This window comes from Sulfurospirillum sp. E15m (assembly GCF_059415145.1).
In genome coordinates this window covers 114,220-171,890 of record NZ_JCAHZS010000006.1, presented here as the reverse complement: position 1 = coordinate 171,890, position 57,671 = coordinate 114,220, and the positions used below count along the sequence as shown (strand labels likewise).

General features: G+C 37.4%; 57 protein-coding genes and 5 tRNA genes (2 of these 62 only partly in view). 27 read left to right on the top strand and 35 right to left on the bottom strand.

The genetic code is table 11. The annotated features are described in order from the left end of the window. The 10 genes from AC5SLP_RS09685 to rpsU form a co-directional block, all read right to left on the bottom strand. On the bottom strand, positions 1 to 1,611 hold the 5' portion of the coding sequence (locus tag AC5SLP_RS09685) for a malate synthase G (protein ID WP_495254949.1). Its footprint begins 558 nt before the window's first position; only the first 1,611 of its 2,169 coding nucleotides appear in the window; the start codon lies at positions 1,609 to 1,611; the stop codon falls past the left edge of the window. Between the two features lie 100 nt (positions 1,612 to 1,711). Then, positions 1,712 to 2,077 carry a diacylglycerol kinase gene (locus tag AC5SLP_RS09680; protein ID WP_495254948.1) on the bottom strand — a complete coding sequence of 122 codons (366 nt, stop codon included), beginning with the start codon at positions 2,075 to 2,077 and terminating at the stop codon, positions 1,712 to 1,714. Positions 2,078 to 2,087: 10 nt separating this feature from the next. Continuing rightward, complete coding sequence (locus tag AC5SLP_RS09675) at positions 2,088 to 3,674, bottom strand: phosphoethanolamine transferase (RefSeq protein ID WP_495254947.1); 1,587 nt, start codon at positions 3,672 to 3,674, stop codon at positions 2,088 to 2,090. Positions 3,675 to 3,714: 40 nt separating this feature from the next. Then, positions 3,715 to 4,017, bottom strand: coding sequence for a hypothetical protein (locus AC5SLP_RS09670; protein WP_495254946.1), 303 nt, complete (start codon positions 4,015 to 4,017; stop codon positions 3,715 to 3,717). Positions 4,018 to 4,020: 3 nt separating this feature from the next. Further along, positions 4,021 to 4,518: a YajQ family cyclic di-GMP-binding protein gene (locus AC5SLP_RS09665; protein WP_495254945.1), complete on the bottom strand. Its 498-nt coding sequence runs from the start codon at positions 4,516 to 4,518 to the stop codon at positions 4,021 to 4,023. Beyond that, on the bottom strand, positions 4,519 to 5,460 hold the full coding sequence (locus tag AC5SLP_RS09660; RefSeq protein ID WP_495254944.1) for a D-2-hydroxyacid dehydrogenase: 942 nt from the start codon (positions 5,458 to 5,460) through the stop codon (positions 4,519 to 4,521). Between the two features lies 1 nt (position 5,461). Next, on the bottom strand, positions 5,462 to 6,643 hold the full coding sequence (locus AC5SLP_RS09655; protein WP_495254943.1) for a glutathionylspermidine synthase family protein: 1,182 nt from the start codon (positions 6,641 to 6,643) through the stop codon (positions 5,462 to 5,464). Between the two features lie 2 nt (positions 6,644 to 6,645). Continuing rightward, the gene (locus AC5SLP_RS09650; RefSeq protein ID WP_495254942.1) at positions 6,646 to 7,272 is read right to left on the bottom strand and encodes a UPF0323 family lipoprotein; all 627 of its coding nucleotides are present in this window, start codon (positions 7,270 to 7,272) and stop codon (positions 6,646 to 6,648) included. Between the two features lie 8 nt (positions 7,273 to 7,280). After that, the gene (locus tag AC5SLP_RS09645; protein ID WP_495254941.1) at positions 7,281 to 7,985 is read right to left on the bottom strand and encodes a helix-turn-helix domain-containing protein; all 705 of its coding nucleotides are present in this window, start codon (positions 7,983 to 7,985) and stop codon (positions 7,281 to 7,283) included. Between the two features lie 134 nt (positions 7,986 to 8,119). Beyond that, positions 8,120 to 8,332 carry a 30S ribosomal protein S21 gene (rpsU, locus tag AC5SLP_RS09640; protein WP_039671852.1) on the bottom strand — a complete coding sequence of 71 codons (213 nt, stop codon included), beginning with the start codon at positions 8,330 to 8,332 and terminating at the stop codon, positions 8,120 to 8,122. A 206-nt stretch (positions 8,333 to 8,538) separates the two neighbouring features. Here rpsU and AC5SLP_RS09635 point away from each other — a divergent pair, with 206 nt between their 5' ends. From AC5SLP_RS09635 to AC5SLP_RS09625, 3 genes are all read left to right on the top strand, one after another. Continuing rightward, on the top strand, positions 8,539 to 9,228 hold the full coding sequence (locus tag AC5SLP_RS09635) for a helix-turn-helix domain-containing protein (RefSeq protein ID WP_495254940.1): 690 nt from the start codon (positions 8,539 to 8,541) through the stop codon (positions 9,226 to 9,228). After that, entirely contained in the window at positions 9,225 to 10,595 is a 1,371-nt protein-coding gene (ccoG, locus tag AC5SLP_RS09630; RefSeq protein WP_495254939.1) for a cytochrome c oxidase accessory protein CcoG, read from the top strand. Before AC5SLP_RS09635 ends, ccoG begins: the two co-directional genes overlap by 4 nt. Before the next feature lie 92 nt (positions 10,596 to 10,687). Continuing rightward, positions 10,688 to 11,641, top strand: a complete 954-nt coding sequence (locus tag AC5SLP_RS09625; RefSeq protein ID WP_495254938.1) for an SLAC1 anion channel family protein — start codon at positions 10,688 to 10,690, stop codon at positions 11,639 to 11,641. Between the two features lie 441 nt (positions 11,642 to 12,082). On the opposite strand, the gene rplT is transcribed toward AC5SLP_RS09625, so the two are convergent. The 7 genes from rplT to glmM form a co-directional block, all read right to left on the bottom strand. Then, positions 12,083 to 12,436, bottom strand: a complete 354-nt coding sequence (gene rplT, locus AC5SLP_RS09620) for a 50S ribosomal protein L20 (RefSeq protein ID WP_495254937.1) — start codon at positions 12,434 to 12,436, stop codon at positions 12,083 to 12,085. 109 nt (positions 12,437 to 12,545) lie between these two features. After that, the gene (rpmI, locus tag AC5SLP_RS09615; RefSeq protein ID WP_495254936.1) at positions 12,546 to 12,740 is read right to left on the bottom strand and encodes a 50S ribosomal protein L35; all 195 of its coding nucleotides are present in this window, start codon (positions 12,738 to 12,740) and stop codon (positions 12,546 to 12,548) included. 113 nt (positions 12,741 to 12,853) lie between these two features. Continuing rightward, complete coding sequence (gene infC, locus AC5SLP_RS09610; protein WP_495254935.1) at positions 12,854 to 13,369, bottom strand: translation initiation factor IF-3; 516 nt, start codon at positions 13,367 to 13,369, stop codon at positions 12,854 to 12,856. Beyond that, positions 13,366 to 15,183 carry a threonine--tRNA ligase gene (gene thrS / locus AC5SLP_RS09605; RefSeq protein ID WP_495254934.1) on the bottom strand — a complete coding sequence of 606 codons (1,818 nt, stop codon included), beginning with the start codon at positions 15,181 to 15,183 and terminating at the stop codon, positions 13,366 to 13,368. Before thrS ends, infC begins: the two co-directional genes overlap by 4 nt. Before the next feature lie 52 nt (positions 15,184 to 15,235). Then, positions 15,236 to 15,311 (bottom strand) — tRNA-Val (locus tag AC5SLP_RS09600). A gap of 83 nt (positions 15,312 to 15,394) precedes the next feature. Beyond that, positions 15,395 to 15,844 carry a signal peptidase II gene (gene lspA / locus AC5SLP_RS09595; protein ID WP_495254933.1) on the bottom strand — a complete coding sequence of 150 codons (450 nt, stop codon included), beginning with the start codon at positions 15,842 to 15,844 and terminating at the stop codon, positions 15,395 to 15,397. After that, positions 15,837 to 17,177 carry a phosphoglucosamine mutase gene (gene glmM, locus AC5SLP_RS09590; protein WP_495254965.1) on the bottom strand — a complete coding sequence of 447 codons (1,341 nt, stop codon included), beginning with the start codon at positions 17,175 to 17,177 and terminating at the stop codon, positions 15,837 to 15,839. Before glmM ends, lspA begins: the two co-directional genes overlap by 8 nt. A gap of 116 nt (positions 17,178 to 17,293) precedes the next feature. Here glmM and AC5SLP_RS09585 point away from each other — a divergent pair, with 116 nt between their 5' ends. The 4 genes from AC5SLP_RS09585 (at position 17,294) to prfA (ending at position 20,875) form a co-directional block, all read left to right on the top strand. Then, the gene (locus tag AC5SLP_RS09585; protein WP_495254932.1) at positions 17,294 to 17,671 is read left to right on the top strand and encodes a DUF6394 family protein; all 378 of its coding nucleotides are present in this window, start codon (positions 17,294 to 17,296) and stop codon (positions 17,669 to 17,671) included. A 13-nt stretch (positions 17,672 to 17,684) separates the two neighbouring features. Further along, the gene (locus tag AC5SLP_RS09580) at positions 17,685 to 19,376 is read left to right on the top strand and encodes a potassium channel family protein (RefSeq protein WP_495254931.1); all 1,692 of its coding nucleotides are present in this window, start codon (positions 17,685 to 17,687) and stop codon (positions 19,374 to 19,376) included. Between the two features lie 119 nt (positions 19,377 to 19,495). After that, complete coding sequence (rpsT, locus tag AC5SLP_RS09575; RefSeq protein ID WP_495254930.1) at positions 19,496 to 19,771, top strand: 30S ribosomal protein S20; 276 nt, start codon at positions 19,496 to 19,498, stop codon at positions 19,769 to 19,771. 36 nt (positions 19,772 to 19,807) lie between these two features. Next, positions 19,808 to 20,875, top strand: coding sequence for a peptide chain release factor 1 (gene prfA / locus AC5SLP_RS09570; RefSeq protein WP_495254929.1), 1,068 nt, complete (start codon positions 19,808 to 19,810; stop codon positions 20,873 to 20,875). On the opposite strand, the gene AC5SLP_RS09565 is transcribed toward prfA, so the two are convergent. Genes AC5SLP_RS09565 through coaE form a run of 3 tightly spaced genes read right to left on the bottom strand, consistent with a single transcriptional unit; the run spans position 20,872 to position 22,940 of the window. Beyond that, a complete protein-coding gene (locus AC5SLP_RS09565; RefSeq protein ID WP_495254928.1) occupies positions 20,872 to 21,606 on the bottom strand; it encodes a glucosaminidase domain-containing protein in 735 nt (244 codons plus the stop codon). The genes prfA and AC5SLP_RS09565 overlap by 4 nt on opposite strands. Before the next feature lie 4 nt (positions 21,607 to 21,610). Further along, the gene (gene dapF / locus AC5SLP_RS09560; protein WP_495254927.1) at positions 21,611 to 22,354 is read right to left on the bottom strand and encodes a diaminopimelate epimerase; all 744 of its coding nucleotides are present in this window, start codon (positions 22,352 to 22,354) and stop codon (positions 21,611 to 21,613) included. Beyond that, complete coding sequence (coaE, locus tag AC5SLP_RS09555) at positions 22,335 to 22,940, bottom strand: dephospho-CoA kinase (RefSeq protein WP_495254926.1); 606 nt, start codon at positions 22,938 to 22,940, stop codon at positions 22,335 to 22,337. The genes dapF and coaE overlap by 20 nt, the downstream gene beginning before the upstream one ends. A 92-nt stretch (positions 22,941 to 23,032) precedes the next feature. Between coaE and purM the strand changes: the two genes are divergently transcribed. Further along, entirely contained in the window at positions 23,033 to 24,028 is a 996-nt protein-coding gene (purM, locus tag AC5SLP_RS09550) for a phosphoribosylformylglycinamidine cyclo-ligase (protein ID WP_495254925.1), read from the top strand. Continuing rightward, positions 24,028 to 24,813 (top strand): YdcF family protein, encoded by a 786-nt coding sequence (locus AC5SLP_RS09545; RefSeq protein ID WP_495254924.1) that lies wholly within the window; start codon positions 24,028 to 24,030, stop codon positions 24,811 to 24,813. Before purM ends, AC5SLP_RS09545 begins: the two co-directional genes overlap by 1 nt. A 65-nt stretch (positions 24,814 to 24,878) precedes the next feature. Here the strand turns inward: AC5SLP_RS09545 and AC5SLP_RS09540 are convergent, their stop codons facing one another. Genes AC5SLP_RS09540 through rsmA form a run of 7 tightly spaced genes read right to left on the bottom strand, consistent with a single transcriptional unit; the run spans position 24,879 to position 32,841 of the window. Further along, a complete protein-coding gene (locus tag AC5SLP_RS09540) occupies positions 24,879 to 25,157 on the bottom strand; it encodes an EscU/YscU/HrcU family type III secretion system export apparatus switch protein (protein WP_495254923.1) in 279 nt (92 codons plus the stop codon). Further along, entirely contained in the window at positions 25,154 to 27,004 is a 1,851-nt protein-coding gene (gene fliK, locus AC5SLP_RS09535; RefSeq protein WP_495254922.1) for a flagellar hook-length control protein FliK, read from the bottom strand. Before fliK ends, AC5SLP_RS09540 begins: the two co-directional genes overlap by 4 nt. Positions 27,005 to 27,054: 50 nt before the next feature. Further along, complete coding sequence (locus tag AC5SLP_RS09530) at positions 27,055 to 28,248, bottom strand: replication-associated recombination protein A (protein ID WP_495254921.1); 1,194 nt, start codon at positions 28,246 to 28,248, stop codon at positions 27,055 to 27,057. Next, on the bottom strand, positions 28,238 to 29,029 hold the full coding sequence (locus tag AC5SLP_RS09525) for a pseudouridine synthase (RefSeq protein WP_495254964.1): 792 nt from the start codon (positions 29,027 to 29,029) through the stop codon (positions 28,238 to 28,240). Before AC5SLP_RS09525 ends, AC5SLP_RS09530 begins: the two co-directional genes overlap by 11 nt. An 8-nt stretch (positions 29,030 to 29,037) precedes the next feature. Further along, on the bottom strand, positions 29,038 to 30,003 hold the full coding sequence (locus AC5SLP_RS09520; RefSeq protein WP_495254920.1) for a KpsF/GutQ family sugar-phosphate isomerase: 966 nt from the start codon (positions 30,001 to 30,003) through the stop codon (positions 29,038 to 29,040). 8 nt (positions 30,004 to 30,011) lie between these two features. Next, complete coding sequence (locus AC5SLP_RS09515; protein ID WP_495254919.1) at positions 30,012 to 32,033, bottom strand: ribonuclease J; 2,022 nt, start codon at positions 32,031 to 32,033, stop codon at positions 30,012 to 30,014. Then, entirely contained in the window at positions 31,999 to 32,841 is an 843-nt protein-coding gene (rsmA, locus tag AC5SLP_RS09510) for a 16S rRNA (adenine(1518)-N(6)/adenine(1519)-N(6))-dimethyltransferase RsmA (RefSeq protein WP_495254918.1), read from the bottom strand. Before rsmA ends, AC5SLP_RS09515 begins: the two co-directional genes overlap by 35 nt. A 151-nt stretch (positions 32,842 to 32,992) precedes the next feature. Between rsmA and hisF the strand changes: the two genes are divergently transcribed. From hisF to rlmN, 3 genes are read left to right on the top strand one after another with little or no spacing between them, the layout of a single operon-like run. Next, positions 32,993 to 33,751, top strand: a complete 759-nt coding sequence (hisF, locus tag AC5SLP_RS09505) for an imidazole glycerol phosphate synthase subunit HisF (RefSeq protein WP_495254917.1) — start codon at positions 32,993 to 32,995, stop codon at positions 33,749 to 33,751. Beyond that, positions 33,748 to 34,296, top strand: a complete 549-nt coding sequence (locus AC5SLP_RS09500; protein ID WP_495254916.1) for a phosphorylase family protein — start codon at positions 33,748 to 33,750, stop codon at positions 34,294 to 34,296. The genes hisF and AC5SLP_RS09500 overlap by 4 nt, the downstream gene beginning before the upstream one ends. Before the next feature lie 6 nt (positions 34,297 to 34,302). Next, complete coding sequence (gene rlmN / locus AC5SLP_RS09495; RefSeq protein WP_495254915.1) at positions 34,303 to 35,379, top strand: dual-specificity RNA methyltransferase RlmN; 1,077 nt, start codon at positions 34,303 to 34,305, stop codon at positions 35,377 to 35,379. Between the two features lie 119 nt (positions 35,380 to 35,498). On the opposite strand, the gene AC5SLP_RS09490 is transcribed toward rlmN, so the two are convergent. Together AC5SLP_RS09490 and AC5SLP_RS09485 are read right to left on the bottom strand one after the other, a co-directional pair. After that, on the bottom strand, positions 35,499 to 36,113 hold the full coding sequence (locus AC5SLP_RS09490) for a fumarylacetoacetate hydrolase family protein (RefSeq protein WP_495254914.1): 615 nt from the start codon (positions 36,111 to 36,113) through the stop codon (positions 35,499 to 35,501). A gap of 2 nt (positions 36,114 to 36,115) precedes the next feature. Beyond that, positions 36,116 to 37,024 carry an RluA family pseudouridine synthase gene (locus tag AC5SLP_RS09485; RefSeq protein WP_495254913.1) on the bottom strand — a complete coding sequence of 303 codons (909 nt, stop codon included), beginning with the start codon at positions 37,022 to 37,024 and terminating at the stop codon, positions 36,116 to 36,118. 118 nt (positions 37,025 to 37,142) lie between these two features. On the opposite strand from AC5SLP_RS09485, the gene purB reads away from it, so the two are divergent. The 9 genes from purB (at position 37,143) to AC5SLP_RS09440 (ending at position 47,204) form a co-directional block, all read left to right on the top strand. Then, positions 37,143 to 38,471: an adenylosuccinate lyase gene (gene purB / locus AC5SLP_RS09480; protein WP_495254912.1), complete on the top strand. Its 1,329-nt coding sequence runs from the start codon at positions 37,143 to 37,145 to the stop codon at positions 38,469 to 38,471. Beyond that, the gene (locus AC5SLP_RS09475) at positions 38,471 to 40,837 is read left to right on the top strand and encodes a ribonucleoside-diphosphate reductase subunit alpha (RefSeq protein ID WP_495254911.1); all 2,367 of its coding nucleotides are present in this window, start codon (positions 38,471 to 38,473) and stop codon (positions 40,835 to 40,837) included. Before purB ends, AC5SLP_RS09475 begins: the two co-directional genes overlap by 1 nt. A 73-nt stretch (positions 40,838 to 40,910) precedes the next feature. Next, entirely contained in the window at positions 40,911 to 41,609 is a 699-nt protein-coding gene (locus AC5SLP_RS09470; protein ID WP_495254910.1) for an aspartate/glutamate racemase family protein, read from the top strand. Positions 41,610 to 41,819: 210 nt separating this feature from the next. After that, positions 41,820 to 43,931 carry a ribonucleoside triphosphate reductase gene (locus AC5SLP_RS09465; protein WP_495254909.1) on the top strand — a complete coding sequence of 704 codons (2,112 nt, stop codon included), beginning with the start codon at positions 41,820 to 41,822 and terminating at the stop codon, positions 43,929 to 43,931. Next, entirely contained in the window at positions 43,928 to 44,092 is a 165-nt protein-coding gene (nrdD, locus tag AC5SLP_RS09460; protein WP_495254908.1) for an anaerobic ribonucleoside-triphosphate reductase, read from the top strand. The genes AC5SLP_RS09465 and nrdD overlap by 4 nt, the downstream gene beginning before the upstream one ends. After that, positions 44,070 to 44,762, top strand: a complete 693-nt coding sequence (locus AC5SLP_RS09455) for an anaerobic ribonucleoside-triphosphate reductase activating protein (RefSeq protein ID WP_495254907.1) — start codon at positions 44,070 to 44,072, stop codon at positions 44,760 to 44,762. The genes nrdD and AC5SLP_RS09455 overlap by 23 nt, the downstream gene beginning before the upstream one ends. 37 nt (positions 44,763 to 44,799) lie before the next feature. Next, complete coding sequence (locus AC5SLP_RS09450; protein ID WP_495254906.1) at positions 44,800 to 45,822, top strand: ribonucleotide-diphosphate reductase subunit beta; 1,023 nt, start codon at positions 44,800 to 44,802, stop codon at positions 45,820 to 45,822. Then, the gene (locus AC5SLP_RS09445) at positions 45,812 to 46,543 is read left to right on the top strand and encodes a carbon-nitrogen hydrolase family protein (RefSeq protein WP_495254905.1); all 732 of its coding nucleotides are present in this window, start codon (positions 45,812 to 45,814) and stop codon (positions 46,541 to 46,543) included. Before AC5SLP_RS09450 ends, AC5SLP_RS09445 begins: the two co-directional genes overlap by 11 nt. A gap of 1 nt (position 46,544) precedes the next feature. Further along, positions 46,545 to 47,204, top strand: a complete 660-nt coding sequence (locus AC5SLP_RS09440) for a protein-L-isoaspartate(D-aspartate) O-methyltransferase (RefSeq protein ID WP_495254904.1) — start codon at positions 46,545 to 46,547, stop codon at positions 47,202 to 47,204. 19 nt (positions 47,205 to 47,223) lie between these two features. Here the strand turns inward: AC5SLP_RS09440 and recJ are convergent, their stop codons facing one another. The 3 genes from recJ to galU form a co-directional block, all read right to left on the bottom strand. Beyond that, positions 47,224 to 48,807, bottom strand: coding sequence for a single-stranded-DNA-specific exonuclease RecJ (gene recJ, locus AC5SLP_RS09435; RefSeq protein WP_495254903.1), 1,584 nt, complete (start codon positions 48,805 to 48,807; stop codon positions 47,224 to 47,226). After that, positions 48,800 to 50,440, bottom strand: coding sequence for a CTP synthase (gene pyrG / locus AC5SLP_RS09430; protein ID WP_495254902.1), 1,641 nt, complete (start codon positions 50,438 to 50,440; stop codon positions 48,800 to 48,802). Before pyrG ends, recJ begins: the two co-directional genes overlap by 8 nt. Positions 50,441 to 50,510: 70 nt before the next feature. Further along, positions 50,511 to 51,380: a UTP--glucose-1-phosphate uridylyltransferase GalU gene (gene galU, locus AC5SLP_RS09425; RefSeq protein WP_495254901.1), complete on the bottom strand. Its 870-nt coding sequence runs from the start codon at positions 51,378 to 51,380 to the stop codon at positions 50,511 to 50,513. 178 nt (positions 51,381 to 51,558) lie between these two features. On the opposite strand from galU, the gene AC5SLP_RS09420 reads away from it, so the two are divergent. Then, positions 51,559 to 53,229 carry a methyl-accepting chemotaxis protein gene (locus tag AC5SLP_RS09420; RefSeq protein WP_495254900.1) on the top strand — a complete coding sequence of 557 codons (1,671 nt, stop codon included), beginning with the start codon at positions 51,559 to 51,561 and terminating at the stop codon, positions 53,227 to 53,229. 341 nt (positions 53,230 to 53,570) lie between these two features. Here the strand turns inward: AC5SLP_RS09420 and AC5SLP_RS09415 are convergent, their stop codons facing one another. The 3 genes from AC5SLP_RS09415 to ilvD are packed head-to-tail and all read right to left on the bottom strand — an operon-like array spanning position 53,571 to position 56,113. Continuing rightward, positions 53,571 to 53,780, bottom strand: a complete 210-nt coding sequence (locus AC5SLP_RS09415; RefSeq protein ID WP_495254899.1) for a hypothetical protein — start codon at positions 53,778 to 53,780, stop codon at positions 53,571 to 53,573. Positions 53,781 to 53,792: 12 nt separating this feature from the next. Further along, positions 53,793 to 54,431 carry a MarC family protein gene (locus tag AC5SLP_RS09410; RefSeq protein ID WP_495254898.1) on the bottom strand — a complete coding sequence of 213 codons (639 nt, stop codon included), beginning with the start codon at positions 54,429 to 54,431 and terminating at the stop codon, positions 53,793 to 53,795. Further along, positions 54,431 to 56,113: a dihydroxy-acid dehydratase gene (gene ilvD, locus AC5SLP_RS09405; protein ID WP_495254897.1), complete on the bottom strand. Its 1,683-nt coding sequence runs from the start codon at positions 56,111 to 56,113 to the stop codon at positions 54,431 to 54,433. Before ilvD ends, AC5SLP_RS09410 begins: the two co-directional genes overlap by 1 nt. A 129-nt stretch (positions 56,114 to 56,242) precedes the next feature. Here ilvD and AC5SLP_RS09400 point away from each other — a divergent pair. The 5 genes from AC5SLP_RS09400 to AC5SLP_RS09380 all read left to right on the top strand — a co-directional run. Further along, a tRNA-Gly gene (locus AC5SLP_RS09400) sits at positions 56,243 to 56,317 on the top strand. Between the two features lie 29 nt (positions 56,318 to 56,346). Then, positions 56,347 to 56,434, top strand: a tRNA-Leu gene (locus tag AC5SLP_RS09395). A gap of 15 nt (positions 56,435 to 56,449) precedes the next feature. Beyond that, positions 56,450 to 56,523, top strand: a tRNA-Cys gene (locus tag AC5SLP_RS09390). Positions 56,524 to 56,558: 35 nt separating this feature from the next. Next, positions 56,559 to 56,646: transfer RNA gene (locus AC5SLP_RS09385), tRNA-Ser, on the top strand. 130 nt (positions 56,647 to 56,776) lie between these two features. Next, positions 56,777 to 57,671, top strand: the 5' portion of a protein-coding gene (locus tag AC5SLP_RS09380; RefSeq protein ID WP_495254896.1) for a tetratricopeptide repeat protein. It continues 806 nt past the right edge of the window; 895 of the gene's 1,701 nt are visible here — the first part of the coding sequence; it begins with the start codon at positions 56,777 to 56,779; its stop codon lies beyond the right edge, outside the window.

Here is a 57,671-nt window from a genome sequence, read left to right as displayed (position 1 = left end):
TGTGGTAGCGCCAGAGAGTGGGTGTGCGATTTTCGTTTCAACCATCTTTTTCATTGCATCTGGCATAGTCCACATTCCTTTGCCAATTTGAGCACGATTGGCAAACCCAACTTCAAGCCCGACATCAACATTATTATCTTCGTAAGCTTTAAGCCAAGTACTCTGTTTCATCTCATCTTTAGGAAGAACCGGACCAAACTCCATACAACTATGGATTTCATCACCGGTTCGATCTAAAAAGCCTGTATTGATAAAAAATACACGCTCTTTTGCGCGTCTAATGCATTCATGCAAATTAATACTTGTGCGTCTTTCTTCATCCATAATGCCCATTTTAATCGTAAATGGAGGTAATTTTAAAACTTCTTCCACGCGACCAAACAATTCGCTCATAAAAGCAATCTCTTCAGGACCGTGACATTTTGGTTTTACGATATAAATATTGTGATGGATACTGTTGCGAAGCCCTTCTTCTTTTTGGACATCATGCAACGCACACAGTGAAGTAATAAAGGCATCTAAGAACCCTTCAGGGATTGGTTTGTCGTTACATGTAATGCATTTTGTATACATATGCATGCCCACGTTTCGGATAAGAAGAAGCACTCTGCCTTTTAAAATGAGAGGCGTTCCGTCTTTTGCGATAAAAATTTTATCGGGATTTAAAGCACGATCAATTGTCTTGCCTTTATTCTCAAATGAAACGCTTAAATCCCCTTTCATCATTCCATTCCAATTACGATAAATCCCAACTTTATCGTTTGTATCGACTGCGGCGACAGAATCTTCACAGTCTTGAATGGCACTTAATGCCGATTCAATGATGACATCTTTAATCCCAGCAATCGTACTTTGTCCAATGGGGCTTTGAGGGTCTATTTGAATTTCAATATGCAATCCGTGATTTTGCAATACAATAGAACTAGGAGACTCAAGGCTTCCTGCATAGCCTACCCACTTTTTAGGCTCTTGCAGTGCAACTCTTTCACCCGAAATAAGCATCATCGTCAAGGCATTAGAACTTAATTCAAATCGCTCAACATCTGCATAACTGCCTTGTGTTAAAGGAGCGGCTTTATCTAAAAATTCATAGACAAATTCAAAGACTTTTTCACCACGTTTTGGGTTATAGTGAAGTCCTTTTCCATACGGTTCAATATCTGCAATCATATCCGTACCGTAAACAACATCTAAAAGACTTCCCCATCTTGCATTGGCAGCATTGAGCGCATAGCGAGCGTTATCAGCAGGAACAACCAGTTGAGGAGCTGGTATTTGAGAAATCTCAGGGTCCATAGCACCTGAATCAATCGTGAAAAACTTCCCCATAGGCAAGAGATACCCTATCTCTTCTAAAAACGCTTGATGCTCTTCAGGTTCAAAATACCCTTTATGCGCCAAGTACCATGCATCCAGTTGTGATTGTAAGACATCGCGTTTACGAATCAATTGTTGATTTCGAGGAGCCAAGTCCAGAATTGTTGTTTCAAAACCATTCCAAAACTCTTCAGCGTTTACTGACGTTCCTGGGAGAACTTCATTGAGGACAAAATCGTATAACACTTTAGAAATAGCAAGTGTTCCATACTTTACTACAAGATCATTACTCATTTTTATCCTTTCTCATTTCTAAAAGGCTAACACATCTGTATGATAATAATCTGTCGTTTTAAAAAGAGTTCTTTAAGAGAGATTTTTATACGTGTAAAATCTACTCAAACCACAGATGTCCTAAGGCAAAAAACCATACAATCACACAAATTGTGATGCTTAAAAAGACAACAGCACTACCCATATCTTTAGCGCGTCCAGCCATCTCATGATGCTCAAGAGTCACAAGATCGGTCACACGCTCAATGGCACTGTTAATCGCCTCAGCCATTAATATTCCCATTAATGTGGTAAACATCAATAGCTTATACCATAACTCTAAGGAGAGCAACCATAAAATAGGCAAAAGAAGAAGCACGACTACGAGTTCGATTTTAAATGATGTTTCGGTAAAGACCAAGTCTTTAAGGCCTTTAAGTGCATACGATGTATTTTTAAAAAAATGGTATTTAGGTTGATTCCTCACCCTTTATCCTTTAATGTTTGTACAAAAGCATATCTAATTTTGGGTCATAAACATTTGTTTGTATGTCCATTAATCCCAAAATCGTATGGAAGAGATTGTCGTGTGAATACGGTTCACTCGCTTTTTGCTTTAATAATTGTGTATCTATAATGGCTTTACTTTGTGAACCAAACCACAAAAGTGCTCCAATATGTGTTTGCTCAGGTGGCGCCATAAAGTAAGGAATACCATGCAAATAGAGCCCTTTTTCACCTAAAGATTCTCCATGGTCTGCCATATAAATCAGAGCCGTCTGAAAAGACGCATCATTTTGTTTTAAAAAGCTAATGGTCTTATCTAAAAAGTAATCCGTATATAAAATTGCATTATCATAGGCGTTTCCTATCTCTTCTGGGGCACATTGTTCTACTTGGTTTGTCTGACACACAGGTTTGAATTTTTCAAATGCTTTAGGGTAACGTTTATAATACGCAGGTCCATGATTGCCCATTTGATGCAGAACAATCAAAATATCACCTTGATGCGTATTAACATAGTCTTGAAGACCTACGAGCATACCTTCATCGCGGCACTCTTCATCGCACAAAGTATTGTTTTGACTGCTGCGATAATCTTGATATTCAACCCTTAAGGCAACACCTTTAGAATCAGAATTATTATCACGCCATAACACGTTCACGCCACTGCGTTTTAAAATATCCAACACCGTTTCCATCGATTTTGCTTCTTTATCACTGTAATGATTACGGTCTAACAAAGAGAACATACACGGTACGGAAATAGCCGTCGATGTCCCGCACGACGAAACATTTGGAAGATTGATAATATCTTCTTTAGCTAACAGTGGGTTTGTGTCGCGTTCATAACCATTGAGCGAAAAACGGTTAGCACGTGCAGCCTCACCTACCACGACAATGGTCAATTTTCGTCCGTCATGTGCTTTTAATGTTGCATCTGTACCAATGGATTTAAAAACCATTACTTTTTTAAAATAACTGTTGTAGATATATTTTCCCGTCGAATAAAGACAGAAGGTTGGATTTGTGTAATAACGAAGCGGTTTATGCTCTCTAAAAAATGAGGTGTAAAATCGATTAAAAGAAAAAAGCATTGCGAACCCTATTAACAATGCGAGTAAACTGTATTTTGCATTGTATAAAAGTTGTTGTTTAAACGTGCCGTAAGCGATTTTCTGACGATACACCCACACGGAAGGCAAGATGCCTAAAATAACAAAATACGCTATTAGTTTCCAATTCAAAAGATCAAATGATTCGTTGGCATTGGTCTCTAAAGCGTTTTGAATCATCGAATCATCAAGGATAACGTTGTAAGCATTCATAAAATAATTGGTTACAGAAGAGAGGAGCAATAAAAATATCAAAAGAGGTTTTAGCGTATAACACGAACTCAAAAGTGTGACTAACATCATAATAAAAGAAACTAACACAATACCTAAAGAGAGTAAGAAGCCTACATTTTCCCAAGAGAGTGTATAAACCTGTGTGACATGCTTAAAAAAAGAGATATTATCAAATAGCACTAAAAAGAGAGCTACATAAAACGTTATTCGTAAAAGTGTTATTTTTAATTGCATCCAGACTCATTTCAAAAGATTTTACATGTAAAACAATACTTTAGTTTTGTAAACAAATATTCTTCACTAAATACCATTGAATAATGGCTAGGCTTGAGTAGTTCATTTCACGTTGCTGGGGAGGAATAGAAGAAACACGCATTTTAGATAATACAACTCCACTCACCAATGTCAAAAAAAGAAAAAGAGCAAATCCAACCCAAATATCATACGTATAACCTATCCATACACCAACGATAAAAGGGAAAAAAGTCAATAACCCATACAGGCTATAAAGCATAACACGGCACCAAAATCCTTTTAGCTTGGGCAATACTTCAATAATGGGTGGTATTTGTTCCATGGCCTATTTTAAGTTCGTAAAGTTCACAGGGAAATCAAAATCGCATGCACGAATTGCTTTAATCGCATCTTGTAAATCATCAATTGATTTGCCTTCAACGCGAACAACATCTCCGCGAATAGACGCTTGCACTTTCAGCTTAAGGTCTTTAATCTCTTTAACAATTTTTTTGGCATCATCACTGGCAATAGCATCAACAATCGTAACCGTAACTTTGGTTTTAGCGCCACCTGCTGGCTCACGCTTGGTCTCTTTTAATGCTTTTGATGAGATGTCACGTTTGATGGATTCTGAGATAAGTGCTTCTACCATTGCATCCGCTTTTGAATCACTCGTTGTTAGTAAAGTAACTGTTTTTGCTTTTTCATTGTACTCAAACTCACACGTAATACCTTTAAAATCCCAACGGTTGGTAATGACTTTTTTAGCTTGCTCATAGGCGTCTTTAAATTTTTGCTTGTCAATTTCTGCTGTAATATCAAAACTATGTTCTTTTGCCATTTATGACTCCTTATGTTTTAAAAATTCTTGAATATTAAGACTCACTAAGCGAATCAGTTCGCGCCTTGCTTCCACGCTTCCCCACGCAATATGAGGCGTCAGTAAAAGCCTTTCAGAGTGTTTTACATGTAAAAGAGGATGATGCTTTTGCATAGGCTCCACCGCTAAAACATCCAGTCCTACGTAAAGCTCTTTTTCATCAATGATTTGCGCCAAGGCAACCTCATCGAGAATACCGCCTCTTCCGACATTGACAAGTACCGCTCCTGTTTTCATCTGGTTGAACTCAGCATACCCTATCAAGTTTTTTGTTTTGTCATTCAGCGGAGCATGAATGGAAATTACTTCACAACGTTGAAGCATCTCTTCAAGACTTACGCGCTCATAAATACTATCGTTATTGGCTCCGCTTGTCGAAAAATAAACGACCTTAGCGCCAAAAGCTGAAACGATTTTCGCAACCTCTTTGCCAATGCTGCCCAATCCGATAATACCCCAGCATTTTCCTTTAATCTCACAAAAAGAGCGCTCTAAATGTGTAAAAATAGGGCTTTTTTGCCACTTTCCTGATTTGACATAATCATCATAATACGCACACTTACCTACTAAATTTAGAGCAAGCATCAACGTAGTTTGTGCAACAGACGCGCTCGAATACCCTGCTACGTTTTTCACTTCAATGCCCTTTTGCTTGGCATAATTTAAATCAACGTTGTTCGTACCTGTTGCCGTGATACAAATAAGCTTTAAGGTAGGACATGCATCCATCACGGCTTGATCAATAACAACTTTATTGGTTAAAACGATATGCGCATCTTCTATATGCTCTATGCGTTGCATTGTTGAGGTTGTTGCATAGGCTTTAAAGGTGCCCAACTGCTCAAAAACACTTAAATCAGCATCATTCCCAAGTGTAAGTGCGTCTAACATGACAATTTTCATTTTAGTCCTTTATACGATGTCCTACAAACTTTGAGAAGTTCTCCAAAATAAGCCCTCCTCTTCTAAAGCCCAAACCACACCCCTCATAAGCAAAGAATACGCCTGCTTGGTACGATCTTCCTTCATTATCTTTCGGCAATTCTGTGTAAGCCTGGTAGATAGGTTTAAAATTGCCATAATCCCCTTCAGTTTTTGCTATAACCTGATGTGACTCGTCGTAAATAATTGTATTAGCACCCTCGCGCCCAAAAGCTCTTTTCTCGACTTGTTTTTTCCCATGCAATGGTTCAAAAGATGTTTCCAATAAAAGAGGATGATTGGGAAAAAGATCCCATAAAACTTTCATAAATGCTTTACTTTGAAATAAAAGTGTATATGCTGGGTTTAAAATAATGGCTTGCTGTTCACGAACAATTTCATCCAAAAGCAGAGCTAAATCGCCCTCGTCTATGGCTATATTTTCCCAAGGGATGAGCTTGAACCAATACTCAAAATTTTCATCTCCTTTAAAGATACCCTCTTTGCCGTTAAAACCTACCTCATCCACATACGCGAAATCTGTATGAAAACCCGCTTCATTGGCAGCTATTTGAAGCAATCTCACCGTGTTTTCATCTTCAATATTACCTTTAAGTGAAGAAAATAAAATTTTCCAGCCCTCATAATAATTTGAAAACTCTTCTGTATCGCCCCCTAGAACCACTAAGCGTTTAAAATTCTCTTTGAGTGCCTCAAAAACCGTATTGAACTGTTTAGCTTCATCCATGCCATTGGCTTTAAGCATTGCCCATTGAATAATGGCTGTTTCATAAAGCGATGTTGGTGTATCGGCATTAAATTCCAATAACTTAATCGGCTTTCCATCTATGCCACCTGCAAAATCAAAGCGTCCGTAAAGATGCCAATGCACATCGTTTTCCCACGATGTTTTAATAAGCTCCACAAGATTAAAAGGGATATTGAGCTCGTGAAATAGATTATGGTCAATGACGTATTGCCCAGCTTCTGCGAACATGTCGTAAAGTTCATTTGCCGCTTCATAATACGCTTCAACTTCATCGTTTGAGACGACAACTAACTCATCTGCCACATAAGAAGTCTCATCCAAATCCGTATGCCAATAAAACCCAATAGATTCTAAAAACTCTTTTGTCAGTGGTTTGATTTTTTCAAGATGCAACATGCTTAACTTCCAAAACTTGTAGGAGCACTTGAACTTCCAGCGCTACGTGTTGTTGTGCCAGAACTTGATGAACCAAAAAAACCACTGCTCTTACTCGCACTACTGCTGGTTGATGTCGCCATTGGTTTATTAAAACTACTCGTACTACGGGTATAGGCTTGTGGGGATTTATAGGTCGTCGCACGTTGATTTTGGTAATTGGCATTGCCAAAAAGCTTGTTGCCAATCCAGCTACCAATCATCGCACCAGCGATACTAGAGAGCAAAACACCTCCCAAGCCCATTTGCCCGGAACTTACATTAGGGTTGGTTAGCGCAGATGTATTATTATCAATTTTTGCGGCTTCTTCTTTTACAAGAGCATCAATTTCTGTTTGCGATAAAATACGCTCACTACCATCAGGACTACGAACAATAACACGTGTCGTAGAACTGGGATACTCTTCAGCGATTTTATATTGACCTGGTGCAACTTCATCAACGATAACCATAGCATTTTGTGTTTTAGCAGCATCTGCCAAAGCATTTTTATTTTCATCTTTTTGATCACATCCTTGCATACTCGCAATGACCATAACGCCAATGCCACCTGCAATCATATAATCTGATATTTTACGAATATATTTCATAATCTATTTTAATCTCCTAAAATCTCTTTGAGTTTTTTTCCTTTTTTGATAAAAATTTTGCCATCTTTATCCATCACATCATTTAGTTGTCCCATTTTTTTGCTTAGAGTATCATTGATATGCTGTTTTTCCTTTTTTGAAAATCCTTTTTCTTTGAGGTAACTGCGCAAATCTCGCCAATCACTGTACGCTTCAAACATCTCTTCAACCACAGGATTGCTCTCTTCTTCATCATCCATAACATCCGCTTCTTCAAAATAAGCATGGTCAGGCTCATATCTGTTAGTGCTCGTAGGCACATTACTAGTAGATTTTGGTTCTGGAGTTAGCCCTATTTGTCTGTTAGCAAGTGATAAAATTGCTTTGAGCTGTTCATCTCTCTCTTTATAAATCATTTCGATTTTTTCTTTAGACTCTATCAGTAACTGCTCTTTATCGGCAATAAGGCGTTCTTTATCGCTTTCTAATTTTTCATTTTTAAGTTTTAATTCTTCCAGTTGAGTTTTTAGTAGTTCAACATAAGCACTATCATTGATAGGCTCTATCTTACGCAAAGAGGGACTCTCTTTTAACGAAGTCTTTGTTAGTAAAATGTACTTCACTCCATTTTCAATAACACTCTGAAGTGAACCCCGTCGCAATCGATTGTAGATAGCCTCTTTACTGACACCTAAAAGCTTTGCCGCTTCAATAACGGTTAGTTTTTTTTCCATCTGTGACCCTTTTGCTAACAAAGAGAAATGTATTTAGTGCTATTATGTTATCACAGCTTTGATTAGTTTTGTTTTAGGTAGGTATTTTAACACGTAAAGAAGAAGCCAAGAAGCTAACTTCTTGGCCGTGTGTGTTAGAGTCTTGACTCGTAACGGCGAAGCATATAAAGTCTTTTAAGCTGTTTTTTGCGAGCGCTAATTTTATCTTTTTTGCGTTTTTCTGTTGCTGTTTCATAGAAACGTCTTGCACGCACTTCAGTTACAACTAGGTTACGATCAACTTGCTTTTTAAACTTACGATACGCCTCGTCAAACGATTCATTAGGATGTACTTTAATTCCTGGCATACTCTATCCACCACCTTTCTGATGAATTTAGGTATGGATTGTACCCAAATACTTTTACATGTAAGCTTAAACTAATTCATTACGACTAAATTACTTTTAAAAGTCTATTTTTATAAAATTGACGATAAAAATTGAATATCTATTGACTTTCTACGTCACTTTTCAGTATACTTTTGTCACTAAAATGATAAAAAGGTGACAATTTTATGATTATTGCGCTTTTAAAAAATAGAAGTGATGATTCTCACATCACGATTCAGCAAAAACAGATCTTCAAATATGCTCATCATCATGACCTCAAAATCGATACAACTGAGATAGAGAGTTCTGACCCTTCTTTAGAGCTTGAAGATCGAAAAGAGTTTAAGGGGTTTCTACGCTCTCTTTCAGCAAACGATCACATCATTATATTTGATCTCGTAACTTTTTCGCACAATGTGGAAGAGTTGGTCAAAGTTTTTGAGTGTCTTTTAACGCGTTCCATCTCTATTCATATTGCCGATGCTAATTTATGTATAAATGTTGATTCAAAACCGCTTGTTTTATTAGAGCTTCTTGTCAAACAAAGAGAGCTTAATAAAAAAATGGAAACAGAAAAAACACAAGGACGACCAAAAGGGAGAATGTCTAAATCTAAATTTGATGTTCATCGACCTTATATTATTGAATTATTAGAAGAAAAAACATCTATCAGTGAAATTGCTAAAATCTTAAATGTTAGCCGAACGTCATTAAAAGACTATGTCAATTCAAGAGGCTTAAAAGACCTTGTCAGAGCAAAACTTTCACTGCTTAAATCGCCAAATAAAGAAACAACAACATCAAAATCTACAGTTGTTAAAGAGTGCTCACTTATAAAACAACCAGTAGAACAATTAGAAGGAATTACACTATGAGTTGCAATACAAACTGCACAGTCCAACCCATTTATTATAGATACAAACGGTATTTAGTTTTTGGTATTATCACGTTTATTGCATTGATTTTACCATTTATTCGTCTCAATGGAAATCATTTTTTCTTATTGAGTTTTGATAAAAAACAGCTGCATCTTTTATTTACATCGTTTGATATGCAAGAGCTTTATTTGATGCCGTTTGTACTCATGCTTTTCTTTTTGGGTATCTTTTTTGTTACGACACTCGGTGGACGTGTATGGTGTGGATGGTCATGCCCTCAAACTATTTTTAGAATTATCTTTCGAGATTTTATTCAAACAAAGCTTCTAGGAATTCGTAAAAGCATTAAAAACAAACAAAAAGACCCAGAAGGCGGTCAATTTTTAAAACGAACTTTTGCTGTTTTATTATGGGCCTGTTTGGCATTTTTGGCTGCGTCTAACTTCTTATGGTATTTTATTCCTCCTGAAGATTTTTGGGTCTATTTACAAAATCCTATGGATCATACCGTGATGTACGGCTTTTTACTTGGAGTCACAGCATTTTTAGTCTATGACATCACTTCTTTAAAAGAAAATTTTTGTGTTTATATCTGCCCATACTCTAGAATTCAATCGGCATTATTTGATGAAAATACACTTCAAACCATTTACGATGAAAAACGTGGTGGTCAAATCTTTGATGCAAAAGGTAATAAATTAGGCAGTAAACCCGCTCTTGAAAGTGATGATTGTACCGGATGTGAAGCCTGTGTGAGAGTTTGCCCTACACATATTGATATTCGTAAAGGTATGCAATTAGAATGTATCAACTGTTTAGAGTGTGCTGATGCATGTACACCTGTCATGGAAAAATTAGGCAAGCCTTCGCTTATTACGTGGACAAGTTCTAATGCTATTGAAAAAAATACTAAAACACAATATATACGCTTTAGGACAATTGCATATGTCATTGCTCTAACTTTGGCGTTAATTGGTCTTTTTGTGATGGGGAGTAAAAAAGAGTATATGCTTCTAAACATTAACCGTACAAGCCAACTTTACAAAATGGCTGATGATGGTAAAACAGTAGAAAATGTTTATACGTTCTTATTCCAAAACACGGATAGTAAAGATCATAAATACTATTTTGAGATTTCAAATCCCGATATTAAAATCGATAAACCTAGTGAGCCTTTTCTATTAAAAGCGGGGGCAAAACAGAAAAAAGTCGTTATTCTAACTTCACTTCCAAAAGAATTGAAAGTTGAAGGAGAAGACCTTCCTATCGCTATTAAAGCTTATGCGCTAGATGAAAAAGACAAAATCATTGTTGATCGTCAAACTATTTTTATCTATCCTAAAAAAAGTGATGTTCAACCATAACATTTAAAAATACGTATGCGTAAGAAGTATTGAACTTCTTACGCCCTTCTACTCTATTTTCAAAATATTCACCTTTTCTAAGGAGTATCACTATGATTGCATCCGATCGTATAAAAAACTTCCCGATTATGATGTTTGCTATTGTAATGGGACTTTCTGGATTGACAATAGTTTATCAAAAAGCTGCAGCCTGGCTTGGCTTTCCTGCTATATTGGCCTCGGGCTTAACGTTGATCGTCACTATTGTATTTTTAATGATCGCTTTTCTTTACCTTGCTAAACTCTTTTTCTATTTTGAAGAGGTAAAACTCGAATTTGAACATCCAATTCGTATTAATTTTTTTGCAGCTGCATCTATCTCATTGGTGTTACTTTCCATTGTGTATCATGAAATCAGTCTATTTGTTGCACAGAGTTTATGGTATACAGGCGCTATTCTACAAACATTCTTAACATTTTATACAATTAGTTTCTGGATTAATAAAAATATGGAGATAACACACTCAAATCCTGCATGGTTTATTCCTATTGTAGGCAATGTTATTGTGCCTATTGGAGGATTTGGATTTGCCGATAGAGAAGTGCTTATCTATTTCTTTGCGGTAGGCATTTTTTTCTGGATAGTCCTATTACCTATCATTGTCAATCGCATTATTTTTCACCATCAACTCGCTCAAAAATTTTTACCGACACTTTTTATTCTCATTGCTCCACCAGCAGTAGGCGTTGTCTCATATATTAAAATCACAGAACAATTTGATCTTTTTGCAAGCTTTTTATACAGTATCGCGCTTTTTTTTACTTTTTTATTGCTCTTTATGATCAAAAATTTTTTAAAATTACAATTTTTTATCTCGTGGTGGGCATTTACATTTCCTCTTGCAGCCATAACGATTGCCTCTTTGTCGGCATTCCATAAAACACATATTCTTTTTTACAGTGCTATTGGGATGTTTTTCCTGATTATCTCAACACTTGTTATTGTTTTTGTTGGTTATAAAACACTCTACTACATCTCTAAAAAAGAAATTTGTATTGCAGAATAATCTTCTGCAGTACCTTTTTTTAGCATTCGTGTTATTTGTGAGTGGGTGTGGAAACTATTCTCTACAATCTTCTAAGCACTACCCTACTTTTATGTTTACACAGAATACACCCATTGCTTTACATGTAAATTATTTACAACAAGAAATGACTGAGTTAGTCGTAAAAAAAGGCTTCGTAATCAACGCCAATGCAGCATTCAACCTAGTAATAGAAAGCTCATTGGACGTTCACGCATGTGCCTTAAAACCACTTTCATCTTATGAGAATTTTATTCGTATAACACTTTATAAAGATAGAGAAGAATATTACAAAATTCAACTTAACCAGCAAGCAACGCTTACGTTCAATGATTTTAAATTTGTGATTCAAAAAATGTGTGAGGAAATTTGTACAAAGTGAATCTCCAAACGATTAAATCGCTTGGAGAAGATTTTTAATAATTAAAGGGCAGCTTTTGCTTGTTTTACAACAACTGCAAACGCTTCAGGGTCATTCATAGCCATATCAGCAAGGATTTTTCTATCCAAGTCAATATTTGCTTTATTTAAAGCATTGATGAAACGAGAATAACTAATATCATTTAATCTGCAAGCAGCATTAATTCTTGTAATCCATAGTCTTCTAAAATCTCTTTTTTTCTGTCTTCTATCACGGAATGCATAAACAAGACTTCTTTCTAACTGCTCTTTCGCTTTTCTAAAGTGCTTTCTTCTTGCACTAAAAAAGCCTCTCGCCATCTTTAAAATTTTCTTATGACGTCTTCTTCTGACGATACCTGTTTTTACTCTTGCCATTGTGTCTCCTTGACCAATAAAATAATGTCGGTGTCCCTAAGGAACTTGCCCTCACATGAGGGGAACATTGCAAATGAATATGAATGACTCTAGTGTCAAAAACTTGAAATTATGCTTGACAAAGCATTAATTTTACTGATTTCTCATCGCGAGCATCTACCGTTTTAGCAACTTTCAACCCACGCATTCTTTTAGTAGGTTTTTTAGTAAGAATATGACTTCTATAAGCTGCGCCTCTTTTGATCTTATTCTTACTCGCTCTAAAACGCTTTGCAGCGCCGCGTACCGTTTTCATTTTCGGCATGCTTACTCCTTATATTGACTCTAAAAATCAGGGAATACAAACCCCTCTGTCTTTTAGAAACTGGCTATTTTAGCGAAAAGTTTCTTAGAGGGGCTTAAAAGTACAACTTAGTGTTACTTTTTCGGGGTTACCAGCATATTGATGTATCGACCTTCTAATTTTGGAGTTTTTTCGCGTTCAGCGATATCTTCCAACATCGGCCAGAGGCTCTCTAAAACTTGCTCACCAATTTCTGGATTTGACATTTCACGACCTTTTAAAAAGACTCGAAAACGCACGTGCTTACCCTCTTCCAAGAATTCTCTTGCATGTTTCACTTTATAGTTAACATCGTTGGCAGCAATTTTAACAGAAAGTTTGATCTCTTTGATCTCAATAATTTTCTGATTCTTACGTGCTTCTTTCAGTTTTTTCTCTTGTTGGTACTTGAACTTGCCATAATTCATAATTTTACAAACGGGTGGCTTTGCATCTGGTGCAATTAAAACGAGATCTAATCCTAGCTCATCTGCTTTTGCAAGAGCCTCTTTACGGGTGATGATACCATATTGCGTACCATCATCACCAACACATCTTACCTCAGTTGCTCTGATCTCCTCGTTCAGTATGACTTCTTTGTCTTTACTCAAAAGTGTACCTCACTAAGTTTCTCCTTTATTGTTTTGATTAATGCTTCTTTCGTTAAATTATACTGTGTTCTTTCTCTTCTGTCACGTACGGCAACGCTTTGACTTTCAACTTCAGCATCACCAATGACCAAAATCATCGGTACACGCATCGTTTCAGCATTACGAATACGCTTATTAAGACTCTCATTTTTAGCTGAGACTTCAACATCAATGCCCTCAGCCATCAACTCATTGGCCAATGTTTTTGCATACGCAAGATGCGCATCCGAGATTGGAACAATCACTGCTTGAATTGGAGCAAGGAAAAATGGAAATTCTCCCGATGTGTGCTCAATCAAAATACCAATAAAACGCTCAAATGAGCCTAAAATTGCGCGGTGTAACATGACGGGGCGTGCATGCTCATTATTGGCATCGACATACGAAATATCAAAACGCTCTGGCAAATTGAAATCAACTTGAATCGTACCACATTGCCATTTTCGTTTTAAAGCATCAGTGATTTTGATATCAATTTTTGGTCCGTAAAACGCTCCACCGCCTTCATCGATACCATATTTGATACCATTTTCGTCTAATGCGTGCTTAAGTCCTTCTGTTGCTGCTTCCCAATATTTTTCATCACCGATAGATTTTTCAGGCCTTGTTGAAATCTCCATCTCATAATGAAATCCAAATGTTTTCATGATAGAATCGACAAAACTCAAAATCTCTAAAACATTTTCTTTAATTTGGTCAGGTGTACAAAAGATATGTGCATCATCTTGAGTAAATTCACGTACTCTGAACAATCCATGCAGTACGCCACTTTTCTCATGACGGTGAACAACTCCATACTCAAAAAATTTCAACGGAAGATCGCGATAACTACGAACTTCACTTTGGAATACTTTGATATGACCTAAGCAGTTCATCGGTTTAATGCCATATTCAGCTTCATCAATCACAGTAAAATACATATTTTCACCGTAATTTTGATAGTGTCCGCTGATTTTCCATGCATCTGACTTTAAAATCTCAGGCCCCCTCACAGGTTGATAGCCACGCTGTCGATGCGCTTTAAATAAGAGTTGTTCTAATTTGCTTCTTAAACGACCACCATTTGGTAACCAAATAGGAAGCCCCGCACCAACTTCATCATCAAATGTGAAAAGTTTTAGTTCATTACCAATTTTTCGGTGATCTCTTTTTTTTGCCTCTTCGATCATCGTTACATAATCTTTAAGACTCTCTTTATCTGCAAAAGCTATACCGTAGATACGTGTTAGCATTTCACGTTTTTCATCACCGCCTAAATAAGCACCTGCTACTTTAATGAGTTTAAAAAATCGTAGATATTTTGTATTAGGGACGTGAGGTCCACGACATAAATCTTCAAAATCACCTTGCTTATAGATAGAAACTTCTCCTTCAGGGATACGAAGTAAGACTTCTTGTTTCAAATCATCGTGTGCAAAATGTTTGACTACATCTGCTTTTGTCGTGTAAATCTTCTCAATAGGAAGTTTTGCATTGGCAAGTTCTGCCATTTTTTTCTCGATCTCTTTTAGATCAGCATCGCCAATCTTTTCACCCACACGGAAATCATAGTAAAAACCATCTTCAATCACTGGTCCAACAAAAAACTGAGCATCTTTATACAATGCCTTAATTGCTTGAGCCATTAAATGCGCACATGAGTGACGAATCACTTCTAGAGCATCTTTGGAATTATCAAACAAGATTTTGTTGTCATAAGTTTTGGAAGAGACATTTGCAGTTTGCGTGTCGATGATGAGAGCACCTTCTTTATAGGCTATAACATCATTCATCATGTAAGATCCTTTTACTTGTATGAACTCCCACACCAACGGGAGAACAAAAAAATGGTGGCCACGAGAGGATTCGAACCTCCGACCACTACCATGTCAAGGTAGTGCTCTACCAACTGAGCTACGCGACCATAACCATTTAAGAGCTGAGATTATACCAAAAAAAACTGAAAATGCAACTATTTTTTGAGAAGAAAGAGCTTAATGAGGCATATTAAATGCTCTTAGAAGCTCTCCATGAGCGATAAAAAATCAGCAATACACCCAAATCAATCATAACATCAGCAAAGTTAAAAACGGCAAATTCAAATCCATAATGCCAAAAAAAATAATCAACAACACCACCATGAATAAACCGGTCATAAATATTACTGAATGCCGCTCCACCAATAAGGCCAATAGCGATACCATAAGAATGCAATAGGGTTTGATGAAAAAGAAGATAGACTCCTAGTGAGCCTACAAGTAAAAGCTGTATATACTTTAAATACTCTTCCAAAAAAGAGAACATTGAAAAAGCAACACCTTTATTATAGGTTAAAATCAGTGAAAAAAAATCGCCTTGCCAACGAAATCCATCTAAAAATAGAGTTTTAATCCATTGGTCAATCCCAAAAATAGCTACCAATGTGATCCCAAATATCAGCCATGCTTTTTTATTCATTGAGGGCACTTTTGAAAAACTTTACGGTTTTTTCCATACATTCATCAAGCACAACCTCATCTTGTCCTTCAAGTAAAATCCTTAATAAATTCTCGGTGCCTGAGTAACGAATCAAAACGCGTAGTTTCTTAGTCTCTAACTCTTCAATCAACGCTTCGTACCCTTTAATGTCAGAAAGTGGAATTTTATTATCGACTTTAAGGTTTTGTTGCAATTGTGGATAAAGTTCAAATGGATTGAAAAGTTTACTCACTTCTTTCTTCTCCGTGAGCACACAGTGCATAACAGCAAGCGCTGCCACTAACGCATCACCTGTTTTTGCAAAATCTGAGACAATGATATGCCCACTCTGCTCTCCACCAAAGCTAATTTTCTCTCTGTATAGGCACTCTAGAACATTTTTATCCCCTACATCACAACGATGCATTGTAATGCCAGATTGGCGCAAATAATCTTCTAACGCTTGATTGCTCATAACAGTCACACAAACACCTTTGTTAGCTAATCGGTTTTGACTATGCAAAAAAGTGGCAATCTTACCAAGAAGCTTATCGCCGTGTATTGGATTGCCATTTTCATCAACAACAACCAAACGATCAGCATCGCCATCAAAAGCAAACCCAATATCTGCTCTTAGTTTTCGAACTTCTTCACCCAACTCTTCAGGATGCAATGCCCCACAATTAAGATTAATATTACTTCCATTAGGCTCATCGTTAATCATGATGACATCAGCACCTAATTCGTTGAAAATCGTTGGGGCTACTTTATAGGCTGCGCCATTGGCTGTATCTAAGACAATGCGAAACCCTTTAAGCGTCAAATTTTTTGGGAAAGAATTTTTAATTTGAACAATATAACGGCCAATGACATCATCAACACGTTTAGAACGTCCAATGTCAAACTCCATTTTTTGATTGCGCTCGATTAATTCATCATCAAAATAAATTTTTTCAATAGCAGCTTCTTCAGCTTCGCCGAGTTTATTACCAAAAGAATCAAAAAATTTAATGCCATTATCAAAATACGGATTATGCGACGCGCTAATCATGATACCAGCATCACAACGCATATCTTCCGTCAAAAAGGCAATAGCAGGTGTTGGCATTGGTCCAATTTGCCGGACATCGTACCCAACAGCAGTCAATCCTGAAACAATTGCATTTTCAATCATATATCCACTGCGTCTCGTATCTTTGCCGACTAAAATTTTATTGGTAATCGAATTTTTACGAAAATAGATACCTGCAGCCATCGCTAAACGCATAGCCATAAAAGCACTCAATTTTTTTCCAGCTTTTCCACGAACACCATCGGTTCCAAAAAGTTTCATTGTTGATTTACCCACTTTACATGTAAAATAATGTGCAAATTGTAACAAAACTTTTCTAATCTTTACATGTAAACGCTATAATACACTGAGTATCTCATTTAAACAAAGGTAAAAAGATGAATTTAGACAAAGTCATCTCTGGTTTTTTCTTTATTTTAGCTATGACACTTAACTTCGGCTTTTTCTATGGTGATTTGGCAGATTTAGAATTACACAGTAAATATGAACTTTTTGCTGCCCTCGTCGTCAATATCATTGCAACGACATTGAAGATTGGTGATAAAACACAACTAGGTTCTGTTTTACTTGCGACTAGCCTTGTTGCGGATATTCAGCTCATTGCTTCAGCGACCGTTTGGACAGTTGCAACGTATGCATATACCGTCGATCGTGAAGTTGCTTCTATCATTATTAGTTTAAGTGGTGGAGCACTTTTAGCTAACATCACCAGTGTATTGCTCTATATTGGAGATACGCTCAAATCAAAACGTTAAACAAAGAGACTTCGTGAAAAGTAGTTCTTTATGGCTTGTTTTACAAAGGATGCGAACGCCTTTTTTAGTCATTATCTTCACATACACTGTCTCCATCATAGGTCTTTTGCTGATAGAAGGTGTCGATAATAATGGAAATCCATATAAGCTAACTATCTTTGATGCCTTTTATTTTATTAGTTATACTGCCACCACGATAGGATTTGGAGAAACGCCTTTTGTTTTTACGTATCCTCAACGCATTTGGGTTTCAATCTCTATTTTTTTTACCGTTACCGGTTGGTTTTACAGTGTGGGAACTTTAGTTGCCTTATTGCAAGATAAACTTTTTTTGGAAGAGTTTGCTCGTGCAAAATTTAGGCGCAATGTCGCTTATCTCAAAGAAAAATATATCATTATTTTGGGGTATAACTCCATCACAAGCGAAATTATTAAAAAAGCCAATGACTATGGTTTGCGTTCAGTTGTCATTGAAAAAGATGAAAGCAAACGCAATCATCTTCTCTTAGAAAACTTTACGCCACCAGTATTTTGCCTGAACGCAGACGCCCATAATCCTGAAGCATTAGAAATGGCAGGCATTAAGTCCGCTTATTGCAAAGCAATCGTCAGTCTATTTGAAAATGACGCTCTAAACCTTCGCATTGCCCTCACTTCAAAAGTTTTAAATCCCAATATTATGATGGCAATTAAATCCACAACAAAAAACCAAACGGAAAACCTTCAAGACCTTGGTGTTCAGATTATTGAAAATCCATTTGAAATTATTGCGAACCATATTCACCTCGCTATTACCGCACCCTACTCCCTAAGGCTTATTCGATGGCTTTACGGCTTGTGTAATCTTTATGATCCATTACTGCAACTCCCACAAGGAGAATACATTGTTTGTGGCTTTGGACGTATGGGAAAAAGCATCTACGAAGTTCTTAAAGCCAATGGATTTGAAACTGTTTTTGCTGAAATTGACGCACAAAAGCAAGAACGCTATACCTCTTTTGAGCATCCTAAAATTTTAATTGGCGACGGAGATGACAAAGATATGTTAAGAGAACTTGGCATAGAACATTGTGCCGCAATTATCGCAGGAACCAATGATGACACAACCAATTTGTCGATTCTCGCAACTGCTAAGAAACTTAATCCAAAAATTATAACGATTGCACGAGAAAATGAACTTGATGATTTTTCAATTTTCGAGAGCTCCAATATTGATACTGTTTTTATCCCGGCAAAAGTTCTTATTAATAAAACCGTTCATGCTATTTTAAATCCAGCCTTGGATCTTTTTATTAAACATCTTTATGGGTTAGAAGAAGAAAAAATCATGGGTTTAACGAAGCAACTTCTAGAAATTGACTTAGTACCACTTATTTTTTCACTGAAAATTGACCTCGCTCAAGCACCTATGCTCATAGAAAACGACTATCAAGAAACACTCATATTATCACTGCTAAGAACATCGTTAAAAGATAGACATTTTACAAACAATCTTATTCCTCTTATGAGAATCCGCCATAAAGAGGTGACTCTTTTGCCAGACTGGAGCAGTAGTATTGAAAAAAATGATCTCTTTTTATTTGCTGGAGATGCCAATGCTCAAGACCATTTAGAATACATTGCTCAAAACTATTATGAATTTTGCTACGCACTGTACGGTACAGAAAAAGGTTTATTGAAGCTAAAAAAGACGCAAACTCCTTGAATGAAGCATGGAATCGCATTTTAGTAGAGAATTTTATTTTAAAATGCCCTTAAAATAAGTTCTATTTAATATTTATTTTTATATAATCTACGCCTAAATTTAAAATGAAAGGCTTATCTATGGCAAACCATAAGTCAGCAGAAAAGCGTATTAGACAAACAAAAAAACGCACTGAAAGAAATAGATTTTATAAAACTAGAATCAAAAATCTTACAAGAGCTGTAAAAGAAGCTGTAGAAGCAGGTGATCAAGCAGCAGCTGAAGTTGCGTTAAAAAATGTTAATAAAAGTTTTCACTCTTACTCTAGCAAAGGTATTTTAACTAAAAATACTGTATCACGCCGTGTAAGCAGACTTGCAAAACTCGTTAATACGCTAGGTAGTGTTGCTGCATAATTTGCGGCAACCCTCTTTCACTCTTAGTTTCCTCTCATGCTAAAAGAAAAATTAGTTCCTTTCCTTGATCGATACAATGAGTTATCTACACTATTAAGTGATCCTAATGTCGCTAATGACATTAAGAAGATGACAGCTCTCTCTAAAGAACAATCTAATTTAGAAGAGATCAAAGATAAAACACTATCCTACATTTCAACACTTGATCAAATTGAAGATAATAAACTCCTTTTGGATGATGAGGAACTTGGGGAATTAGCAAAAGAAGAGCTCAAAAACCTAGAATCTCTACGGGATGAACTAGAAGATGAAATTAGACTTCTTCTGTTACCCAAAGACCCTAATGACGATCGAAACATCTTTCTTGAAATTCGCGCAGGAACAGGTGGCGATGAAGCAGCAATTTTTTCAGCAGATCTTTTTAAAGCTTATCTTCGCTATGCAGAAAACCGTGGTTGGAAAGTTGAAGTTGTTTCACTCAGTGAAGGCGTTTTAAATGGCTACAAAGAAGTTATTGCCCTTGTTAAAGGGCAGGGCGCTTTTTCACGCTTAAAGTATGAAGGTGGAGTCCACAGAGTTCAGCGTGTTCCCCTAACAGAATCACAAGGTAGGGTACACACTTCAGCAGTGACAGTTGCTGTTATGCCAGAAGTAGATGACGTTGAAATTGACATACAAGAAAAAGACCTTAAAATCGATGTTATGCGCTCTAGTGGTAATGGTGGCCAATCGGTTAATACAACCGACAGTGCTGTGCGTATTACCCACTTACCAACGGGCCTTGTTGTCGTGAACCAAGATGGAAAATCTCAGCATAAAAACAAAGATGCTGCTATGAAAATTCTTAAAGCAAAACTTTACGATATTCAACTTCAAGAACGCAATGCAAAAGAGAGTGAAGCCAGAAAACAACAAGTGGGCTCTGGTGATCGTAGTGCGCGTATTCGCACGTACAACTATCCTCAAAACCGTATCACCGACCATCGTGTTGGATTAACCCTTTACCGTTTAGATGCGATTATGGAAGGGGGTCTTTTTGATGAGATTATTGACCCAATTATCGCTCACTATCAAGCGGAATTGATGAAAGAGGCAAATTTCTAATTGATTGACTGATCGTGATCGTAAATTGCAAGGTTGTTTTGCTCTATCATCTCTCGTATCATCTTAATATACTCTTCTTTAAGCTCGGAATAATTTATCATCGTTTTCGCAGCATCCATTCCGGTATATAATTTTCCATTCAGACGTGCTTGAAAGCGCTTATCGCGGAAAGCTATATAAGCATCATTGGTATTAAGATTCAACATATAAGCATTCACTGATTTTTGAAGCGATGAGAAAACGCGAATCATATGCGATTTCCCAAGTGTTCTATTTTGAGGCAATAAACCAACACCTGAATAGGTCCAGTGACCAAAAAGGTTATTGGCTTCTCTGGCAAATCGACTTTTTCCCCAACCACTTTCTAACGCAGCTTGAGCAAGAGCCATCGAAGTAGGGATGACATCGATACGTTTATAATACTCATCTCGGTCAAAAAGATTTTCAATGCCATATTTATTGCGTAAGGCGATGAGATAACCTACATTTTTCTGATTTAATCCTCGAAAGGCTCCTGGCATTGCTTGTGCAAAAAAGTTTGTAATAAAATCACGATCTTTTTTGATTTCTTCATTGCTTTTATCCACTAAAACTTTCATTTGGAGAATAAACTCTTCTTTTTGCTTTGCACTATCATCAATTTGATAATAGTCGTTCGCAAGACCACCTGCATACAAAAAACTCTGTGAAAAAAACAAGAAGAAGGTAAAGAAGGTATAAAAAAACTTCACGAAACTAAAGGTCCAATGTTGTTTCAAAGACTTTTTGTACCAAGCCTTTAAAAAACAGCTTATCTTCGTGCATGCGTAAATATAACTCTTCTTTACTGGTAGGATATACTTTTGCGTTTTCTCCTATCAGCTTTTCACAATAAGCGCTATAAAAACAAGCTGCCATGCCTGTGCCACATGCAAGTGTTTCATCTTCAACTCCACGCTCATATGTTCTTACATGTAATGTACTGTTTTCAAGTGTTGCATAGTTTACGTTGGCGTTATATTTAAACCGCATTTGACGAGCAATCGTTTTATCAAAACAGTTAATATCTTCGACAAACGTTACAAGATGAGGCACACCCGTATCGCAAAAATGCCATGTCAAACCATTTTCTTCAAATGAGTCTCGTAATTTTTTGGGTTCAGTCATTTCTGTTTCAACACTGTCATTCTCAACAATGGAACTGATGACGCCAGCACCCGTTAAAAAACGCATACTAGCACCAGCAAGCTGATTGGAGTAAGCATAGTGTGCGCATGCTCGCGTACCATTTCCACACATCGATGCAACCGAGCCATCGTTATTGTAAAATTGCCATTTAAAATCATATTCATTATGTGGTAATAACACGATAAGACCATCGGCTCCTATACCTTTTTGTCTATCGCATAATTTCTTGGCTAATTCACTTCGGTCCACTTCAATAAAAGTGTGAAAAATAACAAAGTCATTGCCGTTGGCATTATATTTTGCAATTTGCATACTGTCCTCGTACATATTTGATAAATTTTTCAATCTCTTCTTCCAGAAATTTCATGTCAAAAGAGTTATTAATGAGAAAATCGGCCATAATTTTCTTCTCTTCAATGCTAATTTGTGCGTCAATACGCTTTTGTGCCTCTTCTTTGGTAAAATTTTCTCGTACCATCAAACGTTTGCGCTGAACCTCTACAGGAGCATAAACCACAGTAACCAACTTACATGAATAACCATCACTCTCAAAGTAGAGCGGGATATCAATGATATAAGGCTTTTTCTTTGCCTCTAAAAGATCACAACGCCTAAAGATTTCTGCACGAATCAGCGGATGCAAAAAAGCATTTAGCTTTTCGCGCTCTTTTTTATCATTAAAAATTAATGCTCCAAGTGCTTTTCGATCTATGACACCATCACTAATGACACGATCACCAAAAATTTTTTCCACTTCTTTTACATGTAAAGGCAAAACTTCTTTAGCAATCTTATCCGCATCAATCACTTCGAATCCATGTGATTGAAGCATTGAAGATACTGTACTTTTACCCGTTGCAATGCCGCCTGTTAAGACGATCGCATGTTCATACGCCATTGAATCTTCTACACCTTAGATTATATTTTATAACGATTTTAACATAGTTTTGTTAAAATCTATTAAACAATCACCTAATAAAGGCAACACTAATGAGTACAGTCAGCTACAAAGACGCTGGTGTCGATATCGACGCAGGAAACCAGTTTGTAGAGAATATCAAACCACTTGTCAAATCCACATTTGATAGCAATGTCATTGGCGGTATTGGCTCTTTTGCTGGAGCATATGAACTTCCAACTGGCTATCAGAAGCCTGTTATTTTAGGTGCAACTGATGGTGTTGGCACAAAATTAAAGCTTGCTATTGATTCAGGCATTTATGACACCGTAGGTATTGATCTTGTAGCAATGTGTGCAAATGACCTTATTTGTAATTTTGGAACACCGCTTTTCTTTCTAGACTACTATGCCATGAGTAAATTAGAAATTGATGCCGCTGTCTCAATTGTCAAAGGGATTGCAGAAGGCTGCCAACAAGCAGAATGCTCACTGATTGGCGGAGAAACAGCTGAAATGCCTGGTATGTATCATGGTAAAGATTTTGACCTTGCTGGCTTTGCAGTGGGTATTGCAGAGAAAGATGAAATGAACCGTTTGCCACATGTAAAAGCAGGAGATATTCTCATTGCCTTGCCAAGTTCAGGAGTACACTCTAACGGTTTTTCATTGGTTCGAAAGCTCTTTTTTGACAAATTAGGATACACATTTGAAACCGAATTTAATGGCAAACCGCTTATCGACACACTTTTAACACCAACGCGCATTTATGTGAAACTCTTTAAAGCACTTAAGTCTAAAATCAATGCTTTAGCCCATATTACGGGTGGCGGTATCGTTGAAAATCTTCCTCGCGTACTTCCAGAAGGGCTACAAGCATGTGTTTATAAGTCTAAAATCAAAACACTTCCTGTCTTTGACTTCATGAGCCAATATGTCGAAGAGAGTGAAATGCACCGCACCTTTAATATGGGCATAGGAATGATTTTAGTCGTTAGCCCTGAAAATGTGGATGATGTTCTTGCAAAAAGTGACGGTTATGTCATTGGCGAGCTTAAAGCTGGCCCTAAAAGCGCTGTTATGCTCTAATGAGTACCATTTATATTTTTTCAAAAGCTTTTACCTACCTGGTGCTACCACCAGGTATTTTTATTCTTTTATTCCTTTTAGCGGGAATCTATGCAAGGCGCTTTCGTCTTTTTTTTATAGCCAACGCTTTGCTTTTCTATCTTTTTAGTACTTCTTACGTTGCTGACTGGCTCTTAGCTCCGCTTGAAGAACCTTATAATAAACCTGTAGAAAATGCCATGGTTAATGCCGTCATTGTATTAGGGGGAGGGCACACGCAAGGTGTCGCTAATTTACCTTTAAGCAGTGATGCTTATAAACGAATGATGAAAGGGCTGATGATCGCTAAAACAAGCAATGTACCGCTTCTTTTTAGTGGAGGAGGGGCTCAAAAAGAGTATCTTGAAAGCGATGCTTTCCTTGATAGCCTCAAAGAGATTAAACAATCATTAGAAATTGCAACGCCCAGTTCTAAAAGCCTTGGAAGTAGGGAGTTTTCATTGCATGTTGAAGATAAAAGTCTCGACACCTATGAAAATGCCTATTTTAGTAAACTTGCCTTTGAAAAAGTCGGTTTAAAAGAGCCTACTATCTATCTTGTGACCTCCGCTTATCATATGAGACGTTCTATCAGGCTTTATGAACACTTTGGTTTTCATGTTATTCCTGTAGCCACAGACTTTAAAATAAGCCACAGAACAAAAGATATGTGGGATTATTTGCCTAATGAACACTCATTTTCCAAAAGTTATATTGCGCTGCATGAATATGCTGGTTTGCTAAGTCTCAAACTTCGAGGAATTTAATCCAAGTCTATAAGGTAATCGTTTCCAGATAGTATTGGAACGATTATTTCTTTTACATGTAAAAACTATTTTCGTTTGTCGTTGGTAATTTTATAAATAAAACTAAACACTTCAGCAACGGCTTTGTAGAGCATGGGAGGAATCTCTTTATTGATCTCTATTTTAGACAAAAGTTCCACTAAATCGGCGTCTTTTTTGATAAAAATATCATGCTCTTGTGCTAATTTGATGATATTATTGGCGATATCGCCTTTGCCAGATGCAACTACTTTTGGCGCATTGGCTTTTTCTCTGTCGTATTTCAGCGCTACAGCTTTTTGTAGCTTGGGTTTAGATTCACTCATATTTTAATATTGATCCCAAATTGCAGTTTATCACCACTGAAATAGTCATTTTTAACCGTACTGACATCTTTATATTCAAGCATTTTTAAATTACCTGTAATCAGTCCAACCTCATTCAATGCGCGTTTTAAAAGAGGTAATTGTTGCGTGATTTTATCTTTCAGTTCATTCTTTTGAGCCGCTACAGAGATATCGATGTATTTTTCATGGGAAAGCATAAGCATCATATTAAGCTTACCATACTGTTCCAAATCAAGATCAAGCTGGCAATGAAACGTCTCATCATTTGTCTGTTTCATCATCATCGACCCGCCTTTAAGTCCATCCCAGCTAAAAGGGATATATAAGTGTGTTGAACTACTCACATACGAAAAGAGTTGATGGTATTCTACTTGTGTCAAAAGGCGATTGGTAATTTCGTAAGCTTCTTTATTTTGAGAAGAAGAGGCTAGGGCATCATTAAGCTTTATTAGTACGCCTTTTATATCGCTGAGTAACTCTACATCCGTTGGGTCTAAAGAGAGTTTTTGAGCCATTGATTTTCCTACAAAAAGCTCTGGCTTAATCAGCGAATGAATTTTTTGCTCTATTTCTGAGCTTTTTGCCACAAAATCTGCTTTAGAGACTGTTTTAGGGTCTAGAAGCTCTATTTGTTGTTTGATGCGATTTACAACCATTTTCAGAGCTTCTTCAACGCTTTCAGGCGCTTTTTGTGTTGCCGTTGCCAATAAGGTGGTTGTATTTAACGCTACGGCTTCTGATTTAAGTTGCAAAGGCTCATTTTTAACGAGCATCTCTTGATGTTCTTCAGAGCTTATATCGTGCGTTGTCTCATTCAATAACGGTTCTGCATTGGGTTTGGTTATTTTAGAAATTTCAGGCATGAGCGTCGGTTGCACGGAGGGTTCTATTTTTGTTTGAGGAGGTGGCGTTAATCCACCTTTAACAAGACTCTCTTTACTAAGGAGTTGGTCTATTTGCGGTTGTAAATCATCTAACTGTAAGGACGATAAGCTCTCTTTGAGCATTTCCAATAACACCTTCACCTGTGTTGTAAAATGTTGATCGACATTCATCGAGGCTGGGTAGTTTTCCACTTTAGAGGCAATGAGGTCCATCTGTTTTATTGCATAATCAAGCTTTTGCGCTGTTTGATAGACTTCTTTCATTACAGGAGAAGGCTCAGACGTTAGCTCTTGTTTCACAACTTGCCTAAATTGATCCAAAAGCGTTTTTAATGTCGTTTGTGAGTCTTTAGAAGAGAGTTCTTGTAATGTAGAGAGTTTATCAAGCAGAGATGTCACTTCTTGAACTAACGGTTGAGTTGTTGTATTGGTTTGAGTTAGATGAGATTTAACGAGCTCATTTAGCGTTTGAATTGCTTGCTCAGCCCCTTTATTAGTTACGATGTTAGCTAACTTTGATTCAAAAAAGATTCCTGAATTTTGTATTTGATTTTGCAACATTTTAACATCAAGTTGCTCTATATTTTTCGAAAATAGCTGTAATAACGCTAAGGGTTTAGCAATAGTGGAATCAGGTTTAATGACATTATTGAGCATTTGGATATCTTCAGAAAAGTTACCCATATTTTTAAAGAGTTGATTATTTTGTAAGATTTCGTAAATGGTACTTTTTGATTTTGCCTCACTAATGGCACTTCCAAGCAATTGTGTAATCACATCTTGTGCGTTATTGGGCGTTGGGCTACCACTGCTTTGTGCGGTGAGGGCTAAAGGAAGGTCTGCGCTTTTTTGAACAATCTGCGTTGCTTGCTCTTTGAGTGTTGCTTTTGGATCAAGCGTTTGTAATTGATTGGCAAGAAGCGATGTTGTTGTGATCTCCATCAGTTTCCCTCTTTAAAAGCACAATCTGAATGCACGTCTAAGCATCCGAATTATTTATTTTTCATTTTTATTTTGACAAGCCACTCTTGTAATGTCTTTTCAAACCCTATCGGCAAATTATCATAAAAATGTAGTGGCTTTTCGAGATATTTTTGTTCAACCCATCCTCCAAAATCATGAGGATACAGATACCCTTTAGGAGATGGACTTTTGAGGTGATTAGGAACTTTGAGCGCTTTTTCATGACTCACATACGTTAATGCGTTATTAATAGCCATATAGGCGCTGTTAGATTTGGGGCTACAAGCAAGATAAATCAAACACTGTGAGAGAATAATCCGTGCTTCTGGGTATCCAATCTTGCTCACGCTAAGCAGTGTGCTACTGGCTAAGTTTAGAGCATTTGGATTGGCATTGCCAATATCCTCACTGGCAAGTATAACTAAGCGTCTCGCAATAAAATCCGGACTTTCTCCGCCATCAATTAAACGCGCGAGATAGTAAAGCGCCGCATCAACATCAGAACCTCTCACGCTTTTAATCATCGCACTAATTAAGTTATAGTGTGTGTTATCCGAACTAACACCATCTTTTAGCGCACTTGGGCGCAAAGATTTGAGTGTTTCGAGGTTTACATGTAAATCTACTTTTAATGCAAATTCCAATAAATTTAACAGTGCTCTGCTGTCTCCTGCACTTGAGCTTACAAGGTAATTCAGCGCATCTTCATCTATTTTACATGTAATAGTCTGTTGAACACGTTTAATGATATCCAACAAGTCCTGCTCCAACAAAGGATAAAACTCAAAAAGCATCATTCGGGAGCGGATGCCTGAGCTTAGGACAAAGTAGGGGTTCTCGGTTGATGCTCCAATGATAATGGCTTCGTGATTTTCCATCGGCAATAAGAGTACTTCTTGCTGCGTTTTGGAAAGACGGTGAATCTCATCAATAAAAATCAAGGGCTTTTGAAGGGAACCTCGATGTTGGGAAAGAATTTTGCGAATTTCTTCTACCTTAACACTCGTTGCATCAAGTTCATAAAAGGGGAGTTGAAGCTCACCCGCGACAATTCGAGCCAGTGTTGTTTTTCCAACACCTGCTGGCCCAAAGAAAAGTGCATGGCTCATAGAACCTGATTTTAGCAATTTACGAAAAGGGCTACTTTCACCACTGAGGTGTTTTTGTCCAGATAATTCTTCAATTGTCTTAGGACGAAAGAAGAGGGCGAAATTATTGATCATCGACCTCATCGACCTTTTCATGTTCTTTTTTTACATACTCAAGGTAATCTCTTAACGCTGTGTATTCACTGCCATTGAAATAACGGTGTTTACCAGGTTTTAGCATACCTAAGTCGATTTTGCCATAACTAACACGTTTTAGATCAACAACATCTACGTCAAAATAGCCAAAAAAACGTCTGAGTTCTCTATTTTTTCCTTCGTTAATGGTTACTTTAATCGTAGAAAAACTTGGATTGTTTTTTATAATACGATATGAGACAAAGGGCGCAAAATCCATGGCATGGATTTCACTCTTTGCATGTCCGCCTTTGCGGGCATCTTCAAGAGAAAGCCCTTCCTGCATTGCTTTTTCCATAGCAGGTGTTATTAAACCATTAATCTTAACATAATAAACTCGTTCCAAATCTCCATGCATAAGAGCGGAAACGACAGCAGGAGAATCACACAGAAGCAATAAGCCTTCGCTTGCAAAATCCAATCTTCCAACACTTAAATAGTGGGCAAATTGAGATGGCAAAGTATCGTAGATTGTTTTACGTCCTCTGTCATCTTTTTTACTGACTAACTCACCTTTTTGTTTGTGATAGACAATAACCGAATAACCGTGTTTTTCAAAAAGTGCTTTGCCGTTTAATTCAATTCTATTTTTAAAACTTACTTGTGTAGCAAGGTCTTCTACAACCTTACCATCCACTTTAACAGCTCCTGATTTAATGAGTTCATCCGCTTCACGCCTTGAATAGTGCGTGTTATGTGAAATCATTTTATTGAGTCTCATTAATTCCATTATTTTATCCCTGCTTCCACTAAGTGGTGAATATGTAGAACACCCTCTAGCTTACCGTCTTTATCGGTAATGGCAACAAGCTGTATCTTATGTTTTTCAATAAAGGCTAACGCGTCACTGGCTAACAAAGATGCATTATCTAATTTTTTAGGGTTTTTTGTTGCATATTCATAAGCCGTTGCATCCATTGAAAAATCATCACGCATCAATGCACGTCTTAAATCGCCATCACTCAAAATAGCCAAAAGAACATTGTCTTTATTCGTAATTAACACATTACCCAATCTTCCTTCGCTCATGGTGATAATCGCATCTTTAAGCTTAGTATTTTCATCCACAATAGGTAAATCTTGGTGCATCATCAAATCACTGACTTTAACAAACAAACGTTTGCCCAAACTTCCACCCGGATGGAATGATGCAAAATCTTCTTTTTGAAAATTCTTTTTCTTCATTAAACAAACAGCTAACGCATCACCAAGTGCTAACGTTAGTGTTGTAGAACAGGTAGGAGCCGCATCCAGAGGGCACGCTTCTTTTTCTACTGGCAACGATAAAAAGATATCACTATAATGTCCTAAAGAAGTGTTAATAGAACGCGCCATACCGATAAGGGGTATATTAAATCGTTTAACATGAGGAAGTATTTTAATCAACTCCTCACTCTCACCGCTATAACTAATAGCTAATACAGCATCTTCCTTACCGATCATACCTAAATCACCATGCATTGCTTCCGTTGGATGTAAAAAGAAACTGCTGGTTCCAGTGCTGGCAAGGGTTGCCGCAATTTTCGCACCGATAAGACCGCTTTTACCCACACCCGTAACAATCAATTTACCCTTAATGCCAGCAATAAGTTCCGTTGCACTGCTTATCTCATCCCCTATTGTATTTGCGGCATTTAAAAGTTCTTTTGCTTCTAATTCAAGTACTTCTTGTGCTATTTTTCTAAAATCTTGCATTCATTTTCCTACATCATGAAAATCGTTGGAACGATTGTTGGATATTTTTTAATTTGTCTGTAAATATGTTTTCGAACAACTTGACGTACTTCATTTTCGAGTGCTCGTGAATTTTCAATCAACTCTTTCTTTGCATTGATCATAAACTGATCAATCACGCCTTCCATCTCAATTGAAAATGCTTTATCTTCTTTATCGGGTACTAAACCATAACTAATGATTTTCGGCTTTGTAATAAGTTTATGCTCACTCTTATCAATTTGAATGACTAACATCACGAGACCCGATTCTGCTAATTTTTGGCGATCAATAACCACGTCATCCGCAATTTGTTCATTGATTTGATTATCAATAAACACTTTACCTGTTTTAATGGTTTTTACTTTTCGCATATATTTTGCACAGAGTTCTATTTGGTCGCCATCGCTCATCAAAACAATATTGCGTTCAGGAATACCACACTGCATTGCTGTTTCTTTATGTTTTGTAATATGATTGTATTCGCCATGAACAGGGAGGAAAAAGCGTGGTTTGACTAATCGTAAAATTAATTTTTGCTCTTCTTGTGCCGCGTGCCCACTGACATGTATTTCACTAAAATCTTGATATGCGACATTCGCGCCACTTTTTAATAGAAAATTCAATACTTTGGAAACGCTACCTTCATTACCCGGAATCGCTTTAGCAGAAATGATAATCTGATCCGTTGGTTTAATTTTCACATGGCGATGCTCATCTGTTGCCATTCGATAAAGTGCACTCATTGTCTCACCTTGGCTTCCGGTTGTCACAATTAAAACATCTTTATCATTGTATTTGTTCACTTCATGTGGGTCTATAAAAATGCTTTTATCGAGTTGAATATACCCTAAATCAATCGCCGTAAAGAGGTTTCGCTCCATTGAACGTCCAATGACACATACTTTTCTGCCATATTTTAGACCATAATCAATTGCTTGGTATACCCTATGAATGTTGGAAGAGAATGTAGACATAATAACGCGACCCTTTGATTTTGCAAAGATTGAATCAAATGTCTTACCAACAGTACTTTCACTTCGTGTTATGCCCTCTTTGTATGAATTTGTACTATCACTCATAAGGCAGAGAACGCCTTTTTCACCATATGCTGCGAAACGATTGAGATCAGTGACGTAGCCATCAATAGGCGTATGATCAATTTTAAAATCACCCGTATGAATAATCGTTCCTGCATCTGTTGTTATTGCAAGGGAAGATGCGTCAATAATTGAGTGCGTAATATGAATCCATTCAATTTCAAATTCACCTATTTTATAAATTTTACGCTTCTCAACAGGTCTAAAGTATTTTTTATAAGCCTTTAATCCATGTTCATCAAATTTATTAGAGATCATTCCAAGAGGTAATGGTGTTGCATAAAGTGGAAACTGCATCTCTTTAAAAAGATAGGAAATAGCGCCAATATGGTCTTCGTGGGCATGAGAAATAATAATTCCTGATATTTTTTTCTTAATTTGTCTTAAATAACTAAAGTCAGGTACTAAAATATCAACACCATGCATATCTTCACTTGGAAAACTCATACCAACATCAAGTACAATCGCTGAATTTTCCGTTTCAAAAACACAAATATTGCCCCCGATTTCTCCCAATCCGCCTAAAGGTGTTATTTTGATTTTTCCTTTTGACGTTTGATCTATTGCTATGGCGCGATTAAGGCGATCTTTGTGCATTTTTTGATTTGCATCGATTGCTTTTTTCATATCCCGTTGCCATGGTTCATTGCCTTCAATAGATGTTGTTGGCGATTTATTACCTTTGCGTCTTCTATTATTCGATTTTGGCTTAGAATCTGTTGTTGTTCCTTGAGATGCTACAGTGGTTGCAGGAGCTGTCTGTTGAGTCTCTTGCTTTTCGGCGTTAGGCTGCGTTGTTTGTTTCTTGTGTTGTCCATGGTGCCTAGGGGCATGAGGACTTTTTGCTGGTTTTACATTATCAGTATTGTTATTACTGTTATTCGTTTGAGGAATCTCGTTTTCTTGCATCATTCAACCTTAATTGTTTAAATAGTAGATGATGAGACAAGACGCTTATTTCGTGAGGACGAATTGTTGTAGGGAGGTTTTGAATCTGCATTAACTCTTGAACAGATTGCTTATCATATTCAGTGGAAATATTTTTAAGCCATGTTTTTCGTGGACTTTGAAAGGAACAACGCAAATATTTTTTAAACTTTTGCAATTGTTCTTGTGTCTCAAAGAGTCCAGAAAATTCACCCTTTACAAATTCTTGCCGTTTGTCAATTTTGAGAATAGAAGAGATTACTTTAGGTTGAGGATCAAACGACGTTGGATCAACATCAAAAAGCAATTCGGCAACACCAATACTTTGGGTTAATATTGCTAAAGAAGTAAACTCTTTGGTCTTTGGAAGCGCTGCAAATTTTTCAGCGACCTCTTTTTGAACCATGACTACCATTGACTTACAATGAGGGTCTTCAAGTGCTTCTAAAATAATAGTTGTTGCGATGTAATAGGGTAAATTCGCTACTAGATCATAAGGTTCATCCATTAATGAACCTTTTTTAAAACGATCTAAGACATCAGTCCATACCAATGTCAAGCTTCCCGTATCTATCTCTTTTGAGAATTTTTTTCTCAAATAAACGCACAAGTCTTCATCGACCTCATATGCTACTAATGATTTAATCTTTAGTAGTTCTTGCGTCAAATCACCTAAGCCAGGCCCTATTTCAACTAACTTGCGATTATTGCGGGGCATCGCTTGGATGATTTTTGTTAATACACTGCTATCTTTTAAAAAATTCTGGCCAAATTTCTTTTTTGCCTCTATCAATTTGTACGCCTATTTTCTAAAATTTGGTTGATTTTAGCAAACTTTTACTTACAAAAGAGTTATGCGTATCATAATTCCCTATTTTCAGAAGTTTTTTTTAATTCTTACGCTATCATTTTTACCTATAATTTATCTTCACAAAGTGAGTTTCATGAACTATTTTGCTAAACGTATTATTCCTTGTCTTGATGTCAAGAATGGCCGTGTCGTTAAAGGCGTTAACTTTGTTGGGCTCAAAGATGCGGGTGACCCTGTAGAAATAGCAAAACGCTATAATGAAGAAGGCGCTGATGAATTGGCTTTTTTAGATATCACGGCTAGCCATGAAGGTCGTGGTACTATCGTTGATATTGTTGAAAAAGTTGCTCGTGAAGTATTTATTCCCTTAACTGTAGGTGGGGGCATCCGTACATTAGATGATATTAATAAACTTTTACATGTAGGCTGTGATAAAGTAAGTATTAATTCTCCTGCTATTGCAAATCCCAATTTCATTGACGAATCATCAAAACGATTTGGCTCACAATGTATAGTGATTGCGATTGATGCAAAGCGTACAGGTGATTCATGGAATGTTTTTATTAATGGTGGCAGAATTGATACAGGTATTGATGCCCTTGTATGGGCAAAAGAAGCACAAGAACGCGGTGCAGGGGAGATACTACTCACATCAATGGATTGTGATGGAGCCAAAGCTGGATATGATATCCCGCTAACAGAACAGATGAGTTCAATATTAAATATTCCTGTGATTGCAAGCGGTGGGGCAGGGACTAAAGAACATATCAAAGATGCTTTTTTACATGGCGCAGATGCGGCACTTGCTGCTTCTATCTTCCACTTTAAAGAGATCGATATTATGGATCTTAAACATTACCTCAAACATGAGGGAATTGCAGTTCGCTTATGATTTTATGTGCAGGGAAAAATGAAGCATTTGATTTTGCTAAACCTATTGGAATAGGTTTAATTGAAAGTGCTATCACGCTTACCCATTATGTCATTGAATATAAGCCTGCTTTTTTATTTTTTGTTGGTACTGCAGGTAGTTACGGAAACTACCAACCATTTGACCTTTTATACAGCCACCATGCATCAAATATTGAATTAGGTTTTTTAAACAGTAGTTGTTATACCCCTATCACGCATTCGGTAGAAGCCGAAAAAAAATATGTTCCACGTGAAACATTGCATAGTTTTGCAACCATAAATTCAAGCAATTACATTACAACATCTTCAGAGTTGGCTTCTGAAATGCTAAAACGAGGACTCGAACTAGAAAATATGGAGTTTTTTTCTGTTGTCACTGTAGCTAACTATTTTCACCTTCCGTGTCTAGGACTGTTTGTTGTGACTAATTATTGTAATGAACATGCACATACTGATTTCATAGCCAACCATGAAAAGAGTAAAGAAATAATTCGTTTGCATGTCGAAAAAAATTTGAAAATTTGAGGTTTTATGGATAAATTAAATATACTTGACTTCTCCAAAGAAGAACTCGCAGAACAAATCAAACCTTCATTTAGAGCAAAACAAATTTATCAATGGATATATCAGAAGTATGTTAATTCATTTGATGAGATGAAAAATCTTCCAAAAGAGCTTAAAGAAGAACTTTCATTAAAGTACTATCTTGATCCACTTACAATTGCTAAAATCGAAGTAAGTCAGGATGGTAGTAAAAAATATCTTTTTGCACTAAAAGATGGAAATACTGTTGAATCAGTTCTCTTACCCATGAAGCAAGAACAAGTTGATGAAGAGGGCAAATTGGTTCATCATACGCGTTATACCATTTGTATTTCTTCTCAAGTTGGATGTAAAATAGGCTGTGCATTTTGTCTAACAGGGAAAAGTGGTTTTAAACGCAACCTAACAGCAGGAGAAATAACATCGCAAGTGCTCATGATCAAACGTGATAATGCTATCGCTGAAAATAGACGCGTTAATATTGTTTATATGGGGATGGGAGAGCCACTTGACAATTTAACTAACGTTAGCAAAGCTGTACGTTTATTTACTGATTTAGATGGACTTTCGATCTCTCCACGTAGACAGACCATATCGACCAGTGGATTAAGTTCTCAAATTGAAAAGCTTGGAAAAATGGATTTGGGTATCTTGTTAGCTATTTCTCTACATGCGGTAGATGATGAACTTAGACAAAAACTTATGCCAATTAATAAGGCCTACAATATTGAGTCGATTATTAATGCAGTTAAAGCATTCCCGATAGATGCGAGAAAACGTGTCATGTTTGAATATCTCGTTATGAAAAATGTGAACGATGATCAATCAAGCGCTAAAAAACTTGTTAAACTTCTCCATGGTATTAAAGCAAAAGTCAATCTTATTTATTTTAATCCCCATGATGGAAGTGAGTTTGGCCGACCGTTGGAAAAAGATATGATAGCATTTCAGCAGTATCTTGTTGATCATGGCGTATTATGTACTATTCGCCAATCTAAAGGGTTAGATATTAGTGCTGCATGTGGACAGCTAAAAGATAAGGAACAAAAAAATGACCATTCTTGATATATCGCAAGTTTGTTTTTTAGTCGTTGTAGTGATTATTGGAGTAGGTGGAATAATAAAAGTTCTTTTCCAAAAAGAGAAATAAGAGCTTTACATGTAAAGCTCTTATTGATACCACATTATTGAGCAATCCATTCAGTCGATAGAATCTCTTTGCCTTCTAAAAAAATCTTTCCAACAAATTTATCATCTTTTTTATAACTACCTACACCTTTTGGCGTACCACTCATAATTATATCGCTATCGTATAATGTAGAAAAAGAATTAATTTCTTCTATCACAGTGAGAGGTTTATAGATCATTAAACTAATATCACCTTCTTGAACTAACACATCATTAATCCATAATTGCATCGAAAGTTTATCAACATCAGAAGCTTGAATACTTACAAACGGACTCATAACAGCAGCACCATCAAAAGCTTTTGCACGCTCCCACGGTAAGCCTTTTCCTTTTAACTCACTTTGCAGTTCACGGTTAGTTAAATCAAGTCCAAATCCCACAGCGTGAATCATTTTTTGTTGAATCAAAAACGATATTTCACCTTCGTAGTGTAATGGTGTTTGTTTGCCTGTTATTAGCTGATCGCTCAGTGCAGAATTTGGCTTCATAAACAAAACCATAGAGGTTGGCACGTCATTGTTTAACTCTTTAATGTGTTCAACATAATTTCGTCCTACACATACCACTTTACTTGGAGAAACTTTTTTACCATCTAATAAAACTGTTTTCATTTTTACCCTTTCATCAAATTATAAAATATCGTTTTTGCATCAAAATCTGATTCTATTTTATAAAAAATATTCTTATATTCAAAGGCGAGGGATTGTGCATGCAGAAGAAGTCGTGAACTTTTCGTAATTTCAAATTGTTCCTCTTCATCCATTTGCCCATCTAAAAACTTTTCTGCATAAATTTCATCAATCCCATAAAGAGGATCTCCAACAATTGAATGTTTCACGTGGAACAAATGGACTCTAATTTGATGTTGTCTTCCGGTATATGGAATTGCTTCAACCAAAGTTGCATCTTTATCTGGAAAATAGTGCAGAGGAACTATCTTTGTTTGGGACGCTTTACCTCTTGGGTCTACATGCACTTTAAGACGAATTTGACTCGTTTCAACATCACGCTTTAATTTTTCATCTATCATTAAAGTTGTTTCTATTTTTCCAAAGACTAATGCCAAATAACTTTTTTGCACTCCTCGAGTTGCAAAAATATGTTTTAAATCTATCTCGGCTTGTTTGTGCTTTCCTACCAACACTAAACCACTCGTACTTTTATCAATCCTATGTGCTGCATTGGCTTCATTACCATAAAGTGATTTTATCTCATCATTTAAGGTATAACCATCACTTCGCTTTCTTGGATGCATCATCACACCACTTGGTTTTTCAAAGACTGCAAAATCATCCGTTTCAAAAATTGGTTTTAATCCTTTAGAGTCACCTTCGAAAACAACAACAGAAATAAGTCCAACAATACGCGCCGATTTTTTGAGTAATTGCTCATCATTTACAAAAACACGACGTTTGTCAATAATCTTTTGTGCTTCTCCCATACCAACGTTAAATGTATCCATTAAAAAACGAAACGCTGGCGTTGGTTTTTCAAGAAGAAATTTTTTTATTACATAAGCCAATTCAACCCTTTTTTAGTCCGAAATTGCTAAAATTACTCCATTAAAATCACACGGATTTACAGATAATCTCATCGTATTTTATCACAGAAAAATCACAAAGCATACAAGGAATAAAAAGATGGTAGAACGCTACGCAAGAGAAGAGATGAAAAAGCATTGGACAATTCAAGCCAAGTATGATGCCTGGCTCAAAGTTGAAAAAGCAGCAACAAAAGCGTGGAATAAACTAGGTCTCATTCCAGATAGTGATTGTGAAAAAATTGTAAAAAATGCACAGTTTAATATTGACAGAATTGATGAGATTGAAAAAGTAACAAGACATGATGTTATTGCCTTTTTAACCAGCGTAGCCGATAGCCTAGGAGAAGAGAGTAGGTGGGTACATTATGGTATGACCAGCTCAGATTGTATTGATACTGCTGTTGCACTTCAGATGCGTGACTCTTTACATGTAATTATTGAAGATGTCAAAACATTAATGGAATCCTTAAAAACCAGAGCCATGGAACATAAGATGACATTAATGGTGGGACGAAGCCATGGAATCCATGGTGAACCTATTACCTTTGGATTAGTTCTTGCAATTTGGTATGAAGAGATAAAACGTAATCTAAAAAACCTTGAGAATGTCATGGAAGTCATTTCAGTAGGACAAATTAGTGGAGCAATGGGCAACATGGCACATTCACCGATTGAATTAGAAGAACTTGTTTGTGAAGATTTAGGACTTACGCCCGCTCCTGTTTCCAACCAAGTGATTCAGCGTGACCGTTATGCGGCTTTAATGAATGCACTTGCCCTTTTAGCTTCAAGTTGTGAAAAAATTGCTGTAGCAATTCGCCATTACCAAAGAACTGAAGTTTACGAATGTGAAGAGTTCTTTGAAAAAGGCCAAAAAGGTAGCTCTGCAATGCCACATAAACGCAATCCCGTACTTAGTGAGAACATTACAGGACTTTGTCGTATGATTCGCTCATACGCGATCCCAGCGATGGAAAATGTCGCATTATGGCATGAACGCGATATTAGTCATAGCTCAGTTGAACGTTTTATATTGCCAGATGGATTTATTACAACTGATTTTATGTTAAACAGACTCAATAGCGTTATTTCAAAACTTGTTGTCTATCCTGAAAACATGATGCGCAATCTTAACCTTACCGGTGGGCTTGTTTTTTCACAGCGTATTTTACTTGAACTACCTCTTAAAAATGTATCTAGAGAAGATGCTTATAAAATTGTCCAACGTAATGCGATGAAAGTATGGGAAGACCTACAACATGGAAAACCTGCATTGAACGCCAATGGCGAAAGTCTCTATCTTCAAAATCTCCTTAGCGATGAAGATTTACGTGCAAAACTAAGCGAATCAGAAATCAGAGAATGCTTTAATTACGATTACTATACTAAAAATGTTGATAAAATCTTTCAAAGGGTATTTAAATAATGCTAACTGTCCAAAAGCGTAATGGTCGCACTGAACCACTCGATATTTCGAAAATTCAAAAATATACCAGTTCTGCTATCAGAGGTTTGGACAATGTCAGCCAAAGTGAATTAGAAGTTGATGCAAAGATCCAATTTCGCGATCAGATCACAACCGAAGAGATTCAAAAGACACTTATCAAAACAGCCGTTGATAAAATTGACATAGACCGACCTAATTGGACCTATGTTGCAGCACGCCTTTTTTTGTATGACCTTTACCATAAAGTAAATGGATTTACAGGATATGGCAATTTTGCTGAGTATTTTGAGCGTGGTGAGAAAGAAGGGCGTATCGTTCTTGGTTTAAAAGAAAAATACGATCTTAAAGACTTAGAAGCGTATATTAAACCTGAACGTGATTTACAGTTTACGTATCTTGGAATCAAAACACTGCATGATCGCTACTTGATAAAAAACAGACAAGGCAAACCAATTGAGTTGCCTCAACATATGTTTATGGCAATTGCAATGTTCTTAGCACAAAATGAACTTAATTCTCAAGATTGGGCAAAAAAATTCTATGATGTTATCAGTCAATTTGAAGTCATGCTGGCAACCCCAACACTCTCCAATGCAAGAACAACACGCCATCAATTGAGCAGTTGTTACATTGGTAGCACACCTGATAACATTGAAGGTATTTTTGACTCTTACAAAGAGATGTCACTGCTCAGTAAATTTGGTGGCGGCATTGGCTGGGATTGGAGTTTGGTTCGTTCTATGGGTGGTATGATTGACGGGCATAAAAATGCCGCAGGTGGTATTATTCCTTTTCTTAAAATCACCAATGATATTGCCGTTGCGGTTGATCAATTAGGAACACGAAAAGGCGCTATTGCCGTTTATATTGAACCTTGGCACATGGATATCTCTGACTTTTTAGATTTGAAGAAAAATTCAGGCGAAGAGAGACGTCGTGCGCATGAACTTTTTCCCGCATTGTGGATCAATGATATCTTTATGAAACGCGTGGAAGAAAATGCTATTTGGACGTTGTTTGATCCAGCCGAAACACCAGACCTCGCAGAAGTATATGGGGAGGAATTTGAACGCCGCTATTTAGCTTATGAACAGAATGAAAAAATTTCTAAAGAGTATGTCCCCGCGAAGGAACTTTGGAAAAAAATTCTTACGAGTTATTTTGAAAGTGGAAGTCCTTTTTTATGCTTTAAAGATAACGCAAACAAAGTCAATCCAAATAATCATACCGGTATTATTCGAAGCTCAAATCTTTGTACTGAAATTTTTCAAAATACAGCACCAAATCATTACAAAATAAAAGTAACGTACAATGATGGAACTTACGATACCTTTGAAGAGAGTGATGCGGTCAAAGTCGATAATGGACTAACCAAAGAGGCTAAAAAGATTACTGCACTTGATTCCATTAATGGAAAAGATATCTTTATCGTTGAAAAAGAGATGATTGAAGGAAAAACGGCTGTTTGTAATCTTGCCAGTGTGAATCTCTCAAAAATCAACACCAAAGAAGATATTGAACGAACCATTCCAATTGCCATTAGAATGCTTGATAATGTTATTGATCTTAACTTTTATCCACATGCGAAAGTCAAACACACAAACCTTAAATCACGTGCGATTGGTCTTGGTGTAATGGGTGAAGCTCAAATGCTTGCTGAGCAGCATATTTCGTGGGGTAGCTATGAGCATTTTAGTAAAATTGACGAAGTTATGGAGGCGATTAGCTATAATGCCATCTTGGCATCATCCAACTTAGCCATTGAAAAAGGGATGTATCCAGAATTTGAAGGTTCGAAATGGAGTAAAGGTATTTTCCCAATTGATACAGCGAACGATGAAGCTAGAAAGCTTGTTGATCGTGGTGGTCTTTTTGGGTACATGTACGACTGGGAGAACCTTAGAGACAAAGTGAAAAAGAATGGTATGCGTAATGGCTATTTGATGGCTATTGCACCCACAAGCTCTATCTCAATTTTAGTCGGCACAACCCAAACGATAGAGCCTGTTTACAAACGAAAATGGTTCGAAGAGAATCTCTCAGGTATGATTCCAGTGGTTGTACCAAATTTAAGTCCAGACACATGGGGCTTTTATACACCTGCCTATGAACTTGATCAAAGAGTTCTCATTAAAGCAGGGGCAATTCGACAAAAATGGATTGATCAAGGACAAAGTCTTAATATCTTTATCACGTTAGATAAAGCGAGTGGTAAATACCTTAACGATATTTATATGCTGGGATGGAAATTAGGCATAAAATCGACATATTACCTACGTAGTCAATCTCCTGAGAGCAAAATTGAAGTTGCTGATCGCAGTATCGAATGTGAAGGATGCCAATAAGTTGATAATGCGATTTAGTAAGTTGTAAAATACGTTTAGAACGTATTTTACATTTACATGTAAAGGATATTGAATGAAAACGATAGGTCTTATCGGAGGAATGAGTTGGGAATCAACCCTTAGTTATTATAAATTACTCAATGAAGGAGTAAAAGAACGACTTGGCGGATTGCATAGCGCTAAAATCATTTTACACTCGTTAGACTTTGCACCCATTGCACAAATGCAAAACGAAGGAAAATGGGATGACGCAAGTCTTGTCATTATAGAAGCAGCACAGTCTTTAGAAAGAGCTGGAGCAGATTTTATTCTTTTATGTACCAATACCATGCATAAAATTGTCCCTTTTGTAACGCCTTACCTTAAAATTCCTATTTTGCACATTGCAGAAGCGACAGCACACTCTTTGAATAAAAATCATGTAAAAAAAGCACTGCTATTAGGTACAAAATTTACAATGCAAGAATCTTTTTATAAAGAAATTTTACATTTTCACAAAATTGATGTGATTGTACCAAATGAACAAGAGATTCAAACCATCAACCACATTATCTTTAATGAGCTATGCGTTGGTAAAATCGAAACAGCGTCACACGATTTTTTAGTCCAACTCATTGAACACTATCAACACAATGATCCTGCACTTGATGGTGTTATTCTAGGATGCACAGAAATTGGTCTCATACTAAAGCCAGAAAGTACGAATTTACCACTCTTTGACACCACAATTTTGCATGTCAATGAAGCCATAGAACGTGCGCTTGAAGCTTAAAAAATAAATATAAATTATTAATATATATTTTTAATTTTAAGATTTAATTATAGTCATTTTATCCCTTGTTTTAGCCTTTTGTTGCATTAATAAAATATGTAGCAAAAGGCCATTTTTTAAATTGTGACATATTCGTCGCTTCTTAATTATTAAGTTTCTTTAAATTTTATACTTACTATAATCTTCATTACTTTTACATCTAGGACGACCATGCTAACTAAAGTACTCAAACGCGACGGCACCACAGAAGAATTTCAGCCATACAAGATAGAAGATGCCATCAAAAAAGCATTTAAAAGCGAAGGTGTCACCTACGATCAAACTATCTTTGAAGAGATCATAAAACGTATTGAAAAAAAACGTGTTGCAGCCGTTGAAGATTTCCAAGATATGATTGAACAAGAGTTATATAAAGCGCGCTATTTTGACGTTATGCGTTCATTTATTCTCTATCGTCATACACACAAAATGCAACGTGAACATATCTATGGACTTAATGAAGATACAACTTATGTGAATTCTAGCCAAACGATTGAAGAGTATATTGGCAAAAGTGATTGGAGAATTAAAGCAAATTCTAACACCGGGTATTCCAACGCTGGATTGGTAAATAACACGGCAGGAAAAGTGATTGCTAACTACTGGCTAGATAAAATTTACTCTAAAGAAGAAGGGTTAGCACACAGAAATGGTGACTACCATATCCATGATTTAGACTGTTTAACTGCTTATTGTGCAGGATGGAGTCTTCGCGTATTGCTAGATGAAGGCTTTAATGGTGTGAGAGGTCGCGTAGAGAGTCGCCCACCAATGCATTTTAGAGAAGCTCTTGGCCAAATGGCAAATTTTTTAGGAATTTTACAAAGTGAATGGGCTGGAGCACAAGCATTTAGCTCATTTGATACCTACTTAGCACCATACGCATTTAAAGATAAAATCTCCTACAAAGAGATTAAAAAAGCCATTCGTAGCTTTATTTACAATCTTAATGTTCCAGCACGTTGGGGACAAAGTCCTTTTACGAATATCACGATTGATTGGACCGTACCAAAAGATTTAGCAGAACAAATTCCAACATCATCACAAGTACATCTTTTTAAAAGCATCAATGATTCAGCATTGCTTGAAGAAGCAAAAAAACGTGGTGCTTCCTCACTTGAAGCCATGACCTATAAACATTTCCAACCAGAGATGAACCTTATCAATAAAGCCTACTACGAAGTGATGACCGAAGGCGATAAAACGGGACAACCTTTTACCTTTCCAATCCCAACGGTTAATATCACAGAAGATTTTGATTGGGATGGCGAAAATACAGATTTACTGTTTGAGAATACAGCTAAAATAGGCTCATCATACTTTCAAAACTTTATTGGTAGCCAGTATGTTCGAGATGAAAATGGCAAACTCGTTGAAAATCCAAAGGCTTACAAGCCTGGGCATGTACGCTCTATGTGCTGCCGACTACAACTTGATCTACGTGAGCTTTTAAAACGGGGTGGCGGTCTCTTTGGAAGTGCAGAGATGACAGGAAGTATTGGTGTTGTCACACTGAATATGGCACGCCTTGGGTATCTCTACAAAGGGGATAAAAAAGCGCTCATGGAGCATTTTGAATACCTGATGGACCTTGCGAAATCAACCCTAGAGAAAAAACGTGTTTTTGTACAAGAGATGTACAACCGTGGCCTTTACCCTTACACAGCGCGTTATTTACCCGGATTTAACAGTCATTTTTCAACTATTGGCGTTAATGGTATCAATGAAATGATTCGCAATTTTACGAATGATGAGCACAATATTGCCGATAATTATGGAATGGAATTTGCTCATGAAATCTTAGAATTCATGCGTCATAAGATGGTTGCATACCAAGAAGAGACTGGCAATTTATACAACCTAGAAGCAACGCCAGCAGAGGGAACAACGTATCGTTTTGCCAAAGAAGATAAAAAACGTTATCCAGAGATTATTCAAGCAGGTTCAGGAAGAAATGTTTATTACACCAATTCCTCTCAACTTCCTGCCAATTTTACCGATGATCCATTTGAAGCATTAGATTTACAAGATGATCTACAATGCTCTTATACTGGAGGAACGGTACTGCACCTTTACATGAAAGAGCGTATTAGCTCAAGTGAAGCGTGTAAAAAATTGGTCAAAAATGTGATCACCAATTATCGCATGCCATACATGACCATCACACCTGTATTTTCAGTCTGTGAAAAACATGGCTATATCAGTGGCGAACATGAGTTTTGCCCCAAATGCGATGAAGAGCTTATTGAACAATATCAAAAAGATGAAGGAGTAGCATCATGAGTAAAACAGAAATATTAGAAAAGCTTACAGAGAAACGAACAAAATGCATCGTTTATACACGTGTTATGGGTTACCACAGACCAGTGGAGAGCTTTAATGTTGGAAAAACAGGCGAGCATAAAGAGCGCGTTCAATTTGTTGAAAAATGTACTTGCCGATAAGGCGATTCATAGTATTACAAAATTTACGACGCTAGATTATCCCCATCATCTGGCGTCGATCCTTTGGTTTGCCAAGTGCAATATGGCATGCCCTTACTGCTACAACCCTCAAATTGTACGAGAAAAAGGAACAATTAGCCTTGAAGAGGCATTATATTTTTTAGAAAGTAGACGCAATAGACTCGATAGTGTGGTCTTAAGTGGAGGGGAATGTACGCTTTATCCACATCTTGAAACATTTATCCAAGCTATCAAAGCACTCGATTATAAAATCAAAATAGATACCAATGGCTCGAATCCAATTCTCTTAGAAAAATTAATACAGCAGCGTCTTATAGATTATGTTGCACTTGATTATAAAGCGCCTCTTATGAAATATACAGAGCTTACACGCTACAACCATGTGGAGCAGTTTGAACAAAGCTTGGCCCTTTTATTAAAAGCATCTGTTCCTTTTGAAATAAGAACAACGCTTCACAGCGATTTATTGAGTGAGGATGATATAAACACCATCATCAATGATTTACATGTAAAAGGGTATCAAGGGACTTATTATCTACAAAATTATTTACATGTAGAGCCTACTTTGGGCGCAACAAAAAGGCAACAACATCAGTTTGATTTGAGCAAACTAACCGCTCTTGTCCCCATAGAATTAAGAAATTTTTGATAAAATAGTTCCTAGATTAACGTAATTAGGAATGGCTATGGAGCGCAAGAAAATATATAACCCAAATTCAAATGAAAGTCTCAATGACCGCAGAGTTTTTAGCGGAAATCCTCACGGCATTTTAAATTTTACCAAAGCCAAATATACTTGGGCACTTAAACTTTGGGATATGATGGAAGCCAATACGTGGTTCCCAAAAGAAGTTGATACGACCAAGGATGTCATTGACTATAACCGCAACCTTACCGATGCTGAAAAGCGCATGTATGATCTTGTTTGGTCACAGCTTATTAGCATGGATAGTTTTCAAACCAACAATCTAGCCGATAATATCAATCCTTATATTACAGCACCAGAAATCAATGCATGCCTCTCACGACAAGCCTATGAAGAGGCAAATCACTCTAAATCCTACGCTGTTATGGTTGAAGCCATTTGTGACAATACGGATCTTATTTACGAAATGGAAAAACATGATGAAGTTTTGCGTCGTAAAAACGACTATATCTCAAGTGTTTATGAAGAACTAGCCGGTGATGTTACTGATGAAAAATTGGTACTTGCCATGTTTGCCAATCAAATCTTAGAAGGTATCTATTTTTATTCAGGCTTTACAGCGATTTATGCGCTAGCACGTGCAGGTAGAATGCTCGGAAGCGCACAGATGATTCGCTTTATCCAACGCGATGAGATTACACATCTTCTTATCTTTCAAAATATGATTAATTCGGTTCAAAAAGAGCGTCCTGAACTTTTCACAACAGAACTAAAGAATAAAGTGTATGATATGTTCCAGAAAGCAGGCGATCTTGAAATTGAGTGGGGCAAATATATTACTCAAAACCAAATTATGGGTTTCACGGATGATATTATCGAAACCTACATTCACTACCTCATCGATGACCGTTTGACCGCTGTTGGATTTGAGAAGCTCTACAACGCGAAACACCCCATCAAATGGGTCGATGACTTTTCAAAATTTAATGACCAAAAAACAAACTTTTTTGAAGGGAATGTTTCCAATTACAGTAAAGGCAGTCTCACATTCGATGACTTCTAATCCGATGCTTTGTGCGCTACAATTCGCTTATGAAAATCGAAGTTTTGAAGAGAACTTCGAGACGCTCAAAAGCCTTGTAGAGCAAACACCTCACAATAGCATTGTTTTAGCTCCTGAACTTTGTTTAAGCGCTTATAGCTATACAAAGATGGAAGCAGCAGCAGCGTTTTCCACTTCTATAGCACCCAAACTTGCTAAACTTTCTACATGTAAAACGCTTGGGCTTACGCTGATTGAAAAAACAAAAACAGGTTATGTGAATAACTTCAAACTTTTTCATCATGGTAAGCTTCTTCATACGCGCGCAAAAGCAAAGCTCTTCACATTAGGAGAAGAGGAACACTATTTCAAGGCTGGCAGCACAGAAGAAATCACTATCATTGACGTTGATGGAATAAAAATTGCTGTGCTTATCTGTTTTGAGCTACGTTTCCCACACCTTTGGGAACAGATCAAAGGTTCCGACATCGTTTTAGTCCCTGCATATTGGGGACAATTACGCAAAGAGCACTTAAGAACGCTCTCCCAAGCACTGGCTATTGCAAATCAGACTTATGTCATTTGTGCGAACAGTGCTGATACGACTATGGCAAAAAGCAGTGCGATCATTTCGCCTTTTGGTCATAGTTACAATGATGATACAGCCACATGTATCATGCATCCTTTTGATTTTAAAGAGATTAAAAAGATGCGAAGATATCTTGATATAGGACTACATTAGAATGCCTCAAACGGCTCATTTTAAAGATAAAATTCGTTTCCAAAAACATAAAAAAATGGCAGACGAAATTGCTAAAATATACCCGCTTTCTCCCAATGTTTATGAAGCTTTTTGCCAAAGTGAACGTGAACTTTTTGTCCCTCAGGGCATGGCATTGCACGCCTACAGGCTCGATGCGCTTCCCCTCGCATCCAACCAATGGATTAGCTCACCGCTTACGGTTGCAAAGATGACAGAAGTACTGTGTACCAAAGGAGCTGACAACGTCTTAGAAATAGGGTGTGGAAGTGGGTATCAAGCACTCATTTTAAGTAAGGTCATTCGTCGTGTTTTTACGATTGAACGCATTGAAAGACTTTTAACAGAAGCCAGAGAGCGTTTTAAACTCTTAGGTATTACCAATATTCATACGCGTTTTGATGATGGACAAAATGGATGGAGAGAATTTGCTCCTTATGATCGCATTCTCTTTTCTGCTTCAATAAAAGCTGTGCCAAGTAAAATTTTTGAGCAACTCAAAATAGGTGGTATTCTTGTTGCACCTATTGAAAAAGGACATAAGCAGATTATTACGCGTTTTGTTAAGACAGAAGAGGGCATCATTCAAGAAAGCCTTGATGAATGCCTTTTTGTGCCTGTTTTAAGTGGAAGAGAGCATTAACTAAAAGGCTAAACGCCTTTTAGTATTTTTTGACAATTTGTTTAATCAATAACTGAGGGGTTACCAGTCCTCTGTAGTCATTACGTGAAACCGTAAACAGGATATCAATACGCTCACCTTGCTTCGCTTTAACATCGTAGTTAAAAAATAGGGCTTCCAGCGCATTACTTCCTTCTTGCAAAATAAGTTTAAGATGCTGCCCATCTTTACCGATTAAACGATCTACTTTTACGAGAATATCACGCAATAAAAAGCTTGGCTTAGGGTTCTTTTGTCCATAAGGTTCTTGATCTTCTAAAATTTCAAGTAACTCAAAATCAATTTGATCGGCACTGATTTCACCTAAAAGATCACTATCAGATTCTAACTCTTCTTGGCTATATTGGCTGGACGCTTTTTCAACATTGGCTTTAAAGAGTTCCAGATGTTTCACTTCAATAGAAACACCAGCAGCACCTTTATGTCCACCATAACCCAATAAAATTTCCTCTTGGGAGCGGATTAATTCTAGGATATTAACATCACCAACCCCTCGAGCACTTCCTTTTGCTTTATCATCTTTGATTGAAAAAACAATAGCAGGCTTTTTGAAGCGTTTAGAGAGCCTAGAAGCGACGATCCCGACGATGCCCTCATGCCACTCTTCTCCCCATGCGACGATGATATTTTCACCCTCTTTAACATAAGGAAGCGTTGATTCAAACAAGAGGCGTTCTTCTTCTTTACGCGCTTCATTTAAAGAGACAATATAATCAAGCTGCTCAAGTGCTTCATCAACACTTTTTGACTTTAGAAATTCATACGAAAAAATAGCATCTTCCATGCGCCCTGAGCTATTAATCAGTGGTGCAATTAAGAAAGAGATATCATCTCCTTCAAGTGTTGCTTTCCCATAATAACGCTTAATAGCTTCAAAAGCAGCTCTATGTGAGCGATTAAGCTCAACAATACCCTTTTTGACCATCACGCGATTCATACCGACCAATTCCATCATATCAGCCATAATAGCAATACACAGTAAATCTAAAAAACTCGAAAGATCATATTCCACACCCATCTCTTCTTTGAGTGCCGCCACAAGATACCACGCCACCTGTGCACCACAGATCTCACAATGTGGGAAAGCGCAATCTTCTTGTTTAGGATTTACAATGGCATAGGCTTCAGGTAAAACGGAAGGTATGTTATGGTGGTCTGTGATAATAAGATCAATGCCTTGGTCTTTGCAAATATGTGCCGCTTCAATAGCTGAAATGCCGTTATCAACGGTAATAATAACATGCACGTCTAGCTTCGCAACAATTTCTGGATTAAGTCCATATCCATCGGTGAAACGATTGGGAATAATTAACGAATAATCGACTCCCAAATCATCAAAAAATTGGCTTAAAATAACCGAAGATATAACACCATCAACATCATAGTCACCGACGATAGCAATGCGCTCTTTCTGGCGAATAGCATCGACGATGCGCTTTGATGCACGGGTAATATCTTTTAAAGAGGAGGGCTTAGGGATTTCGCCTAGACGGGTACAACAGTCATTCTCAAATCTACTTTTTAAAATCTGCCTAATATCCTCTTTTGTCAATAACCTAGCCATTTTGGCGCTGTGTCAAAGCCGCTTTAGCAAACGCTAAAATGGTTTTGTTCGGATTGGTTAAACGTGATGTGAACTCTGGATGGAATTGAACACCTAAAAACCATGGGTGTCCTTTAAGTTCTACCGCTTCAATCAAACCATGGCTTTCGCCACTAACGATAAGGCCTGCTTTTTCAAATGCTTCTCGATAAGCAGGATTTGCTTCATAGCGGTGGCGATGGCGTTCACGTATCGTTTTTTCACCTTCGTACACTTCACGTAGCAACGAATGTGCTTTTGTTTCGCACTCATAACCACCTAAACGCATTGTGCCACCCAATGGGCTTTTTACCGTACGTAGTTGTTTTTGTCCGCTCGCATCAATGAATGAGTCAATTAGATAAATAATAGGATTTTTACATGTAGCATTAAATTCAGCCGAGTTTGCATCTTCAATATGCAAAACATTGCGAGCAAATTCAATCATGGCAAGTTGCATTCCAAGACAGATACCAAGATACGGGATTTTATGCTCTCTTGCATAATTAATAGCCGCCATTTTACCGACAACACCACGTTCTCCAAAACCACCAGCAACTAAAATGCCATCGACATCCGATAAAATATCTTCACATCCCTTATCTTCAATCATTTCAGAATCAACCCAACGAATTTTCACTTTTGCATTGAGGTGTGCACCCGCATGAATCAAAGACTCGGTTAGTGATTTATAAGACTCTTTTAAATCCAAATATTTTCCAACAAAAGCAATCAATAGCTCATCTCTAGGAGCAATAACACGCTTCACTAAAATATCCCATTCATCCATATGAGGTGTGAGTTCACCAAGACCTAAAGTCTCTGAAATAGGAGCTAAAATGTTCTCTTTTAAAAAGTTAAGCGGGACTTGATAAATGGTTGTTGCATCCAAACATTCGATAACAGAGTTGCGTTCAACACCACATGAAAATGCTAGTTTATTTTTAAGCTCTTTAGGCAAGGGATACTCTGAACGACAAATCAGCATATCAGGCGTTATACCAATACGGCGCAACTCTTGAACGGAGTGTTGTGTCGGTTTGGTTTTAAGCTCTCCCGCTGCTTTGATAAATGGAACTAAGGTCAAATGGATATTCATCGCGCGTTGTTTTCCAAGTTCGCTCTTAAGCGATCTAATCGCCTCTAAAAAGGGTAACCCTTCAATATCGCCTACGGTTCCACCAATCTCGACAATTAAGATATCTTTGCCTTTACCCGCTTCTTTAATACGACTGGCAATTTCATCCACGATATGAGGAATAACTTGAATTGTCTTTCCAAGATAATCCCCTCGGCGTTCTTTTTCAATGACGGAGGAGTACACACGCCCTGTGGTGAAGTTATTCGCTTGAGTTAAATTTTCATCGAGAAAACGCTCGTAATGTCCTAAATCAAGGTCCGTTTCAGCACCATCATCGGTTACAAAAACTTCACCATGCTCCAATGGGCTCATGGTTCCAGGGTCTACATTGATATAGGGGTCTGCTTTGAGAATGCTGACTTTAAAACCAACATTTTTTAATAGTGTGGAGATACTTGCTGCTGCAATACCTTTACCAAGTGAGCTTAAAACGCCACCGGTAATAAAAATATACTTCGTTTCATGGTTGGACATAATCTTTCCGCCTCGTTATTTTTTAATGGCAAGATTATATCCAACTGAAGCTAATAAAGGAATTATTACCTTAAGAGCATTTGTCGTGAAAATAGTTCGTTGCTTCTACGAAACCTTCGATAGAACCGCAGTCAAAGCGTCTGCCTGTAAATTTATACGCAATCACTTTTCCCTGTTTTGCGAGCTCTAAAAGAGCATCGGTAATTTGAATCTCACCACCTTTTCCAGGCTTAGTATTTTCAATAATATCAAAAATATCCGGTGTTAATATATAACGGCCAATAATCGCTAAATTGGTTGGTGCATCTTTGGGGTCTGGCTTTTCAACCATGTTGGAAACTCGAAGTACGGACTCATTTCCATCCACAATTTTTCCATCAATCACACCGTATTTGTTCGTGTCTTCTTTAGGTACTTCTTCAATGGCAACAACCGCGCAACGATATTTCTCATACACTTCAACCATCTGCTTAAGCACAGGGTCACCATCCGCATTGTCGCATAAGTCATCCGCCAAGATAACCGCAAATGGCTCGTCCCCAATCAATGTTTTACCGGTCAAAATGGCATGTCCTAAACCTTTCATTTCAACTTGTCGGGTATAACTGAAGGTACAATTATCAATCAAGTTACGAATTTCAGTCAGATAACTCTCTTTTGAAGTTCCCTTAATTTGATGTTCAAGTTCATAACTCACATCAAAATGATCTTCAATAGCGCGTTTCCCACGTCCTGTAACAATCGCCATAGTGTCAATTCCCGCACTAACAGCTTCTTCAACACCATACTGAATCAAAGGTTTGGTCAAAACAGGTAACATCTCTTTAGGCATCGCTTTTGTCGCAGGAAGGAACCTTGTACCATATCCTGCGGCTGGGAAAAGGCACTTTTTAACTGATTTAAGACTATTTATTTTACTGTATTTTGAGATACTAGACAACGTATCGCTCCTAAAAAATTTAATGTGAAATTTTAGCTTAATTTTTCTCTTTTTACGATTAGAGTGTAAAAATTAAACACCTTGATAGGCACGACTCATAAAGGGATGTATTATCATGCTTTTATCATAAAAATTTTGTTACGCTATTTTGCATATGCACATCATAAAAAGGTATCTTATGCTTAAACGCATCTTTTGGACAGTTAGTATAGCGTGTACACTTCTTTTAAGTATTGTAATGTTTGGTACATTTATGGGGTTACCAACCTCTCTTATTATCTTCATCGCTCTCATACTTTTTATATGCACGCTTGGGATACTCTATATCAAGCTTATTCAACCTCTCTCACAAGCGATTACATTACTGTCTAATCTTAATTTACGTGACAAAGAGAAGAGGGTTGAAGCACAAAAAGCGTTTTTACATGTAACCAATCAAAGCAGCCTTATCCAGTCACTTTTTAGTAAGCCGTATGACTTAATTGCTCTATTAATTGATTTGAGTGAAAACTACTCACAAAGTGCAGGCAAAAACTCTATTGCAACAGCTCAACTGATGTATTCTATTGATACCATGTCGCATAAACTAGAAGAGAAAGCAAAATCTATTGGAGAAATCTCTGCTTCAGCACAAAATATCTTCGAACATGTCAATCGCGTGAGTGCGAATTCACAAGAAGCATCCTCTTTTGCGAAACTCTCCATGAGTGAAAGTCGAAAAAGCATTGCAGAACTCAATGAAATTATTGCAAATATGTCCAATATTAATGTTCAAACAGCCGACGCATCCTCTAAAGTGAATGACCTTAAAGAAAAATCGCTCACCATTCAAAACGTTACAACGGTTATCGATGATATAGCAGATCAAACCAACCTTTTAGCCCTTAATGCCGCAATAGAAGCCGCTCGTGCTGGAGAACACGGGAAAGGGTTCGCCGTCGTAGCAGATGAAGTCAGGAATTTAGCAGAACGTACCTCTAAATCAACCAGTGAAGTTACCTTGATCATTAAGCAAATTCAACAAGATACCAATGATGTATTTGCCAGTATTGAAGCATTGCGCAACGAAGTAGGGCGCGCATCCGATAAAGTACAATTTGTGGGTGAAGAGATTAAGCTTTTTATTCAAAATGCGGAAAAAATCGAAGAACAAATCGCGACTATTGCCCAAAGCTCTGATTATAACAGTGATCAGTTGCTCACGATTAAAGATGCGATTTCTAAAATCAGTGACCAGCTTGAATCGGGTACAAAAGAGATGAAAGCCATATCAGGTCAAACGCAAGCCATTATTACAGGGGCTGAAAGTGCACATGAAAACTTAAGTGCATTTGCGATGGACGAATACCATGAAAAGATGTATCAAAAATGCCTAGAGGCAAAGAAACAGGTTGAATCACTCTTTGAGACGGCTATTGACAGTGGCAAATTAAGTATAGATGATATTTTTGATACGAATTTTAAACCAATCCCCAATACCAATCCTCAAAAATATTCTACCAGATACGATTCGTTTACCGATCAAACGTTCCCTGCAATCGTTGATACACTCATGAAAGAAAACGCTGAATTACTCTTCTATGCTGTTGCGATGCATAAATCAGGATATATTTCAACGCACAATGCGCGTGCGCCGCTCACAGGCAATTATGAAAAAGATCTTTTTGGAAATCGCTCTAAACGCATCTTTACTGACAGTGGTGTAAGAGGTGCAAACCATGAAAAACGCGTCCTTTTGCAAACTTATCGTAGAGAAAATGGTGATATTATGCATGATATTTCAATCCCAATTTATGTCAAAGGCCGTCATTGGGGTGGATTTAGAATTGGCTACCGCCCCAAATCTTAACCTAGCTCCATAATTAATTTTATCTTTTAAGCTTAATTTTAAATAAAAATATACTTTATCACCTTTTATTTTCATGTAAAATAAAGTGTAAAAAAGTTACTTCACTGAAAATATAAAAATATTTTTTTTATCATAATTGACTTTTAATTTTTTTGTTGATATAATTCCGAAAATTTAAAAGGAGCTACAAATGTTGAAGAAAATCAATCTATTAACCGCTGGTGTTGTTATGACACTTATTAATGCTCTCTTGTTTATCGCAGGTTTTGTCTATTTAACATTGAGCCAATCACTTTAAAAAACATGAAGTAAAGCCTGACAAGCGAGTCAAACGAGCTTGTCTAAGGCTTAGTATTTCCATCCTCACCTAACATTTCACGCATTTTTCGCTCCATCCTCTTTTCAAAAGCTTCATTAGATGGCGAATCTTCACACGCAAATTTTGCCTTACCGTAAAGGACACATCCTTTATCGCCAGGGTCGCACTCTTTATGAATAATGTCACATACTCCCTCGACATCGTGGGGACACGTCCAACCACCTTGATTCATTTCGTAGCCTTTTTACATGTAATGTTTTGCAAGTGTACTGACGCCACCGACAATAAATTGCACCGCAATAGCTCCTACAATAAGCCCCATCAAACGGCTGACAATTTTTTGCCCAGTAATGCCAAGATAGTGCCTGATATAAATACTGTTCTTAAAAGCAAGATACACACTTAAAGCAACAATCAGATACGCCAATACAAGTGCCGCAATAGATGCAATACTTTCACTATGTCCACGCAAAATAATGACGGTGGCAAAAATCCCAGGGCCAAAAGTGATAGGAATACCCAAAGGAATCACTGAAAATTCATCATTTTTAATCGCTTCAGCACGCTCTTCCTCGGTTTGATTTTTGGACTCCATCGAACCTTGTACCATCTTAATCGCCGTAAGAAGTAAAATAATGCCACCCATTACTTTAAGAGAATCAATCTCAATTCCAAAAAGATTGAGGAGAAAATTCCCCGTTAAAAGAACGACAAAGAAAGCAACAATAATGGTCATTGTTGCTTTTCCTGCAATTTTAGTGATATGCTCTTTGGTCGTACTTTGAGGTAGGAGCGAGAGCATGATAGCACTCACTCCCAAAGGATCGACAATCGCCATCATTGTAATGGTATGTTGCAATAACAGATTGAAAAAGTCTGCCATTATGCCTCTTCAGTTTTCAATACAGCACCACTGCTTGCATTGGTAACAAGCTGTCGATACTGTTTGAGCCAACTTCCTTGAATTGCTTTTAGTTTCGGTTTAAAGCTCGCTTTACGACGCGTAAGTTCATCTTCATCAATCAATGCTTCAATGGTATAAGCATCCACATCGATTTGAATCGTATCGCCATCTTGAAGCAATCCGATAAGTCCACCCTCAGCCGCTTCAGGACTGACGTGACCGATACTCAATCCTCTGGTAGCACCCGAAAAACGTCCATCGGTAATGAGCGCCACATCAGCCCCCAAACCCATGCCCATAATTAAACTCGTTGGAGAGAGCATCTCTTGCATACCAGGACCACCACGAGGACCTTCGTAACGAATCACTACTACATTACCCTTGGTAACTTTTCCACCCACGATACCCGCTAATGCTTCTTGTTGGGAATCAAAACAGACCGCTTTACCGATAAATTGGCGCGCTCCTACAATACCTGCCGTTTTGATAACACAGCCTTCAAGAGCCAAGTTACCAAATAAAATCGCAAGTCCCCCCACTTTTGAGTAAGGATTTTCAAGCGTATGAATGATGGCGGTGTCTTTAATATCAGCATTGGCAATGCGCTCGCCAACCGTTTCACCCGTTACGGTTAAATTATCTAAATATAAAATGCCATTATCACGTCTACTAACCTCTTTCATGACAGCATTCATGCCACCAGCACGGTTGATGTCTTCCATATGAACGGTTGAGAGAGACGGAGAGATTTTAGCGATGTGAGAAACATTTTTGCTGATCTCATTAATGTCTTTAATCGCAAATTTTACGCCTGCTTCTTTGGCAATCGCCAACATGTGTAAAACCGTATTGGAACTTCCACCCATAGCCATATCAATCGCAAATGCATTACGTACGGCTTTTTCATTCAAAATATTTCTAAGCTTAAAGCGATCATCCGTGGCAATTTCACAAATACGTTTAGCAGCAGCTCGTAAAAGCACCTCTCGCTCAGGGGTTAAAGCGGGGATAGTGCCATTGCCTGGAAGTGCTATACCCATCGCTTCCATGAGGGTATTCATACTGTTGGCGGTAAACATTCCCGAACAGCTACCACCACTTGGGCAGGCATTGCACTCAATATCCGTCAGTTCAGATTCGGTAATATCTCCTTTTTCAAACTTACCAACCGCTTCAAAAGCAGAGTTTAGATCAAGAGGTGCTCCCTCTTTCGTATAACCTTTTTTCATCGGTCCACCGCTCACAAATACCGTTGGAACATTGACACGAAGTGCGCCCATAATCATTCCAGGAACGATTTTATCGCAGTTTGGAATACAAATCATTGCATCCAACATGTGCGCGTTCATCATTGTTTCAATGGAATTGGCAATAATTTCACGGCTTGGAAGGGAGTAGAGCATACCATCATGTCCCATTGCGATACCATCATCAACACCTATTGTATTGAACTCAAACGGAACACAGCCATTCTTGCGAATTTCATCTTTAATGATGACGGCATACTCATGCAAAAAGAAGTGACCGGGGATGATGTCAATATACGAATTTGCGACACCAATAAATGGTTTATTAAAATCTTCATCTTTTAGCCCAGTTGCTCGAAACAAACTTCGATGAGGCGCTCTGTTATACCCTTTTTTTACCTGATCACTACGCATCATGCTTCCTTAAATATTTTTCAGAAATTATAGCAAACCCTCACTAAAAAACTTTACATGTAAAAAAAATTACGTAAATCACTTTACATTATCAAAAAAAACTGCTATACTCTCATCTCTTTTTTAAGTGCGGGAATAGCTCAGTGGTAGAGCACAACCTTGCCAAGGTTGGGGTCGCGAGTTCGAACCTCGTTTCCCGCTCCATTTAGTTTAAGTTAAAAAAGAAACGCGTTGCCCGGATGGCGAAATTGGTAGACGCAAGGGACTTAAAATCCCTCGGGAGTTTTTCCTGTGCCGGTTCAAATCCGGCTCCGGGCACCACCTTTATGATTCGGTGGCGATATAGCCAAGCGGTAAGGCATGGGCCTGCAAAGCCTTGATCCCCGGTTCGAATCCGGGTGTCGCCTCCACCTTAATACTTAAATACAATACATTCTTTATCTGTCGGGAGATGGCAGAGCGGCTTAATGCGGCGGTCTTGAAAACCGTTGAGGGTAATACCTCCGGGGGTTCAAATCCCTCTCTCCCGGCCACTCCTTTGAGTTCACCCAAAACATAATCTTAACAGCAACTTTACAAAGCCCTTAGTAAACATACTATAGTATTACACAAATAAAACATGCTATTGAAAAATCAGCCAAAGTATTTTCCATAAGGTTTTTGATGAGAAGACATCCTTTAAAGAATCAAAACTCCGTAGAACAACTTTTACAATTACAAAGCTTATTTGATACCGCACAGTCTTTGTACCTCAAAGGCCAATTTGAACAAGCGCAAGCTTATTACACTGAAATATTACAAATAGATCCGTACTCATTTGAAGCTTACTATCGACTTGGCAATACGTTAGAAGAACTACATCAGTATGAAATGGCTTTAGAGAATTACGATAAAACACTTACGCTTCATCCAAATCATGCCGACGCTCATGCACATCGTGCCGTCGTGCTAAAAATACTACGAAAATTTGATGAAGCGCTACAAAGTTATGATAAAGCTATAAGCTTAAATCCTCACTACGCAATTTTACATTCCAATCGTGGAAATATTTTACAAATGTTACATCGATATGAAGAAGCTTTGGAGAGCTATGATAGGGCTCTATTGTTACAACCCTCTTATGCCGATGCGCATTCTAATCGAGGAATTACGTTATACACACTGCAAAGATATGAAGAAGCATTAGACTGTTATAACAAAGCAATTGCGCTTAATCCAAAACATGCCGATGCGTATGCAAATAAAGGAGCTACGCTTACAAAGTTGTATCGATATGAAGACGCTTTAGAAAACTACAATCGCGCTATCGCTTTAAAGCCACAGCTTGCCACAGCGTATTCTAATCGTGGAAATACGTTAAAGGCATTACAAAGATACCATGACGCCTTAGAAGATTATAATCACGCCATTGCTATCAATCCAAGATTTCCTGGGGCATATAGGAATAAAGCGTTACTTCTCTTGTTATTGGGCGATTTAAAAAAAGGGTTTGATTTGTACGAATGGCGGTGGTATAAAGATGATTTTACTTCATTTGCACGCAATTTTTCACAACCCC

What these genes read in the sequence shown, in the direction of transcription:
- AC5SLP_RS09655 (WP_495254943.1), bottom strand. Translation starts at nt 6,643, where the DNA reads ATGTTGCATCTTGAAAAAATCAAACCACTGACAAAAGAGTTTTTAGAA.
- recJ (WP_495254903.1), bottom strand. Translation starts at nt 48,807, where the DNA reads ATGGCTAGGTTATTGACAAAAGAGGATATTAGGCAGATTTTAAAAAGT.
- AC5SLP_RS09675 (WP_495254947.1), bottom strand. Translation starts at nt 3,674, where the DNA reads ATGCAATTAAAAATAACACTTTTACGAATAACGTTTTATGTAGCTCTC.
- AC5SLP_RS09465 (WP_495254909.1), top strand. Translation starts at nt 41,820, where the DNA reads ATGCTAACTAAAGTACTCAAACGCGACGGCACCACAGAAGAATTTCAG.
- dapF (WP_495254927.1), bottom strand. Translation starts at nt 22,354, where the DNA reads ATGCAAATTGCAAAATATAATGCCAACGGCAATGACTTTGTTATTTTT.
- lspA (WP_495254933.1), bottom strand. Translation starts at nt 15,844, where the DNA reads ATGAATAAAAAAGCATGGCTGATATTTGGGATCACATTGGTAGCTATT.
- AC5SLP_RS09585 (WP_495254932.1), top strand. Translation starts at nt 17,294, where the DNA reads ATGAATTTAGACAAAGTCATCTCTGGTTTTTTCTTTATTTTAGCTATG.
- AC5SLP_RS09660 (WP_495254944.1), bottom strand. Translation starts at nt 5,460, where the DNA reads ATGAAAATTGTCATGTTAGACGCACTTACACTTGGGAATGATGCTGAT.
- AC5SLP_RS09520 (WP_495254920.1), bottom strand. Translation starts at nt 30,003, where the DNA reads ATGCAAGATTTTAGAAAAATAGCACAAGAAGTACTTGAATTAGAAGCA.
- AC5SLP_RS09540 (WP_495254923.1), bottom strand. Translation starts at nt 25,157, where the DNA reads ATGAGTGAATCTAAACCCAAGCTACAAAAAGCTGTAGCGCTGAAATAC.
- rpsT (WP_495254930.1), top strand. Translation starts at nt 19,496, where the DNA reads ATGGCAAACCATAAGTCAGCAGAAAAGCGTATTAGACAAACAAAAAAA.
- AC5SLP_RS09470 (WP_495254910.1), top strand. Translation starts at nt 40,911, where the DNA reads ATGAAAACGATAGGTCTTATCGGAGGAATGAGTTGGGAATCAACCCTT.
- AC5SLP_RS09665 (WP_495254945.1), bottom strand. Translation starts at nt 4,518, where the DNA reads ATGGCAAAAGAACATAGTTTTGATATTACAGCAGAAATTGACAAGCAA.
- AC5SLP_RS09670 (WP_495254946.1), bottom strand. Translation starts at nt 4,017, where the DNA reads ATGGAACAAATACCACCCATTATTGAAGTATTGCCCAAGCTAAAAGGA.
- pyrG (WP_495254902.1), bottom strand. Translation starts at nt 50,440, where the DNA reads ATGTCCAACCATGAAACGAAGTATATTTTTATTACCGGTGGCGTTTTA.
- purM (WP_495254925.1), top strand. Translation starts at nt 23,033, where the DNA reads ATGAGTACAGTCAGCTACAAAGACGCTGGTGTCGATATCGACGCAGGA.
- AC5SLP_RS09525 (WP_495254964.1), bottom strand. Translation starts at nt 29,029, where the DNA reads ATGAGACTCAATAAAATGATTTCACATAACACGCACTATTCAAGGCGT.
- AC5SLP_RS09650 (WP_495254942.1), bottom strand. Translation starts at nt 7,272, where the DNA reads ATGAAATATATTCGTAAAATATCAGATTATATGATTGCAGGTGGCATT.
- AC5SLP_RS09410 (WP_495254898.1), bottom strand. Translation starts at nt 54,431, where the DNA reads ATGGCAGACTTTTTCAATCTGTTATTGCAACATACCATTACAATGATG.
- purB (WP_495254912.1), top strand. Translation starts at nt 37,143, where the DNA reads ATGGTAGAACGCTACGCAAGAGAAGAGATGAAAAAGCATTGGACAATT.
- glmM (WP_495254965.1), bottom strand. Translation starts at nt 17,177, where the DNA reads ATGAAACTTTTTGGAACCGATGGTGTTCGTGGAAAAGCTGGAAAAAAA.
- AC5SLP_RS09440 (WP_495254904.1), top strand. Translation starts at nt 46,545, where the DNA reads ATGCCTCAAACGGCTCATTTTAAAGATAAAATTCGTTTCCAAAAACAT.
- fliK (WP_495254922.1), bottom strand. Translation starts at nt 27,004, where the DNA reads ATGGAGATCACAACAACATCGCTTCTTGCCAATCAATTACAAACGCTT.
- AC5SLP_RS09645 (WP_495254941.1), bottom strand. Translation starts at nt 7,985, where the DNA reads ATGGAAAAAAAACTAACCGTTATTGAAGCGGCAAAGCTTTTAGGTGTC.
- prfA (WP_495254929.1), top strand. Translation starts at nt 19,808, where the DNA reads ATGCTAAAAGAAAAATTAGTTCCTTTCCTTGATCGATACAATGAGTTA.
- AC5SLP_RS09515 (WP_495254919.1), bottom strand. Translation starts at nt 32,033, where the DNA reads ATGATGCAAGAAAACGAGATTCCTCAAACGAATAACAGTAATAACAAT.
- AC5SLP_RS09625 (WP_495254938.1), top strand. Translation starts at nt 10,688, where the DNA reads ATGATTGCATCCGATCGTATAAAAAACTTCCCGATTATGATGTTTGCT.
- AC5SLP_RS09500 (WP_495254916.1), top strand. Translation starts at nt 33,748, where the DNA reads ATGATTTTATGTGCAGGGAAAAATGAAGCATTTGATTTTGCTAAACCT.
- AC5SLP_RS09530 (WP_495254921.1), bottom strand. Translation starts at nt 28,248, where the DNA reads ATGATCAATAATTTCGCCCTCTTCTTTCGTCCTAAGACAATTGAAGAA.
- hisF (WP_495254917.1), top strand. Translation starts at nt 32,993, where the DNA reads ATGAACTATTTTGCTAAACGTATTATTCCTTGTCTTGATGTCAAGAAT.
- AC5SLP_RS09415 (WP_495254899.1), bottom strand. Translation starts at nt 53,780, where the DNA reads ATGAATCAAGGTGGTTGGACGTGTCCCCACGATGTCGAGGGAGTATGT.
- thrS (WP_495254934.1), bottom strand. Translation starts at nt 15,183, where the DNA reads ATGATGAATGATGTTATAGCCTATAAAGAAGGTGCTCTCATCATCGAC.
- ccoG (WP_495254939.1), top strand. Translation starts at nt 9,225, where the DNA reads ATGAGTTGCAATACAAACTGCACAGTCCAACCCATTTATTATAGATAC.
- rpsU (WP_039671852.1), bottom strand. Translation starts at nt 8,332, where the DNA reads ATGCCAGGAATTAAAGTACATCCTAATGAATCGTTTGACGAGGCGTAT.
- AC5SLP_RS09635 (WP_495254940.1), top strand. Translation starts at nt 8,539, where the DNA reads ATGATTATTGCGCTTTTAAAAAATAGAAGTGATGATTCTCACATCACG.
- AC5SLP_RS09545 (WP_495254924.1), top strand. Translation starts at nt 24,028, where the DNA reads ATGAGTACCATTTATATTTTTTCAAAAGCTTTTACCTACCTGGTGCTA.
- AC5SLP_RS09450 (WP_495254906.1), top strand. Translation starts at nt 44,800, where the DNA reads ATGGAGCGCAAGAAAATATATAACCCAAATTCAAATGAAAGTCTCAAT.
- ilvD (WP_495254897.1), bottom strand. Translation starts at nt 56,113, where the DNA reads ATGCGTAGTGATCAGGTAAAAAAAGGGTATAACAGAGCGCCTCATCGA.
- rpmI (WP_495254936.1), bottom strand. Translation starts at nt 12,740, where the DNA reads ATGCCGAAAATGAAAACGGTACGCGGCGCTGCAAAGCGTTTTAGAGCG.
- rlmN (WP_495254915.1), top strand. Translation starts at nt 34,303, where the DNA reads ATGGATAAATTAAATATACTTGACTTCTCCAAAGAAGAACTCGCAGAA.
- rplT (WP_495254937.1), bottom strand. Translation starts at nt 12,436, where the DNA reads ATGGCAAGAGTAAAAACAGGTATCGTCAGAAGAAGACGTCATAAGAAA.
- AC5SLP_RS09420 (WP_495254900.1), top strand. Translation starts at nt 51,559, where the DNA reads ATGCTTAAACGCATCTTTTGGACAGTTAGTATAGCGTGTACACTTCTT.
- nrdD (WP_495254908.1), top strand. Translation starts at nt 43,928, where the DNA reads ATGAGTAAAACAGAAATATTAGAAAAGCTTACAGAGAAACGAACAAAA.
- AC5SLP_RS09445 (WP_495254905.1), top strand. Translation starts at nt 45,812, where the DNA reads ATGACTTCTAATCCGATGCTTTGTGCGCTACAATTCGCTTATGAAAAT.
- AC5SLP_RS09475 (WP_495254911.1), top strand. Translation starts at nt 38,471, where the DNA reads ATGCTAACTGTCCAAAAGCGTAATGGTCGCACTGAACCACTCGATATT.
- AC5SLP_RS09490 (WP_495254914.1), bottom strand. Translation starts at nt 36,113, where the DNA reads ATGAAAACAGTTTTATTAGATGGTAAAAAAGTTTCTCCAAGTAAAGTG.
- coaE (WP_495254926.1), bottom strand. Translation starts at nt 22,940, where the DNA reads ATGGCGTATGAACATGCGATCGTCTTAACAGGCGGCATTGCAACGGGT.